The following is a 56707-nucleotide window of genomic DNA, read 5'->3' as shown; positions in this document are numbered from 1 at the left end:
ACGCCATTGTCGCGCACAAAATAAGTCCGCGTACGTTCGCCAGGCGCTCCGCCCGCTGATTTTCCGGGGTCCTTTCCCGCGCTTTTGCCGGGTTCGCCGGCGGATTGCGCGCCGGCCTCCAGCGCGCCTATCTCGACCCGGCCCGGGCGCGCGGTATCGAGATGCTGCAGCGCGTTCTCGATGAGGTTGCCGAAGATCTGCTCGAGCGCGGCGGGATCGCCCCACGCGGGCGGCAACTCGCCCACTTCGATACGCGCGGCCTTCGTGCGTTCCTCGGCGAGGCCACCGAGCACGCGCTCGACGAGCCGCGCGACGTTGACGCGCTGCCAGCGGTATTCGAGGCGTCCGGCGCGCGAGATGCGCAGCAGCGCGTCGATGATGGCCGCCGCGCGCGCCACCGCCTGACGCAGGTATTTCAGCGATTCGTCGACATCGCCGTCGAGCACTTCGGCCATCGCGCGATATTCGTGTTCGGGCAGCCCCGCCGCCTCGACCTGCGTGCGCAAGTCGTCGCACGATACCTGCAGCTCCTTCGAAAAACCCTGCAGGTTCACGAGCGGCGAGCGCAAATCGTGCGACACGCTGTAGATGAACATCTCGTTGTCCTGACTCTCCTGGCGCAAATGCTCGTTGGCGCTCGCGAGATCCGCGGCGCGCGCCTGCAGCTGCGCCTTCAGCGCGGTCTGTTCGCGCTCGGCCACGCGCAGACGCGCGCTGGTCTGATGCAGCACCGCATCGAGCGCCGCGATTTCATCGTCGCCGGAGAGCGGCGGCGCGAGCGGCGCCCCATCGCCCAGACGCTCGGCGTTCGCGCCGAGCGCGGCGAGGCGCGCACCCACGTTGCGCGCAAACGCCATAGCCGTGAACGCCCAGATCAGCATCGAGCCCACCACGGCGAAAATCAGCGCGTCCTGCTGGCGCTCGCGCGTCTCGCGCAGCATTGCGGCGCGGGCCTCGTCGAGCCGCGTCTCCTCGGCGATGAACTCGCCCAGCACCTCGCGCACCGTCTCGATCTCGGGCGGCATGCCGTTGGCCGCCGCGCGCGCAAACGGCGCGCTATGCCCCGTGCGCAGCGCATCGGCGATATCACCCGCTTCCTTGCGCCATGCATAGGCGGCGTCGCGCATGCGCTCGACGCGCGCGAGCTGGGGCGGATTGTCGGCGACCATGCGCGCGAGCAGCGTGATGCGATCGGAGAACTCGGTCCAGACGGCGTGACGATCGATGAAGGAAGGGTCTTCGAGCACGATGCCGGTGCGCACGCGCGCGGCTTCGCGCAGCAACGGGTCGACGAGACTGTTGGCTTGCCAAAGGATTTGCTGCGTGTTCTCGGCGCGTTTGGCCGCGAGCGCGGCCTTTCCCTGTGTGTCGAACACGACGCCGAGCAGCGCCAGTTCGACGATGCTCGGAATCGCGATCAGCAAGAGCCCCTTGGCGAAGAGTTTCATGTCGGTCCGGTTCGGTGGCGGGTCCGGGCGGCGCGCCGTGCTTTTCGCCATGCTTTTTGCAATGCGTTTTGCAAGTACTCGCGCCGAGTGCGCCCTCGCGATGCCAGTTGGCTGAGGGCGCCCTGGGGCAACCGCGGGCACCAGAACCGCAACATTATCTGCGCGATTTTTCAGGATGACAATGTATGTGACACCCCACACCTCCCGTCGTGGAAAACCCGCTTTTTTGCGGCAATTCGCCACACCGAGCGCACACACAGGTCTATTATTGAGACGGAGACAAGCGAGAGAGCGCCGGGATATCTACATGAGCGCGACGTGCGATCCGGCATGGCGTTTGCGAACGCGATGAGGGTTTTGAAACAGGGGCAGCAAACCGCGCCGCGCAGGCCGGATCGCTTCAGGCGGTCCGCGCGCCGTCAAAGCGGACCGTCCCCATCTCTATCCTCATGAACACTGCAAATCCGTGTGCTATAAAGGATCGACGTGCGGCGCACCAGTCCGGGAGTGGTCGCATGGGAACGCTGCGTGTACTGCAATCCACCTTTTTCAGGCGAATTTTTATGTCCTTCCCGAAAAAGCGCAAACGCGTCAAGGCAGACGGCGATGAGTCATTTCTCGCCGTGCTGAGTCATTTCAAACCGTTCGGCCAACTCGATACCAAGATCGCGCGTGCGCGCGCGCAGGACGAGCCCGTGCTCTATGCGCATATCCTGCCGGGGCTCGACGTGCTCCTGTGCAGCGTGCGCGGTGCGCAGCCGCCCTATCCGGGCACGAGCGAGTTGCGCAAGCGCTGCATCGAATCGATCGCTCACGCGCTCGAGCAGCCGATCGAAGGCCTCGAAAACGGCGGTTACTGGTACGAGGCGGACGGCTTCGGCTTTCTCGTGTTCGCGAGCCGCGCGCGCGGCCGGGTCCTGCCCGAGTTCGGCGCAGCGCGTCCGACCATGACCACACGGCGCGTGACGCGCCGCCAGGACGCCGCCGGCGACACTGCACCGCGCTCGTTGCGCTAGGGCGCGCTTCCAACGAAGTTCACCATGCCACTGCGCCGGTCGATTGACCCGGCGCAGTGGTTTTCCGCCTAAGCCTCCTGAGTCAGCTTCCCTTGTAGAGCGGCTCCTGCCCTTGCGTCGGCTTACCCGCCGAGGCGGGCGACGGCGCGTTGCGCGTGGCCGGCCCCGCTTTCGCGCCCTTTTCACCCTTATCAGCAGCGGCGCTCGCGCCCGTGCCGGCGCTGCCGAGGTCGGGCTTCGGCAGCGCGTGCATTTTCTGGCCCGGCGGCGGCGCCACGGGATGCTGATGCATCTGCGCGAACAGCGTGTCGCACGGCAGCGGCTTGTTGTTGCTCGGTGCGATGAGCGGAATCAGTGCAGCGAACGGGTTGATCAGCCCGAGCCCGATCATCGCCCCGCCGCGCAGCGCAAGCGCCGTCGCATCCACGCCCACGTGCGGGTTCTTGAAGGTGCCCTTCACGTAGAGCGGCGAGCGCAGCGTGAAAACGCGAAAGCCCTTGGTATGCGGATGGACCTTCATGTTCATCGACTCGTCGCGCAGATCGATCGGGCCGTCGATATCGATCACGGCGTCGTCGGTGTCGAGCGCGAACACGCGCGGATCGAGCACGCCGTTGGTGGCGACGAAATCGGCCGCGGCGCAGTTGATTTTCACGTCGCGCGAGCCGAACAGCTTTTCGTAGACCACGTTCGCCACGTTCAGGCCCGCCGCCTCCATGAGCAGCATACTGATCGTGCCCTGCGTGACGAGCAGCTTCACCTCGCCGTTCGAGGTCGCAGCGAGCGCCGCCGGCGAGTTGCCGGTCGCCGTGAGCGAGGCGTCGCCGTTGATCTCGCCGAGCGCCGACTGCATCGTCTTGAAGTTCGGGAAAAGCTGCTTGAGCTTCAGGTGGCGCACCTCCAGCGTGCCGCGCGCCTTGAGCGGCGCGCCGCCGCCGTCCAGGTTCAGCCGCGTGCCGAACGTGCCGCCTGCCACGCCGAACTGCAGCGGGTCGAGCACGAGCACGCCGTTCGTCATCATGACGTGCGTGTAGAGATCCTGAACCGGCAGGCTGCCCTGCTTGATGATGCGCCGGCCCGTGAACTTGACGTCGGCGTCGATGGCGTTCCAGCGGTCGGTGCGGAACGGCTCGACCGGAATCACGCGATCGGCCGGTTGGGTCACGGTGTCGCCGCGCTTTTCCTTGCTCGCTTTGCTGTCGGCGCCGATGATCGGCGCGAGATCCGAGAACTGCAGCAGGTTCGACACCAGCTGACCGGACAAAAACGGCCGTGGCGTGCGTTGTTCGTAGACCACCGTGCCGTTCAGATCGCTGCCGCCGACGCGGCCCGTGAAGTTCTCATAGCGGAACACGCTCGCACCGCGCTTGAAATTGCCGACGAAGCGGCCTTCGGTGGCATACGGCGGCGTTTCGGGCAACGTCACGCCGGTGAGGTTGTAGAGATGCGCAAGGCTTTGCCCCTGCAGCCACAGGCGCAGATCGACGGCGGCCAGATGCATCGGGTCGGTGACCGTGCCGACCAGCGCGATGTGCATGTCGCCCACGCGCACGTCGGCCTGGATCGGGAACGGTCGCTTCGCGTCCTGCAGGGCGAGCACGCCGCCGAGTTTGCCATCGCCCGAAAGCGCCGTCTTGCCATACGTGCCCTTGATCGTCCAGCCGATCGCGTAAAACGGCTGTTTCACGGGCGGCTGCGCGGGCGCCGCGCCCGAGCCCACCACAGCGCCGCTGGCGCCGCTCGCGGCGAGCGACTGGGAGCCGGCTGCGGGCGCGCTTGTTGCGCTCGACGTACCCGTGGTTGCGCCGGCAACACTCGCGGCCGCCGGCACGCCCGAAGCCGCCGCTCCGCTCGCCTCGCTGGCCGCGCTGGCGGCGCTGGCGGCCGCCGCCTCCGAAGCCTGCTCCTTGTTGACCTGCTGGGTCAGCCGGTTCGCGCCCGCACGTCCGATGACCTGCTCGGAGCCCCGGCGCGACGCCGCTGCCTGCTCCTCCATCACCTTGCCGATCGGGATGCCGTGGCCGAGCAGGCTCACCCCGATCTTCACGTCGGTTTTCGTCTGCTGGTCGCTCACGGCGATATTGCCGCTCGCGAACGTGATGTCGTGCAGGTCGAGCCGCCACGTCGACGGCCCGCTCGAGGCGGGCAGCTTGAAGGTCCAGTTGTTGCGCCCGTCGACGAGGCGCTCGACGTCGATCGACGGATTCACGAGATTGATCGCCGGAATCACGATGTCGTGCGCGAGCAGCGGCAGCACGGCCACCTCGAAGTCGATCTCGTCGATCGTGGCGAACTGCGGGGACCTGGTCCACTCGGGATTGGCAATCTGGATCTGCGTGGCGGAAAAACGCGGCCAGGGCACCCACGCGCGCCAGCCCGTTTCGCCGGGCGGCCGCTGCCAGCCTACCTTGAGGTCGCCTTCGATTGCGAACGGCCGCCCAATGGCCTCGGTGACCTTCTCGTTCACGTAGGGTTTGGCGTGGTTCCAGTCGAATGTCAGGATGAAAACGACGAGCACGACAATCAACACGACGACAACCGCGGCGAGCCATGCGATGATCCTGGCGAGCGTGCGGCCAAGGCGGAAAGGCTTGGGCTGCGATGACGTCATGCGTACTCCACGTTATGCGTTGTTGTATGGCCTGCTATGTTGCAATACCGCAAGAGCAGTCAGCGTGCCCGGTTACATCGGCATGTCTGCCTCGCACGATCTGTACGCCGACCCTGTTTGCAATCTTTCGATGCTCAAGCACAACCCGCTTCCCCCGCCCCAAACTGATGGCGCGCCGCTCGTCGAGGCGCACCGGGTCGCCCGGCGCGATGCGCAACGCGGCCAGTGGCTGCTGCAGCCCACCGATTTCGCCCTGCGGGCGGGCGAGCGCGCCGTGCTGACGGGACCGTCCGGCTCCGGCAAGAGTGTGTTCCTGCGCGCGCTCGCGCTGCTCGACCCGCTCGACGGCGGCGACGTGCGCTGGCATGGCGAACCGGTCACGCGCGGGCGCATTGTCCACTATCGGCGGCATATTGCGTACCTGCGGCAGCGGCCCGCGCTGCTGGACGGCAGCGTCGAGGACAATCTGCGCTACCCCTATACGCTAGCGGTATACCGCGACGCGCGATTCGACCCGGCACGCGTCGGCGCGCTCTTCGCCGCCACCGGCCGTTCCAGCGACTTCCTCGCGCGCGACACCTCCGAGCTTTCGGGCGGCGAAGCGCAGATCGTGGCGCTCGTGCGCGTGCTCCAGCTCGACCCCGAAGCGCTGCTGCTCGACGAGCCGACCGCGTCTCTCGACCCCGAATCGGCGCGCGCCGTCGAAGCACTCGTCGCGGGCTGGTTCGACGAAGCGCGCACGGCGCGCGCCACGGTCTGGGTCTCGCACGATCCCGCCCAGGCACAGCGCGTAGGCGCGCGGCATCTGGCGATGCGCGCAGGTGTGCTCGAAGAACCCGCCACGCGCGCGGCATTCACACAGGGAGCCGCACAATGAGCCCGGGCGTGCTGCAGAACCTCGGCATCGGCGACGTCGCCATTGCGGCGCTGCTCGTGTTCGTCAACGGCGCGGTCTCCGTGCTGCTCAAGCTCGATCTCGAACGCAAGCTGGCGTGGGCCGCCGTGCGCACCGTCGTGCAGCTGCTTGCGATCGGCTACGTGCTCGGCTGGGTGTTCGCGTTCAACCGCTGGTACGTCGTGCTGCCGCTCATGGCACTCATGACGCTGATCGCGGGCTTCGCAGGGGCGCAGCGCGGCGCGCGCACCTATGGCGGGCAACGTGCGGACAGCATCGTGTCGATCTGGGTGAGCGCGTGGCTCGTCGCGGCGGTCGGGCTGTTCGTGGTGATCCGCATCCGGCCGTGGTACGAGCCGCAATATGCGATTCCGATCCTCGGCATGATTCTCGGCAACACGCTGACAGGGGTGTCGCTCGGCGTGGAGCGCATGATGCAGGAGCTGACCGCGCGGCGCGATCGTGTGGAGAGCGCGCTCGCACTCGGCGCGACACGCTGGGAAGCCGCGCAGGCGAGCGCCCGCGAGGCCGTGCGCGCCGGCATGATTCCAACGCTCAACCAGATGGCCGTGGTCGGCGTGGTGAGCCTGCCCGGCATGATGACGGGCCAGGTGCTCGCGGGGCAATCGCCGCTACAGGCCGTGCGCTATCAGATCGTGATCATGTTCCTGATCGCGGCTTCGTCGGCGCTCGGCACGGTGGGCGCGGTGCTGCTCGCGTACCGGCGCCTCTTCTCGCCCCAGCATCGCTTTCTCGCTGCGCGGCTCATCGAGCGCAAGGCACGCGCTTAACGCCGGGGCGCCGTGCGCGGCCGGCGCGCGTTGTGCGCCTCGCCGGCCATCCCGCGCTCAAGGCGCGCCCTAGCGCTGCGCCGAGATGGTGATCTGCGTGCCGTCGCCGAGCTTGAGCGTCTTCGCGGTGCCATTGGTCGGCATCGTAAGGTGGGCGACTTCGCTATGCGCGACCACGGCGGGGCACGTGATCGAAGCGCCGTTGCTCGACACCGACTGCGTGCCGTGCGGCGCCTGGGCGCGGAAGCTCACCTGCACGGTGGCCGTGCCATTGCTCGCGACGATTGGCGCAAGACGCAACTGGGTCTGCCGGACCATCGCGCCGTTCGCGTCGAGCGGCAACGAAGCGTAGTCCGGGCAGCCTTGCGGCGTCGCGACCGCGCCGCCCGGCGGCGTGGTCCGCCAGGTGAAGTCGTCGGTATCGCCCGAACGCAGCGTGCGGGTCTCCTGGGCGTCGCCGAACGCCTTCGACGCGACCCGAACCGTATAGCGGATCGGCCCGTCGGTTGCGGCCTTCGAGGTGACCGTGATCGGCGTGGCCGCGAGTGCCGGCAGCGCGATCGCGCAGGAAGCGGCGAGGACAAACTGGACGAGCGCCGCGTGGCGGCGGCGAGTATGGCGGGAGCTGCGGCAAGGCATGCGTCACCTCCTGGCGGGAACGGCCGCGCCCGCGAGCGAAAAGCGGCGTACGCAACGAACGCGGCGAGCCGCGAAACGCCAGGTACGACGCTCCGCTCCCGTGCGGCGGATGGTCTGTTAGCAGTCTAGCGCGCTGCGCGCCGCCTTGCGCCGAGCACATGCATCGAGCGGACCAGGTTTTATCCTGCTTGTCATCGCGAGCGATTTGCTTGCCGTGCGACGACGCGCGGCTGGCGCCGGGCGTCGTCTGCATCGCCGACTCGCCATGCATACACGGCACGCGCCAACCCTCACCTGGTGCCGCTACTTGCCGGCGGTTTCGAGACCCAGCGTCAGTTCCGCCGTCAACGTCTGGCGCACGCGCCCATAGGCGGCCCAAGGGTCGGCTTGCCCGATCTGCGCGAGGCGCGCGTCGATCGTCGCAAGCGTCCATTGCGCGCCGCCCGTCGTCGCCTCAAGTTCGTCCCAGCCGATCGGCACGGACACGCCCAGGCCCGGCCGCGCCCGCACGCCATACGCGAGCGCCGTGCTCGCCCCGCGCGCATTGCGCAGATAGTCGACGAAAATCTTCTTCTTGCGGTGTTCGGGGCCCATGGTGGCCGTGATCTGCGTGGGCCAGACAGAGGCCAGATGCTGCGCAACCGCACGGGCGAACGCCTTCGCGTCGTCCCAGCCCGCCTCCGGCGTGAGCGGCACGACGATATGCAGCCCCTTGCCGCCGCTCGTCTTGCAAAACGATTCCAGGCTCAGCTCCGCAAGCAAGGCGCGCGTGGACTGCGCCGCCTCGATCATGCGGTCCCAGCCCACTGCCGGATCGGGGTCGAGGTCGAACACGACCCGATCCGGCCGTTCGATGTCGTGGACGCAGGCGTTCCACGTGTGCAGCTCGATGACATCCATCTGCGCGGCGCTGATCAGCGCTCGCGCCGTATCGATCGTGAGCAGCGGCGGATGGCCCGGGTCGAGCCCTTCGTGTTCGCTGAGTTCGGGCAGCGGGGCGCGAGCGCGATGGCGCTGAAAGAACATCTCGCCGCTCAAGCCGCGTGGTGCACGCACGAGCGACACGGGGCGATCGCGCAGATGCGGCAGGATCCAGCGCGCGGCGCGCTCGTAGTAGCGGACGAGTTCGAGCTTGTGCGTGCCGCTGTCCGCATCGATGACGCGCCTTGCGCTCGTGATGCGTATGCCGTCGATTTCGCTGTCGGCCGAGTCGTCGCGCCGGCGCCGTGCGCTACGAGGCAAGCGGTGCACGGACGCGCCAGGCGTGGCCGGTGCGGCGGCGTCCGATGTCGGGGCCCGCTCGCCGCGCGGCGTTCGGGCAGATGTCGTGGTTGGGGCCTTGCGAGCGTCCTGCATACCGGTTCCCCTGGCGCCTTGGCGCACATGACGCATCGCGCGACGCGAGTCGCGACACGTTCGGTTGGCGGCACGCGGCGGCCGCCCCCGTCGGATCGCCGCATGAACTTTCATTGTGCCTCGAATGGGCGCTTTCGTCGCTGTAAGGTGTTCGCAAACGCACGCCAAAAACAGGCAAGCATCCGCCAGGCGCGCCAACGCGACGGGCGGCGCAGGCGACCGCAGCGGTCGGCGGGACGTTACAATGACGGGCTTTACCGCGCACTGCAGGGAGCACTGCGAGGTCTTGCACGCACACGCGCGACTGCGCCCTTATTCATCCGATCGATCCGACGACGCCGCGCGTCGGCTTTGCCCGTCCTGCCATGAACCTCGTCATCCAGAGTCCCGCCCCGCTCGACACCGTCCATCACAAGCCGCTCCTCGGCCTCGCCCGCGGCAGCCGCCTCGCGCCGATCGACGCCCACGCGCTGCGCATCGAGAACGCCGAGCCGGCCCAGCGCGCCGACCTCGAGGTCTACTGCGGCACGCATCAGCTCGACTATGCGTTCGTCGACGCCGGCCGCACGCTCGCCGATTTCGGCCTGCTGGCAATGGACATGGACTCGACGCTCATTACGATCGAATGCATCGACGAAATCGCCGACTTCTGCGGTCTGAAGGCCGAGGTCGCGGCGATCACCGAAGCGTCGATGCGCGGCGAGATCAAGGACTTCAACGAAAGCCTCACGCGCCGCGTGGCGCTGCTCGAGGGGCTCGACGCGAGCGCGCTGGAGCGCGTGTACGAGGAACGCCTGCAGCTCTCGCCGGGCGCCGAGCCGATGCTCGCGGGCGCGAAGGCCGCGGGGCTGAAGACGCTACTGGTTTCCGGCGGCTTCACGTTCTTCACCGAGCGCCTGAAAGCGCGTCTCGGGCTCGACTACACGCGCGCGAATACGCTAGAGATCGTCGACGGCAAGCTCACGGGCCGCGTGACGGGCGAGATCGTCAACGCCGACGTGAAGGCGCGTACGCTCGTCGAAGCCTGCGCCGAAATCGGCATCGACCCGCGCCGCGCAATCGCGATGGGTGACGGCTCGAACGACCTCAAGATGATGGGCGTGGCCGGTTTGTCGGTCGCGTTCCGCGCGAAGCCGGTGGTACGCGAGGCGGCGAGCGTCGCGTTCAACTTCGTCGGGCTCGACGGCTTGCTGCGTCTGTTCTGATTCGGGTTTCGCGGCAGGCAGATACGCGAACGGCCGCTCGTGTCCGTGTGGACGCAAGTGGCCGTTGTGGCTTTATGCAGGTTATTCAGGCGTGCTTGTTTTTTCCGCGAGCCTGGCCAGCGAGCGCTCGATATCGGCGCGCAGATCGGCTTCGTCTTCGAGGCCGATGTAGAAACGCACCAGCGTGCCGCGATGCGGCCAGCTCTCGGCCGTGCGCATCGAACCGACGTCGTACGGCATTGCCAGGCTATGCGCCCCGCCCCAGCTCCAGCCCAACGCGAAGAGTTCGAGCGACTCGCAGAACGTGTCGATCTGCGCCGCACTATAGCGCTCGTCGAACACCACGGAAAAGAGACCGCCCGCGCCCGTGAAGTCGCGCTTGTAGAACTCGTGACCCGGGCAGTCTTCGAACGCCGGATGCAGCATCACCGCGATTTCGGGGCGCGTCTTGAGCCAGCTCGCGAGTCCGAGCGCGGTGCGATCGTGCGCCTCGAAGCGCGCCTTCATGCTCGGCAGCGCGCGCAGCACGAGCGAGCAGTCGTCGACCGAGACGCCGATGCCAAGCCGCATGCGCGCGGCCTTCAGCTTGAGATAGAGATCGCGGTCGGCCGTGATGGTCGCGCCCATCAGCACGTCGCTGCCACCCGATTGATACTTCGTGAGCGCCTGCACCGAGATGTCGATGCCGTGCTCGAACGGCCTGAAAGCGAGGCCCGCCGACCACGTATTGTCGATGGCCGTCACGACGTTGCGTGCGCGCGCCGCCGCGGTGATCGCGCGCACGTCGGGCACTTCCATCGTCACCGAGCCGGGCGCTTCCAGCCAGATCAGCTTCGTGTTCGGCTGGATCAGCTCAGCGATGCCCGCGCCGATCATCGGATCGTAATAGCGTGCCGTAAGGCCGAAGTCTCGCGCGAGCCAATCGCCGTGGTCGCGGTTCGGCGAATAGACGTTATCGGGAATCAGCACATCGTCGCCCGACTTCAGCAGTCCGAAGTAGACGTTCGAGATGGCCGAGAGGCCCGAGGGTTGCAGCAGCGCATGCTCGCCGCCTTCAATCTCGGCGATGCGCTTTTGCAGCATGGCCGAGGTGGGCGTGGCGTGCAGGCCGTAACGCCATTGCGCGTCGTTGCGCCAGTCGAGCGCGCGAACCGAAGCGAGGTCGGGAAACACCACGGTCGACGCCCGCGTGACTGGCGCGGCGAACGACTCGAAGCCGGGCGTGAGGTCGTCTTGCGGATGAACGATGCGCGTCTGCAATGCGCGGCTGGAGTCGGATTTGGTCATGTCGGAGCGTATTCGGTTGAGGCGCGATGACGTTGCGGCGCGCGGCTTGCGCGATGGCGCGCGCAACGCCGCATACCGAAGAGTAACACCCGCAGCGGCGCTTACTGCCCGAGGATGAGATTGCTCACGCCGTTCACGCCATGTGCGCCGTTCGACGTCGACGCGCTCGCGCTCGCCGCGCCGGTCGAGACGGCCGGAGCCGCGGCGCCCGCCGCGAGCGGCTTCAGATCGAACGGCACCGGATGGGAATCGTCCGGGTCCATGCGGTCGCCCGAAAGCGAGCCGTCCTCGGCGAACGTGCCCACCCAGTTGCCGGTGATATGCGTGCCGTCGTCCGAGTCCTCGGCTTCGAGCGTCGCGTCGGCGCGATCGCCGGCGATCAGGATCACCTCGCCGGTGTCCGTGAACTGGTATTCGCCATGCACGCCGGTCGGGTCGTCGTCGCCGGCCTTTGCACCAAGGCGCATGACGATCTGGCGCTTGCCGAGCGTGCCGACGTATTGCGGCAGCTTCGCGAACTCGGGGTTCGGCTTGAGCGTGGATTTGACCGGCGGCTGCGTGCCTGCGTCCTGCGCGTGCGCCGCGATCGGCAGCGCGAGGACCATGGCCGCTGCGGCCACGGCCACGATCCAGCCGCGCGCCTTGCTGGCGCTGCGCTGTCGGGCGGCCGCGCGCGGCGGCCGCTGTGCTTGCGTCAATCCTTCCATCTGCATCCTTCCTTCACTTGCGCAGCGGCCTTGCGCGAGCCGCGAGCCGCGCGTCACGAGTCGGCGTCAAATCCGTTCGAAGATGGCCGCAATACCCTGGCCGCCGCCGATGCACATCGTCACGAGCGCGTAGCGGCCGCCGATACGCTGCAGTTCATAAAGCGCCTTCACGGTGATGAGCGCACCGGTCGCACCGATCGGATGGCCGAGCGAGATGCCCGAGCCGTTCGGATTGACCTTGGCCGGGTCGAGCCCGAGCTCCTGCGACACCGCACAGGCCTGCGCCGCAAAGGCTTCGTTGGCTTCGATCACGTCGAGGTCGCTGACCTCGAGACCCGCGCGCTCGAGCGCCTTCTGCGTGGCCGGCACGGGGCCGATGCCCATGTACGCCGGATCGACGCCCGCGTGCGCGTACGAGACGAGGCGCGCGAGCGGCTTCACGCCGCGCGCGCGGGCAGCGTCCGCGCTCATCAGCAGCACCGCGGCGGCCGCGTCGTTGATGCCCGACGCGTTGCCCGCCGTCACCGTGCCGCTCTCCTTCGCGAACACGGGCTTGAGCTTCGAGAAGTCCTCGAGCGTCGCGCCATGGCGCACGTGCTCGTCGGCATCGAACAGCACTTCGCCCTTCTTCGACTTGATCGAGATGGGCAGGATCTGATCCTTGAAGCGGCCTTCGACGACCGCACGCTCGGCGCGGCGATGCGATTCGAGCGCGAGCGCGTCCTGCGCCTCGCGCGTGATGCCGAACTTCTTCGCGACGTTTTCCGCCGTCACGCCCATGTGGATCGTCTGGAACGGGTCGTGCAGCGCGCCGGTCATCATGTCGACGAGCTGCGTGTCGCCCATGCGCTGGCCGAAACGGGCGGCCGGCATCGAGTACGGCGCGCGGCTCATGTTTTCCGCGCCGCCGCCGATCGCGATATCGGCGTCGCCGAGCAGAATGGTTTGCGCCGCCGAAACGATCGCCTGCAGGCCGGAGCCGCACAGGCGGTTCACGGTCAAGGCCGGCGCGTGCTGCGCAACGCCGCCGTTGATGGCGGCCACGCGCGCGAGGTACATGTCCTTGGGCTCCGTGTGCACGACATTGCCGAACACCACGTGACCCACCGCGTCGCCTTCCACGTTCGCGCGCGAGAGCACTTCGCGCACCACGCGCGCGCCGAGATCCGTCGGCGAGAAGTCCTTCAGGCTGCCGCCGAAGTCGCCGATTGCCGTGCGCACGCCACTTGCCACCACTACTTCGCGTTCCATAGTCTTGCTCCTCGTCTTCCTGGATGGATGAATCTTGTTATTCGTGTGCTGCGCTTTCAGGTAGATTTGCCAGCAAACGCTCGACATCCTGGCGATACGGGATTGGCGCAACCGCGCCGAAGCCGAGCGTCGAAAGCGCGGCGGCCGCGTTCGCATAGCGCGCCGCCGCGAACGGATCGTCGCCGGCTGCGAGCCGCGCGACGAATGCGCCGCCGAAGCAGTCGCCAGCGCCCGTGGCATCCACAGCCGCGACCACGTGGCCCGGCACGACGCGCCGTTCGTCGGGCGTCGCCACATAGGCGCCGTCCTTGCCCAGCTTCAATGCGACCACTCGGGCGCCGCGCGCGAGCAGGTAATCGAGGATCGCGTCGCGATCGTCGAGGCCTGTGAGCACCGCCACGTCGTCCCAGCTGGGCAGGCAGATATCGGTGAGGCGCAGCACCTCGTTCATCACGGCGCGGGCGCGCGCGAGCGGCCACAGCTTCAGGCGCAGGTTGGTGTCGAAGCTCACGCGCACGCCGTTGGCGCGGGCATGCTCGACGGCGGCGAGTGCCGCGTCGCAGGCGCTATCGCTGATCGCCACGCTGATGCCGGAAAGATGCAGCACACGCGCAGCCGCGAGGATGTCGAGCGGCAAATCGCGCGGTGTGTAACGGCTCGCGGCCGAACCCTTGCGCAGATAGTCGAAGGCATGGCCGGCCGGGCCGTGCGAGACGAAGTAGACGCCCGTAGGCGCCGTGGCGTCCACCCGCACCGTCGAGGTGTCGACGCCTTCCCGCGTCCACAGGTCGATCAGGAGGCGTCCGAAATGATCGTCGCCGACGGCCGAGACGAAACCCGTGCGTGCTCCCTGGCGAGCCGCCGCGATGGCGAAGTTCGACGTGTCGCCGCCAAAGCCCTGCAAATACTCGGGGCGGTCTTTCGACGCCTGGTTGAACTCGACCATGGCCTCGCCATAAGCGAGGACTTGCGGAGCGACGCTCGTCATGCCCCTCAGACCTCGCCCCAGAGATCGTGGCCATCCGCGCCGGTGATCTTCACCGAAACGAAGTCGCCGACCTTGTAGCGCTTCGATGCCTTGGTCGCCGGCGCGACATACACCACGCCGTCGATCTCGGGCGCATCCGCCGCAGTGCGGCCAATGCCGCCGTCGACGTTGATCTCGTCGATCAGCACCTTGAGGGTCTTGCCCACCTTGCGCTGGATGCGCTTGGCCGAGACCTGCTCCGCCACTTCCATGAAGCGCGCGCGGCGTTCCTCGCGCACGTCGTCGGGCAGCGCGCCGTCGAGCTCGTTCGCCGTTGCGCCTTCGACCGGCGAATAGGCGAAGCAGCCCACGCGGTCGAGTTCGGCCTCGCGGATGAAGTCGAGCAGCGTTTCGAACTGCGCTTCGGTCTCGCCGGGGAAGCCGGCGATGAACGTGCTGCGGATCGTGAGATCGGGGCACATTTCGCGCCAGGCCTTCACGCGCTCCATGACCTTCTCCGCGTTCGCGGGACGCTTCATGCGCTTGAGCACCTCGGGATGCGCGTGCTGGAACGGCACATCGAGATACGGCAGCACGTGGCCCTTGAACGGGCCTTCGGCCATCATCGGAATCACTTCGTCCACGCTCGGATACGGGTAGACGTAGTGCAGGCGCACCCAGGCGCCATATTGCGCAGCCAGCTCGCCCAATGCCGCGACGAGGTCGGTCATGCGCGTCTTGATCGGCTTGCCGTTCCAGAAGCCGGTGCGGAACTTCACGTCCACGCCGTAAGCGCTCGTGTCCTGTGAAATGACGAGCAGCTCCTTCACACCGGACTTGAAGAGGTTTTCCGCTTCGAGCATGACCTCGGCGACCGGGCGCGACACGAGGTCGCCGCGCATCGACGGGATGATGCAGAACGTGCAGCGGTGGTTGCAGCCTTCGGAGATCTTCAGGTACGCGTAATGGCGCGGCGTGAGCTTGATGCCCGCCGCCGGCACGAGGTCGACGAACGGATCGTGCGGTTTAGGCAGGTGGCTGTGCACGGCCTGCATGACTTCGCCCACGGCGTGCGGGCCGGTCACGGCAAGCACCTTCGGATGCACTTCCTCAATCAGGTTCGTGCCGCTCGCGCTCGCCTTCTTGCCGAGACACCCGGTGACGATCACCTTGCCGTTTTCGGAAAGCGCTTCGCCGATGGCGTCGAGACTCTCCTGCACCGCTTCGTCGATGAAGCCGCAGGTGTTGACGACCACGAGATCCGCGCCGTCGTAGGACCCCGAGATTTCGTACCCCTCGGCGCGCAGCTGGGTAATGATCTGCTCGGAGTCGACAAGCGCCTTCGGGCAGCCGAGGGAAACCATCCCGACGCGCGGAGCAGGATTGCGGGAGGTCATTGATTCAACAGGGTTTTTCACGTGTACGTCCGGATGTGGGGCGCAGGGCGAAGGTAGCGCCGCGCGGGGTCAAGCCAATCCGCCATTTTACCCGTTTGGCGTATCGTGCGGCGCAGCATGGTGGATGCGCGCGTTGTGGCGCCGGGGTCGGATTGAATATGGACGGAATCAAACTTCGTTCAGCTATCGCTCGCCTGTGAACTGCGCATCCGGATAATTTTCGCCGAGTGCGCCTCGAGCACGGACAACGCAACCTGGACCGTTGCGCGGAGAGAGCGAAAACATGAACGAGAAAATGGAACTGTTTCAGCCTGAACTGCTAAAGCCGGCGCGCGAGTTGAAAGCATGCCGCCGTGCCTCGAGTGGCGCATTGCGCGTCACCGGCCACAAGCCCACCGCCGCCGCGCTCGCGCGTGCGGGGGCCGGCCTCTCGCAAAGCGCGTTCGCGGCACTGCTAGGCGTTTCCACGCGCACGCTGCAGGACTGGGAGCAAGGCCGCCGCAAGCCGACCGGCGCCGCGCAAACCCTCTTGCGGGTGGCCGTGGCGCACCCTGAAGCGTTGCGCGACCTGCAAAGCGCTTGATGGCAAATGAGGGCGGCGGCATTGCACCCGCGCCAGCCGCCTCGCAAAGCGAAGCACAGCGCTCGCGCGGCAACGCGCCGCCACGGCGCGCCGGGTAAGCGACAGCGCACCGCGACCTGGCGGCGCGCGCCACCCGCCGTGTGCGCCGCGCCGCTTACTTCTTCTCTTCTTCGCCACCTTCAGGCGCGCCCTGTGCCGGCGCCGCCGCGCCGCCCGGCGTCACGGGCTTGAACGGGAAGCTGCTGAACATGTTCTTCGCCTGGTTCTGCATCTGCTCCTGCATCTGCACGAACATGTTCTTCGACTGCTCGATGTAGCTCGTCATCATGCCTTGCATCATCGGCGCCTGCATGTTCATGAACTGCGACCAGACTTCGGGATTCATCGCGTTGCCTTCGTAAAGGCTCTTCGACTGGTCCGCGAGCTTGTTCTGGATGTCGATGAACGCCTGGATGTTCTTTTCCAGGTAAGTGCCCATCATGCCCTGCATCGCATGTCCATAGAAACGGATGATCTGCGACAGCATCGATGACGAGAACATCGGCAGACCGCCGCTTTCCTCTTCGAGAATGATCTGCAGCAGGATGCTGCGCGTCAGATCCTCGTTGGTCTTCGCGTCGATGACCTTGAACTCCTCCTGCTCCAGCACGAGTTGCTTCACGTCCGTCAACGTGATGTACGTGCTCGTCTCCGTGTCGTACAGCCGACGATTCGGATATTTCTTGATGAGACGTTCGGCGGTTTTCTTTGTAGTCGTCATGTGTCGCCCTTGTTAGCGCCAACGCGCGGCGGCCATTGCCGTCGCGCGTTGGTCTAGCCCGGAAACGGCCTGCCCCGGTGAGCAAACAGGCCCGCTGCCGTCCTCGATCCCAGCTTCGCGCGTCCCCTGCAGGCGCGCTGCGCTCGGGATCAGCCCATGTGCAACCCGCCATTCAGCGAGAAGTCAGCACCGGTTGCGAAGCCTGACTCGTCGGACGCGAGCCACGCCACGATCGACGCGATTTCCTCCGGCGCGCCGAGACGGCGCACCGGAATCGTCGCGACGATCTTTTCCAGCACGTCGGGACGGATGGACTTCACCATGTCCGTGCCGATATAGCCCGGCGAAACGGTGTTGACCGTCACGCCCTTGGTCGCCACTTCCTGGGCCAGCGCCATCGTGAAGCCGTGAATGCCGGCCTTGGCCGTGGAATAGTTGGTCTGCCCGAACTGGCCCTTTTGGCCGTTCACCGACGAAATGTTGATGATGCGGCCCCAGCCGCGCTCGACCATGCCGTCGATCACCTGCTTCGTGACGTTGAAGAGGCTCGTGAGATTGGTGTCGATGACGGCCGTCCAGTCTTCACGCGTCATCTTGCGGAAGACGACGTCGCGCGTAATACCGGCGTTGTTCACGAGCACGTCGATTTCACCGACCTCGGCCTTGACCTTGTCGAACGCCTGGCGCGTCGAATCCCAGTCGCCCACGTTGCCTTCCGAGGCCACGAAGTCGAAACCGAGCGCCTTCTGGTCTTCCAGCCACTTCGCGCGGCGCGGCGAATGCGGGCCGCAGCCTGCGACCACCTTGAAACCCTGCTTGGCGAGGCGCTGGCAAATGCCCGTGCCGATGCCGCCCATCCCGCCCGTTACATACGCAATACGCTCTGACATAAACCACACTCCATTATCGTTTTCCGGCTGCGCCGTTCGCGGTTATTGGTCACCCCGCTGGTCACAAGCGCCGCAGCGGACCACTCGCGGTCCGCTCCGGCTGTGACATCAAGCGCGCTCGAGCGCGAGCGCCACGCCCATGCCGCCGCCGATGCACAGCGAGGCCAGGCCGCGCTTCGCGTCGCGGCGCTGCATTTCGTGCAGCAGCGTCACGAGAATCCGGCAGCCCGACGCGCCGATCGGGTGACCGATTGCAATCGCCCCGCCGTTCACGTTGATCTTCGACGTGTCCCAGCCCATCTGCTTGTTCACGGCCAGCGCCTGCGCCGCGAACGCCTCGTTGATCTCCATGAGATCGAGATCGTTCACCGACCAGCCCGCGCGCTCCAGCGCCCGCTTCGACGCCGGCACCGGGCCCATGCCCATCACCTTCGGATCGACGCCGCCGCTGGCGTACGCCTTGATGCGCGCGAGCGGCGTGAGGCCCAGCGCCTCGGCCTTCTTCGCCGACATCACCACGACCGCGGCTGCGCCGTCGTTGATGCCCGACGCGTTCGCCGCCGTCACCGTGCCTTCCTTGTTGAACGCCGGCTTCAGGCCCGCGAGCGATTCGGCCGTCACGCCGTGGCGCACGAACTCGTCGGTCCTGAACTGCAGCGGCTCACCCTTGCGTTGCGGAATTTCCACCGAGACGATCTCTTCGTCGAAACGGCCCGCCTTCTGCGCGGCTTCCGCCTTGTTCTGCGAGAGCGCCGCAAACGCGTCCTGTTCTTCGCGCGTGATGCCGTATTCCTTCGCGACGTTCTCTGCCGTCACGCCCATGTGGTACTGGTTGTACACGTCCCACAGGCCGTCGACGATCATGCTGTCGATGAGCTTCGCGTCGCCCATGCGGAAGCCGTCGCGCGAGCCCGGCAGCACGTGCGGCGCGGCGCTCATGTTCTCCTGGCCGCCGGCCACGACGATGTCCGAATCGCCCGCGATGATCGCGTTGGCCGCGAGCATCACCGCCTTCAGGCCCGAGCCGCACACCTTGTTGATCGTCATGGCGGGAACGGCCGCGGGCAGGCCCGCCTTGATCGATGCCTGGCGCGCCACGTTCTGGCCCGAACCGGCCGTCAGCACCTGACCCATGATCACGTCGCTCACCTGCTCGGGCTTCACACCCGCGCGCTCGAGCGCGGCCTTGATGACGATCGCGCCCAGGTCGGGCGCCGCCACCTTCGCGAGCGAACCGCCGAATTTACCTACTGCCGTACGTGCGGCCGAAACGATCACAATGTCAGTCATTTCCAGATCCTCCGGGCGACTTGGTGGCGCGCCATGCGCCCCGCCCGTCAAGTTGTTAATCCGAATTCCGCAGCAAGCGTATCAAGCGCATCAATCGCGCTGCTGCACATAGCGCCCCGGCGCCGGTTCGATCTCGGGGAATTCCGCCGAGCCGGCTTGCGCACGCGGCTTCACCTTCTTGCCGCCGTACTGATCGAGCCATTCGGCCCAGGTCGGCCACCAGCTGCCGGGTTTTTCCTCGGCAGCCGCGAACCAGTCGTCGGCTTCTTCCGGCAGATGCTTCGCGTCGGCCTCGACGCTCCAGAAGCTGCGCTTGTTCTTCGACGCCGGGTTGATCACGCCGGCGATATGGCCCGACGCGCCAAGCACGAATTTCAGCGGCCCGGCCAGCAACGGCACCGACGCATACGCCGTGCGCCAGGGCACGATGTGATCCTCGCGCGAACCGTAGATGAAGGTCGGCACGTCGATGCGCGACAGATCCACTTCCTCGCCGCACACCGTGAGCGCGCCCGGCTCACGCAGCTTGTTTTCAAGGTACGTATTGCGCAGGTACCACGCGTACATCGGCCCCGGCAGGCTCGTCGAGTCGCTGTTCCAGAACAGCAGGTCGAACGGCGCGGGCGTACGGCCCTTCAGATAATTGTCGACGACGTAGTTCCAGACCAGATCGTTGGGCCGCAGGAACGAGAACGTGTTCGCGAACTCGACGCCGCGCATGAGCCCCGGCGTGCCGCCGTTCTTGCCGCCGATGGTCTGCTCACGCATCTGCACGTGGGCTTCGTCGACGAACACATCGAGCACGCCCGTGTCGCCGAAGTCGAGCATCGCGGTGAGCAGCGTCATCGATGCAGCGGGATGTTCGCCGCGCGCCGCCGCGACGGCCAGCGCCGTGGCGAGGAGCGTGCCGCCCACGCAAAAACCGAGCGTGTTGATCTGCTCGCGCTCGCTGATGCTGCGCGTCGTCTCGATCGCCGTGAGCACGCCCTCTTCGATGTAGTCGTCCCAGGACCGGTCCGCGATCGACGCGTCGCCGTTGTGCCACGAGACGAGGAACACCTGCTGCCCCTGCTCCAGCGCATACGCGACGAGCGAGTTCTCGGGCTGCAGGTCGAGGATGTAGTACTTGTTGATGCACGGCGGCACGATCAGAAGCGGCCGCTCGCGCACGGTGGCCGTGCGCGGCTTGTACTGGATCAGCTGGAATAGCGCGTTTTCGAATACGACCGAACCTTCGGTGGTCGCGAGGTTGCGGCCCACCACAAAGCGCGACTCGTCGGTTTGCGAAATCTTGCCGCGCGACATGTCGCCGATCAGGTTCATCACACCCTGGCGCAGGCTCTCGCCATGGGTTTCGAGCAAGGCGCTCTGCGCGTCGGGATTGAGCGCGAGGAAGTTGCTGGGCGAAGCTGCCGCGGTCCACTGCTGAACGGCGAAGCGAATGCGCTCGCGCGTCTTCGCATCGGTATCGAGCGCGTCGACGAGTTCGTGCAGGTAGCGCGCGTTGAGCAGATACCACGCCGCCGTGAATGCATACGCGGGCGTGGCCTTCCAGGCGTCGGAACTGAAGCGCCGGTCCTTGAGTTCGGGCGCCTTGGGCGTGGTGTCGGTGGCCTGACGCAGCAAGTCGAGCGCGTCGCGCGAATATTCCGCCTGCAGATGCTGAAGGCGCGTGGGTTCGATCGATGCCGTGGGAAGCTTGAAACCTTCGAACGGGTTCGCGCCACCGAACGGATTGGCTGCGCCGAAAGGACTGCCGGCAGCGAACGGATTGCCCGCGGCGAAGGGATTACCGGCTGCAAATGGATTGCCGGCAGCAAAAGGATTGGACGCAGCGAAAGGGTTGCCTGCGGCAAAGGGATTACCCGCAGCGAAAGGATTGCCCGGCGCGCCGTTGCCCGCCGGCGGCCACCAGTTGGCCGCGAGTCCCGCGAAGGGCGCTTGCTGCGCCGCGCCGCCGGTTTGCTGCGCAGCATTCAGGGCGCTCTTCCAGGCGTTCGTCCACGCGTCGAGATACTGCTGCATGCCGGCTGCGTCGGGAGCAAAAGGCGGGTTGCCGCGCGTCGCACCATCAGTTGAGGCGCCCGTGCCCGGGGCAGTCTTGGAACGTTGAGATGCCGTCATGCCTGCTTTTGACCGATGTGTCCCGAAGGACTGGTTGAGAGGCAGGTGGTACGCATACGGGCGCCGTTGCGGCGCTTGTCACGACCTGTCCCGTGGGTGAAGGACATTCTTGCTCCCCATTGCAAAGCGTGTCAATGCTTGTGCCCGATTTTGCCGCGCTGCGATATTTTTTTAATTATCGTTTTCCCGATGTAATCAATTGTTTAACTGCCGCGACACATTGCTGTGCGGTCTGGCGCACAAAAATCCGCCGTGGCGGCAAGCGTTTGCAGTGCAATGCGGTAATCGGGGAGCTAATGCACCGTGAGAGGAGCACAGTGCGTTGCGGGAATAGCTGCAGCGCAACAAAAATCGTCTGACTCGCCACGCGCCGCCGCGCCGTTTCACGACGGCGGCGCGGCGCAGCGAGGTCAGGGATTGAGCCAGATCAGCGCGGCCATGCGGCCGGTGACGCGATCGCGCCGGTACGAATAGAAGCGCTCGCGCAGCGTAACCGTGCACAGGTCGCCGCCGCTCACGTGGCGCACGCCGAGCGTATCGAGCCGCAGCCGCGCCAGCGCGGGAAGATCTGCAAGGTATTTGCCGCTCGCCTCGGGGCGCGCCACGAAGGCCGCCGCGGTGGCGGCGCGATGGGCATCGCGTCGCGCCGCGTCGACCTGCTCCGCATGGGTCATGAACGCGTCGCGCACGTCGGCGCCGACCTCGAAGGCCGTCGGCCCGATCGCGGGGCCGAGGTACGCATGCAGGTCGGCCGTCGCACAGCCGGCGAGCGCCGCGACGCGCTCGGCCGTGCGCTCGATGACGCCCGCGGCCAGCCCGCGCCAGCCCGCGTGCGCGGCGCCCACGGCACGGCCCTCGCCATCGCAGAGCAAGACGGGCATGCAGTCGGCCACCATCACCGTGCAGGCGATGCCGGGCTCGGCGCTCACGCTCGCATCGGCTTCGAGCGGGGCGCCCGCGCGCGCGGCCGCAAGCGCCTGCGCGGCGTCGACCACGATCGGACCGTGGATCTGCTTGAGCCACGCGGCCGGCACGCCCACATGCGCGAGCAGCCGCTCGCGGTTCGCCTCGACGTGCGCAAGATCGTCGCCGGAGCCGCGGCCGAGATTCAGGCCGCCGGGGAGATCCATGCCTTCACCGCCCTGCGCCGCCTGCCAACGCCCGAATGGCGGCTCGCTCACGCCGCCGTCGCGCGTCGTCACCAGGGCGCGTACGCGCGGCGAAACCTGCCAGTCGGGATGCAGCAAAGCGTCGGATGTCAGTTCCGGGCAGGTCGTCATGCGTGCTTATCCTCGGTCTGCTCGTCGTCTTCGTCGTCTTCGTCATCTTCTTCGTCGCTGCCGATCACGTAGCCTTCGTCGGTGTACGCGCTGTCGAACATGTCCTCATCGAAGCCGGCTTCGTCCTCGTCTTCCTCGCCGCCGAAGCCGAGCGCCTCGATCAGCGCGTCCAGGTCGTCGGGCACTTCGGCGCGCCATTGCATCGAGCGGCCCGTGACCGGATGAACGAGGCCGAGACGCCACGCATGCAGCGCCTGGCGCGCGAAGCCATCGGGCAGCGCCGCGACCGAGCGCTTGCCGCGCGCGTGGCCATACACCGGATCGCCCAGCAGCGGATGACCGATGTGCGCGCAGTGAACACGAATCTGATGTGTGCGCCCCGTTTCCAGGTCGCAATGAATGGCGCTCACGGGCTGGTTGTGCCAGAGCGTCTTGTCGATGCGCCGGAAGTGCGTGCGCGCGGGCTTGCCCGACGCGCCCTTCACCACCGCCATGCGCGTGCGCTCGCGCGGGTCGCGGCCGATGGGTGCGTCGATGGTGCCTTCCTCGGCCATGTTGCCCCACACGAGCGCGAGATAGCGGCGCTTGACCGTGCGCGCCTGCAGCTGGCGAACGAGGTCCGTCTGCGCCTCTAGCGTGCGCGCGACGACCATCAACCCGGACGTTTCCTTGTCGAGCCGATGCACGATTCCCGCGCGCGGCAGACCCGCCGCGGCTTCGCCATAGCGATGCAGGAGACCGTTGAGAAGCGTGCCGCTCCAGTTGCCCGCGGCCGGATGCACGACGAGCCCGGCGGGCTTGTTGATGACGACGATGGCGTCGTCCTCGTAGACGATGTCGAGCGGCACCGGCTCGGGCGCGAACGCCAGCTGCTCGGGCAGGAGGTCCGGCACGAGCTCGATGGTCGCGCCGAGCGGCACCGGCTGGCGCACCTTGGCCGGCTTGCCGTCCACGCGCACGCGCTGCTCTTCGATCCAGCCCTGCAGACGGCTGCGTGAAAATTCCGGAAATACCTTGGCGAGCACCTTGTCGAGGCGCTCGCCGGCGAGCTCATCTGGCACCTGAACCGAGCGCGGGGCTTCGTCGCCGCGCGCACGCGGGGCGCCGCCGACGCCCTCGCCTGCGAGTTCGTCGTCGAGCCCCTCACTGGAGGCTGCGTCATCGGGCGCATCGCCCAGGCTATAATCTCTGATGCTGTTTTGGGCGCCGGGAGCGCCGGCCCCCGGAATAACTGTACGGGTCATTGAGTCTGGGTCACCTGTAGACCTGAAGCTGGACTGGATAAATGCGAGCCTTGAACACGATTACGAAACTGGCCCAACACGCGGTGGCCCGAAACGCAATGCGCGCGACGCGAGCAAACACGCTCGGCAAGATTGGCAACATCATTCGGCTTGCTGCTTGCGGCGCGGCGTTCGCCGTGGTCGCGGCCTGCCACGGCCTGCCGGAAAAGACCGACGAAACGGCAGCGTGGAACAACAACAAATTATATACGGAGGCCCAGGACGCGCTCTCCGGCGGCGACTGGGGCAAGTGCGCAAAATATTTTGAAGCACTCCAGGGCCGCGACCCGTTCGGCCACTTCGCCCAGCAGGCGCAGATCAACGTGGCCTACTGCAACTGGAAGGACAACGAGAACGACGCCGCCGACCAGGCGATCAACCGCTTCATCCAGTTGCACCCGGATCACCCGGACATCGCCTATGCGTACTATCTCAAGGGCATGATCCACTTCAACGACGACTTGGGTCTGTTCGGCCGCTTCTCGGGCCAGGACATGAGCGAGCGCGACCCGAAGTCGCTGCGCGAGTCGTATGACGCGTTCAAGGTGGTGGTCGACAAGTATCCGCAGAGCAAGTACGCGCCGGACGCCGCCCAGCGCATGCGCTACATCGTGAACGCGCTCGCCTCGCACGAAGTGCACGCGGCCGACTACTACTATCGCCGCGGCGCCTATGTGGCGGCCATCAACCGAGCGCAGCTCGCGATTCAGGACTACAAGAGCGCGCCGGCAATCGAAGACGCGCTGCACATCATGATCCTGTCGTACCAGAAGCTCGATCAGCCGCAGCTCGCCGAAGACACGCGCCGCGTGCTCGCCGGCACCTTCCCGGACAGCCCGTACATCACCGGTCACGCGCGTCCCGGCAAGGAAAACAAGTCCTGGTGGCAGATCTGGTGATCGCCGCGCCTCTAGCCTGAGGCCCGCAGCAAAGCAAAACGCCACGGTTTCCCGTGGCGTTTTTTTTGGCTTCGGCGGCCGCAGCGCAGGCTACGCGCCTGCGCTGTCGCGGCGTTTGCTCAGTCGCGCTCGAACAACGCGATCGATTCCACGTGCGACGTGTGCGGGAACATGTTGACCACGCCCGCGCCCTTGAGCCGATAGCCGGCCTCGTTGACGAGCACGCCCGCGTCGCGGGCTAGCGTCCCGGGACTGCACGACACATAGACGATGCGTTTGGGCAGCGGGCCATTGCCGCTCTGCGCGATTTCCGCGAGCGCCTGTGAAACGGCGAACGCGCCTTCGCGCGGCGGGTCGACGAGGAACTTGTCGAAGTGACCGAGCGCGCGGATGTCGTCGGCGGTGACTTCGAACAGGTTGCGGCACGCAAACGACGTGTGGCCGTCCACGGCGTTGGCGCGGGCATTTTCGAGCGCGCGCGCCGTCAGCGTATCGCTGCCTTCGATCCCCACCACTTCGCGCGCGAGACGCGCGAGCGGCAGCGTGAAGTTGCCGATACCGCAGAACAGATCGAGCACGCGGTCGCCGGCCTCGGGCGCGAGCAGGCGCAGCGCGCGGCCCACCAGCACGCGGTTGATCTGGTGATTCACCTGGGTGAAGTCCGTCGGCTTGAACGGCATGCGAATGCCGTATTCGGGCAGCGTGTAGTCCAGCTCCTTGTCGAGCGGATAGAACGGGAACACCGTGTCCGGGCCCTTCGGCTGCAGCCAGAACTGGACGTTGTGCGCGTCCGCGAACGCGCGCAGCAGGTCTTCGTCGGCGGCCGTGAGCGGCTCGAGAATACGCAGCACGAGCGCCGTCACGCTTGAGCCCACCGCGAGTTCGATCTGCGGCGTGCGATCGCGAATCGACAGCGCGGCCACCAGATGGCGCAGCGGCACGAGCATCGCCGAGACGTTCGGCGGCAGCACTTCGCAGCTCGTCATGTCGGCCACGTAGCTGCTCTTCTTCTCGTGGAAGCCGACCAGCACACCGCCCTTCTTCGGCACATTGCGCACCGTGAGGCGCGCACGATAGCGGTAGCCCCACGACGGCCCGTGAATCGGCCGGAACATCGTCTCCGAGCGCACCTTCGAGAGGTGCATGAGGTTATCTTCGAGCACGCGCTGCTTGACGGCGATCTGCGCTCGCACGTCGAGGTGCTGCATCGAGCAGCCGCCGCAGGTGCCGAAGAACGCGCATTGCGGCTTCGTGCGGATCGCGCTCTCGCGCAGCACGTCGACCACCTGCGCCTGTTCGAACGTGGGCTTCTTGCGGTAGCTCAGGTAGGTCACGCGCTCGCCCGGCAACGCGCCCTCGACGAAGATCACCTTGCCGGGCTCGCCCGTCTCGGTCACGGTGCGGCCAACGCCGCGGGCCTCCATGTCGAGCGACTCGATCTCGAGAATGGGGGCATGAGCGACCGAAGCTTCGATGGCGGCGCGCTTTTCGGCGCGGCGCTCGCGCTTGCTGCGCTTTTTCGGGGACGTGGACGGCATGGGCTCGGCCTGGGCAGGCTCGGCTTGAGGGTCGGGGGCAGCTTGAGACACCAGCGGATTCCTGACTGACGATGAGTGAATTGTGGGCGAAGGCGAGATTGTAGTCGAAGTCGGCGCCCGCGCTGCGTCGCTGCTGTTTTCGAGGTGGTCCGGTCGTGCTCGCTGCGCCCCGCAGTCACCGCGGCCATCGCATTCGTCATACGACACGTCGGGAGAAACCAGGCTAGGGTTAAGCGTGCGTGCGGGAATCCCCGCCGCACCATACGAGGAGCGTGCCGATGAAACTGGTGAGCTGGAATGTGCAGTGGGGCCGCGACGCTTCTGGCGTCGTCGATCTCGCGCGCACGGTGCGCGAGGCGCAGCGCCTCGCCGACTTCGACGTGCTGTGCCTGCAGGAGATCACGCGCGGCTTCCGGGCGCTGCCGGGTGGTCCCGGCGACGATCAGTTCGCCGAACTGCGCGCGCTGCTGCCCGGCTATACGGTCATCGAGGCGATCGGCGCCGACTTGCCTGCGCCGCGTGGCGCGCGAGCCTCCAGTCAAGGCACGGCGCAGATGCCGCGCCGCCAGTTCGGCAACGCGCTCGCCACGCGCTTGCCGCTCGCGCAGGTTTTTCGCCATGCTCTGCCGTGGCCCGCCGACTCCACCGCACCCTCGATGCAACGCGTGGCGCTCGAAGCCGTGCTCGACGTGCCGGGCGGCGCGCTGCGCGTGCTGGTCACGCATCTGGAGTTTTATTCGCTGCGCCAGCGGCTCGCGCAAGTCGACGAGCTGCGGCGCCTGCAGCAGGAAGCCGCCGATCACGCGGCGCATCCCGCGCCCGCCGAAAACGATGTGGGCCCGTTCGCCCGCACCGCGCGCCCGCTATCCGCGATCGTCTGCGGCGACTTCAACAGCGCATGGGGCAGCGAGGCGTACACGCGCATGCTCGAACCGCTCGCGGGCAGCCCAGCCTTCATCGACGCGTGGACCGCGCTGCATGCGGGCGCGACGCCGCCGCCAACGGCCGGCGTCTATGACACGAAGCAATGGTCGGACGGTCCGCTCGCGTGCGACTTCGTCTTCATCACGGAGGATTTGCGCCCACGCTTGCGAAGCTGCGAGATAGACGGCGCGACCCAGGCTTCGGATCATCAGCCGATCGTGCTCGAACTCGGCTGAGGGACGACGCCGTGCCTAGCTCGCGAAGGCCTCGAGATACTCGCCCCAATGCGGTGCGGATTCCGCGGCGAGCGACTGCTTCACGAACTCGATCTCATCCGCATATTCGCGCTCTGTGAAACCGCCGCGCATCATCTGAAACCGGCAATAGAGCAGATACGTGTTGACCACGTCGGTTTCGCAGTAGTTGCGGATCTCCTCGATGCGGCCTTCCTGAAACGCGGTCCACACCTGGCCGCCGTCCATGCCGAGCTTGCCCGGAAAACCGCAGAGCTTCGCGAGCGCGTCGAGCGGTGCGTTAGCGCGCGGCTGATACATCGCGAGGACATCCATCAGGTCGGTGTGACGCGTGTGGTAGCGGCTAAGGTAGTTGTTCCACTTGAACTCGCGGTCCTCTTCACCCGTTTCCCAGTAGCGCACCGCGCGAATGCCGTGCACGAGCGCACGATAGTGCAGCACCGGCAAGTCGAAGCCGCCGCCGTTCCACGACACGAGCTGCGGCGAGTACTTCTCGATCGTGCGGTAGAACGAATCGATCAGGCGCGCCTCGCCGTCTTCGGGCGTGCCGAGCGAGCGCACGCGAAAGCCCTGGCCGTCGCGAAATACGCACGAGATAGCAGCGACACGCTGCAGGTGATGCGGCAGGAAATCGCTGCCGGTTTTCTCGCGGCGCGCGGCGAAGGCGTGCTCGGCGACTTCGGTGTCGGTGAGCGCGGCGGGCAGATCGTCGAGACGGCGAATGCCGTCGACATCGGGAATCGTCTCGATGTCGAATACGAGTACAGGAACTGTCATTCAGATGGACTGCGAGGGTTTAGAGTACGGCGTCCTTGCGCACGCCGTTCGAAGCGAAAAAGCGCTTGAGGCGCACCAGCGCTTCCTGCTGGATCTGCCGCACGCGCTCGCGGGTGAGGCCCATTTCGTCGGCCAGCTCTTCGAGCGTGGCGGGCTCGATATGGTTCAGCCCGAAGCGCCGTTCGATGACATGGCGATGCTTATCGGATAACCGGCCGAGCCACGCGCGTGTAAGCGTTTCCAGTTCGCGATGCTGCACCTCGGCATCGGGCGACTGGCTCTGGTCGTCCGAGAGCAGGTCGAGCAGGCTGCTAGCCGGGTCGAGGTCGAGCGGAGCGTCGAGCGAGGCCGTGTGTTCGTTGAGCGCGAGAATGTCGGTGACTTCCTCGGTGGTCTTGCCCGTGAGATACGCGATGTCGTCGATGCTCGCGTCGCGCCGCTCCGAGGCCGAATCGGCGTTGAGCGAGTTCTTCTCCAGATGTCGCTTCGCGCGCAGCACCTGGTTGAGCTCACGGATCACGTGCACCGGCAAACGCACGGTGCGCGCCTGGTTCATGATCGCGCGCTCGATGCTCTGGCGGATCCACCACGTCGCATACGTCGAGAAACGGAAGCCGCGCGTGGGATCGAACTTCTCGATCGCGTGCATGAGGCCGAGGTTGCCCTCCTCGATCAGGTCGAGCAGCGGCACGCCGCGATTGAGGTAACCCTTGGCAATGCTGACGACGAGGCGCAGATTGCGCTCGATCATGACCTGACGCGCTTCGAACTCGCCGGCTTTGGCGAGCCGCGAGTAGCGCTGCTCCTCCTCGACGGTGAGCAGCGGCTTCACGCTGATCCGGTTCAGATAATGCTGGATAGTGTCGGCCGTGAGTTCGGCCTGCAGCATGGCGCGGAAATCGTCGGCGTCGGGTGCGGCATCGGCGGTTTCGGTGCCCTCGCCCGAGCCGCCTTCGTCGGACTGCGAATCGCGCTCTTCACGCTCCTCGCGCTCTTCGTAGTCGCGGCCGCCGTCGAGTTCGGGCGACGCGTCGTCGTCGCCCGCCTGCGCGCCGTCCTCCACCGAAACCTGGGCGGCTTGGCTGTCAGACTCGGATTGCTGCAGACGGCGCTTCGATTTCGGCATGGTCGGCTCGCTTTTATTGCGGCGGCAAGTACTTCAGTGGGTCGACGGGCTTACCCTGACGGCGTACTTCGAAATGCAGCATCACCCGGTCCGAGTCGGTATTGCCCATTTCGGCGATCTTCTGACCTTTGGTGACCGCATCCCCTTCTTTTACCATCAAAGTCCGGTTGTGTGCATACGCGGTCAAAAACGTCGCGTCATGCTTGATGATAATGAGATTGCCGTAACCGCGCAGCCCATTTCCGGCATAAACCACGCGTCCATCGCCGGCTGCCTTGACAGGATCGCCCGACGCACCGCCAATATTGATGCCCTTGTTCTTCGTATCGTCGAAGCCGTTGAGCACCGGACCACGCACCGGCCACGTGAGCGCGATGTTGCCGCCCGGCGCCGCGGCGACATCGCCGCCGCTCGCACCCGGCTGCGGCGGCACGGCGGCCGTCGGCGGGGCTGCGTTCGCACCCGAACCGTAGATCGGCGGCTGCGCCGGCGTCCCCGCTGCCGGAGCGCCCGGTGCAGCGCCCACGCCCGGCACCGGCGCGGTCACGACACCCGGCGTATACGCCGACGGATTCGCACCCGGCGGCACGACGCGCAACAACTGGTCCACCTCAATCTGGTTCGGATTGGTGAGATTGTTCCACGTCGCGATGTCGCGATAATTCTGGCCGTTTTCGAGCGCAATCCTATAGAGAGTGTCGCCCGGCTTCACCCGGTAATATCCCGGAGGCGGCGGCCCGAGCGGCACCGGAGGCTGTGCAGCCGCCGTGCCGAGCGGCGCGGTGCGGTCGACCACGGGTGCCTGATCGAGTCGCGTGGCGCAGGCGGCCAGAAGACAGAGCGCGGCGACCGCGGCGCCGCGCTGGGCTGCGATCAGCGTGGCTTCGGGCAGGTCGACATTCAGGCGGTTTCTTTTGATCGCGCGCAACATACTCATCGGATTCAGATCACTCCAGATTTTAAGGGGACAAAGAAAACGCGATCCAGGCGTGACTCCCGCCACTGCGCCGGCCCCGTACGCTCGACGAGCGTGAGGACCTGCGTCGCTTCGCCGGCGGCACTCTGGGTGCCGGACACCGCGACCGGCGCCACGAGCCGCCCGCCAATGGCGAGCTGCTCGAGCAGCGCCTGCGGCACGTCGAAGCCCGCAGCAGCGATCACGATCGCGTCGAACGGCGCCGCCGACGGCAAACCGAGCCGTCCGTCGCCGTAGTGCAAGCGGATATTCGGGATACGCAGCGGACGAAGATTCGTCTTCGCGCGCTCGTATAACGGCTTGATGCGCTCAATGGAATACACGTCGCGTGCGATCTGGCTCAACACCGCTGCCTGATAGCCGCAGCCGGTGCCGATTTCGAGCACGCGCTCCAGCACGCGGCCCGCGCCCGCGAGCTCGAGCATGCGCGCGACCACGGAAGGCTTTGAGATGGTCTGGTGATGACCGATCGGCAACGCCGCATCTTCGTAGGCCTGGGTCGCGAGACCCGGATCGATGAACATGTGGCGCGGCACGGCCGCGAGCGCCTGGAGCACGCGCGCATCGGCGATGCCGTTCGCACGCAGGCGTTCGACCATGCGTTCGCGTATGCGTTCCGAAGTCAGCGCATGCGCGCCGTTGAGCGCAACGGCGGGCGCGCCCGTGACGGCCACAGCAGCACGCGGCACACTCACGCCGCCCGGCATGGCGGCGCGCGGCGCGGCAGCGTTGCCGGCAGGATGCGCAGGCTTGATCGAACCCGCCGGCTTTGCGCTCACCGGCTTCGCATTGACCGGCTTCGCAGGCGGCGCCTTGAACGGTGTGCTCACGGAGGACTTCGCGACGGCCGGATTACCTACCTTCGCGCCGGGCTTCGCGAGTGTGCCGACGCCCGGTTTCGACGGACTGCTGTTGCCCGCGTTCGCGAGCGAGGGGCGTGCTTCGCCCGGACGCGCGTCGCGCCGGCGCGGCTCGCGTACGAGATCCGCAAGCCCGAGCGGAAAACGCTTCGTGCGCTCGCCCGTCATGAAGCACTGCCGCCCTTGCGCGCCCAGTCGTGCGTCGCGGACAGCATTTGCGTATGGGTGAGATCGAGTTGCAGCGGCGTGATCGACACATGGCCGTTCGCCACCGCGTGGAAGTCCGTGCCCTCGCTCGCATCGCGTGCGCTGCCCGACGGCCCGATCCAGTAAATCGGCTCGCCGCGCGGGTTGGTCTCGCGGATCACGGGCTGCGAAGGATGACGCTTGCCGAGGCGGGTGACGCGCCAGTCGCCAAGCTCTTCGTACGGCAGGTTCGGAATGTTGACGTTCAGCAGCGGATGACCCGGCAGCGGGTTCGCGAGGTAATGCGCAACGATCTCGGCCGCGACGCGCGCGGCGGAATCGAGATGCACCCAGTCTTTATCGACGAGCGAGAACGCGATGGCCGGCAAGCCGAACATAATGCCTTCGGTCGCCGCGGCCACCGTGCCCGAGTACAGCGTGTCCTCGCCCATGTTCTGGCCGTTGTTGATGCCGGAGACCACGAGGTCGGGTTGCTGGTCGAGCATGCCCGTGAGTGCGATGTGCACCGAGTCGGTGGGCGTGCCGTTCACGTAATAGAAGCCGGTGCTCGCCGATCGCAAAACCGACAGCGGGCGCCACAGCGTAAGCGAGTTCGATGCGGCGCTGCAGTTCTGCTCGGGCGCCATGACCGTGACTTCGCCGAGCGGCTTGAGCGCTTCATACAGCGCCGCAAGGCCGGGGGCGAGATAACCGTCGTCGTTGCTGAGTAGTATTCGCATCGAGCGATTGTAACCGAGGAAAGAAGGCACGCGAACGACAGCCCGGCCCATACGCCAGGGCGTGTCTGCCACTGGGCTGCACGTCGAAATCATGCGCCGGTGCGAGGCGCATTCGCATCCACGGCACGGCTCGAAAGACACCCGGTCATCGACGCGAAATAAATCGCACGATCGTTCGCATTGCGGCGGATTGCCGTACACTGTCCCGCGGTAGCGAATGCATGACCGACGCAACTGCAAGCAACCGAACCGGAAAAGACAGGAGACACGATGCGCGCAATCCGCTGCAACCAGTACGGACCACCCGACTCGCTCACGCTCGAAGACTCGCCCGACCTCGTGCCGGGCCCCGGTCAGGTCGTGATCGACGTGAAGGCCGCGGCCGTGAACTTTCCCGATGTACTCATCATCGAGAACAAGTATCAGATGAAGCCGCCGCTGCCCTTCACGCCCGGCGCCGAACTCGCGGGCGTCGTGCGCGCGGCGGGCGAAGGCGTGAAGCTCGCGCCCGGTACGCGCGTAGTGGCCTATGTGGGCACTGGCGCGTTCGCCGAGCAGGCGCTTGCGGACGCATCGGCGTGCGTGGCGCTGCCCGAAGGCGCCGATTTCGCGACGGCCGCCGCTTTCACGCTCGCGTATGGCACGTCGCATCACGCGGTGGTCGATCGCGCGGCCCTGCGCGCAGGCGAAACGATGCTCGTGCTCGGCGCGGCGGGCGGCGTGGGCCTCGCGGCTGTCGAAATCGGCAAGGTGCTCGGCGCGCGCGTAATCGCGGCCGCCTCGAGCGAAGAGAAGCTCGAAGTCTGCCGCCGCTTCGGTGCGGACGCCACCATCAACTACAGCACCGAGGACTTGCGCAAGCGCATCAAGGCACTCACCGACGGCAAAGGCCCCGACGTGATCTACGACCCGGTGGGCGGCGAGTATGCGGAACCGGCGTTCCGCAGCATCGGCTGGCGCGGCCGCTATCTCGTGGTCGGCTTCGCGAATGGAGAGATTCCCAGGCTGCCGCTCAATCTCGCGCTGCTCAAGGGCGCGAGCCTCGTCGGCGTGTTCTGGGGCGATTTCGCGCGTCGCGAACCGCAGCACAATACGGCAGCGTTCACGCAGATGATGGGCTGGATCGGTGAAGGCAAGCTCAAGCCGTACGTCTCGAAGCGCTACAAGCTCGCCGACGCCGCGCAGGCGCTCAAGGACATGGCCTCGCGCAAGGTGACGGGCAAGATCGTGATCGAGCCCTGAACGTTTCCTGCCGCGCAGGACGCAAAGCGAAAACGGCTCGCCGGTGGTTCACCGGCGAGCCGTCTTGCATAAGGCACTCGCCTTAGACGATGTGTTGCTCGCGCAACCGTGCGATGTGGTCCGCGTCGTAGCCCAGCGTCCTCAGGACTTCGTCGGTATGCTCGCCCAACGCGGGACCAAGCCAGCGCGTGTCGCCGGGCGTCGCCGAAAGCTTGGGCGTGACCGCGGGGAGCGCGATGTCCACGCCCTCGCCTTCTTGCTCCCCCGGCGCTTGCCAGCGGAACTGCTGGATCATCTGGCGCGCCGCAAACTGCGGATCGGCGAACATGTCGGCCACGCTGTAGATGCGGCCCACGGGCACGTCGGCGGCATTGAGCACGTCGAGCGCTTCGTTGATGGTGCGCGTGGAAAGCCACGCCGCGATTGCGCCGTCGATCTCCGCCGTGCGCGGCACGCGGCCGTCGTTGTGGGCGAGTTGCGGATCGTTCGCGAGGTCCGCGCGGTCGATGGCCATCATCAGGCGCTTGAAGATCGGATCGCTGTTGCCGCCGATCACGATGCTACCGTCCCGGCACGGGTACGTATTCGACGGCACGATGCCCGGCAGCGACGCGCCGGTGCGCTCGCGCACCATGCCGTACATGCCGTACTCGGGCACCACGCTCTCCATCATGTTGAACACGGCCTCATAGAGCGCGACATCGACGATCTGGCCGCTGCCGCCGTTCATGTTGCGATGATGGAGCGCCATCATCGCGCCGATCACGCCGTGCAGCGCGGCGATCGAGTCGCCAATCGAAATGCCGATGCGCGGCGGCGGCAGATCGGGATAGCCGGTGATGTGGCGCAGGCCGCCCATCGATTCGGCGATCGCGCCGAAGCCCGGACGGTCGCGATACGGGCCGCTCTGGCCGTAGCCCGAGAGCCGCACCATCACGAGGCCGGGATTCTGCTTCGAGAGCACGTCGTAGCCGAGCCCGAGCTTTTCGAGCAGCCCGGGCCGGAAATTCTCGATGACGATATCGGCTTCCTTCGCGAGCCGCCGCACGATCTCCTTGCCCTCTTCGGCTTTGAGATTCACCGTGACGGACTTCTTGTTGCGCGCCTGCACGGCCCACCAGAGCGACGTGCCGCCCGCTTCCGGGTAGAGCTTGCGCCATTTGCGCAGCGGATCGCCGCCCTTGGGGTCTTCGATCTTGATGACCTCGGCGCCGAATTCGCCGAGAAAGCGAGCGGCGAACGGACCGGCGATCAGCGTGCCGAGTTCGAGGACTTTGACGCCCGCGAGCGGGCCCGCGCCTTTCGCTGCGGATGCGTTCGACCGGGAATGGGGGGAATCGTGGGAAGGGGCGGCTGCACTCATGGGGTCTCCTTTCATTCTGTTCGGCGAGCGGCACCACATCGAGTGCGCCGCGATCGAAGCCTGGCGGGACGCTACATCGAGCGCCGGTCGAGCATGGCCCGCGCGATGGTGCCCGCGTCGACATATTCGAGCTCGCCACCCACCGGCACGCCGCGTGCGAGACGCGTGACGGCGAGTCCGCGCGCCTTGAGCGTCTGACCGAGATAGTGGGCCGTCACCTCGCCCTCGTTCGTGAAATTGGTGGCGAGCACCACTTCCTTGACGACGCCATCCGACGCGCGCTTCACGAGCCGGTCGAAATGGATCTCTTTCGGACCGATGCCGTCGAGCGGACTCAGATGCCCCATCAGCACGAAATACAAACCGCGGTACGTCATGGTCTGTTCGAGCATGATCTGGTCGGCCGGCGTTTCGACGACGCACAGCAGCGTAGGGTCACGCTCCTCGTCGAGGCACGTTTCGCACACCTGAGCTTCGGTGAAGGTATTGCACTTCTCGCAGTGCTTCAGATTCCCGGTCGCGAACAGGAGCGCGTTGCCGAGCTTTTCGGCGCCGTCGCGGTCGTGCTGCATCAGGTGATAGGCCATGCGTTGCGCCGACTTCGGCCCGACACCGGGCAACACGCGCAGCGCCTCGACGAGAGCGGCGAGAGCGGAAGGTTGTTTCATGCGGATTCAGCGCGAGATGCGCGACGGGGGTTTGAAGCGGAACCTGCTTCGGGGTGCTTCCTGCTGCCTGGTGTTGCTTGCTACCTACTGCTTGCTACTGCTTGCTACTTTCGACGCCGTGACGCCCGCGCAGCCCTGCCGGGTCGCGACGAGGCACGCGGGACACGCGGGCGCCGGTCTGCCTCACGCAGACGCGGCGCTCGCCACGTTCCTTAGAACGGCATCTTGAAGCCCGGCGGCAGCGGCAGGCCGGCGGTCATGCCGCCCATCTTTTCCTGCGACGTGGCTTCGGCCTTGCGCACCGCGTCGTTGAACGCCGCGGCCACGAGGTCTTCGAGCATGTCCTTGTCGTCCGTGAGCAGGCTCGGATCGATCGACACGCGGCGAACGTCGTTGCGGCAGGTCATCGTGACCTTGACGAGACCGGCGCCAGCCTGACCCTCGACTTCGATCTGGGCAAGCTGCTCCTGCATCTTCTTCATGTTTTCCTGCATCTGCTGGGCTTGCTTCATGAGCCCTGCGAGTTGGCCTTTCAACATAGTCACTGCTCCTTCTGGATCGTAGTCGTTCGAATCGATGCGCTCAAAAGCGCGCGACGCTTTGCGCGCCGCGCGGCGCAAATCAGTGGGCGGCCTGAGTGCCGCCCGATGCGGCTTCCGGCGCGACCGGCCGGATCGAGCCCGGCACGATGCTCGCGCCGAAATCGCGAATCAGTTGCTGCACGAAGGGGTCGGCGCCGATCTCGCGCTCGGCTTCGCGTTGACGCTGGGCGCGATCGGCGGCGTCGAGCGCGGCCGCCGTGCGGCGCGCGGGGCCGACTTCCACGCTCACTTCAACGGTCTTGCCAAGACGCTCGGCAAGCGCCGTCTTGAGCTTCGCGACCTGCGAGGCTTCGGCGTACTGCGGCACCGGCACGCTCAATTTGAGAAGCGTGCCTTCGAGCGCCGTCAGCTCGCTGTTGAACGCGAGCTGGTACGAGATGCCCTTGAGCGAAAGCGTGGCGGCAAGCGCAGGCCAGTCGCCCGCGAAACCGATCGGATCGAGCGCAATGCCCGGCGGCAGCTTGCTCACATCGACCACGGCCGGCGACGGCGTCGGCATCGCAGCGGCGCCGCGCGGCGCGGACGGCTCGCTGTCGTAAGGAGGCACGAAGCCGTCGTCGGGCGGCGCAAAGTACGCGTCATCGGCGCCGAGCGGCACGTAGTCGTCGGGTGGAATATCGTCCCACGGCGGCGCGCCCGAAGCGTCTTGCTGCGCGTTTGCGTTGCGCGGCGTCTGTCGTGCCTGCGCTTCGTGCGCGGCGGCGCGGCGAGCCGGATCGGGCGTCGGCACCTTCACTTCCATGCGCGGTGCGGCCTTCGGCGCGGGCGCCGGGGCGCTCGCGCCTGCAGCGGCAGCGGGACGGCCCGTGGCAACGCGCATGCCCTTGCTGCGCAGCACGTCGAGCGCAGCGCTTGCACCACCACGCGCGGATGCCGCAGCGGCGGGTTCCTCACGAGATTCGAATTGCGGCGCGGGCGCAGCGGCCACGCTCTGCACAGCTTGTTTCTCTTCTGGCGCGGGAGCGGCCGCAGCCGGCTCGACCGGTGCCACAGGCGCAGCTTGTGGCGCTGCGCCCGGGTTCGGCGCGGACTCGCCCTCGTCCTCCCAGGGCGGGACGACGCGCGCTTCGTCCGCGGGCCTCGCGAGCGGCGCAAGCGCAGGCGCGGACGCGCTCGCTTGCGGCTCGGCATCGGGCATCTTCGCCGGTGCGGCTTCGATCGGCTGCGGCAGCGGGGCGGCGGGCTTCGGCACGACTGGCTGCGCAGCGGCAGGCGCCGCACTGCGCGCCGACGCCGCTACCGGAGCCGCCGCACGCGCGCCCGCGCTGGCCGCAGCGGGCTTCGACGCCGGCGCACTGCCCACGCTGCCCGCGCTCACGGAAGGCTCGAAAGCCAGCATGCGCAGGAGCGTCATCGTGAAGCCAGCGTATTCGTCGGGTGCCAGGCCGAGTTCGCTGCGCCCGAGGGTCGCGATCTGATAGAAAAGCTGGACCTGCTCCGGGCTCAACGCTTCCGCGAAACGGCGAATGTCGTCGGCTTCGGGCCACTCGTCGAGCACCGATGAAGGCGCGAATTGCGCCCAGCCAATGCGATGGAACAGACTCGCGAGGTCCTGCAGCGCGGCGGAAAACGACAGGCTGCGCAGCGCCATTTCGTCGGCGATGGCGAGCACGTTCGCGCCGTCGCCGGCCACGAGCGCGTCGATCATGCGGATCAGATAGCTTTGATCGAGCGCGCCGAGCATGCCGCGCACCGCTTCTTCGGTGACCTGGTTGGCCGAATAGGCGATGGCCTGGTCGGTAAGCGAAAGCGCGTCGCGCATCGAGCCGTCTGCGGCGCGCGCGAGCAGGCGCAGCGCCTGCGCCTCGAACTCGACCTTCTCTTCACCGAGAATATGCGTGAGATGCTCCACGATATTGCCCGCCGGCATCTGCTTCAAATTGAATTGCAGGCAGCGCGAGAGCACCGTGACCGGAATCTTCTGCGGGTCCGTCGTCGCGAGGATGAACTTCACATGCGGCGGCGGCTCTTCCAGCGTCTTCAGCATCGCGTTGAAGGCGTGGTTCGTGAGCATGTGCACTTCGTCGATCATGTAGACCTTGAAGCGCGCATCGACCGGCGCGTAGACCGCACGCTCGAGCAGCGCGGCCATTTCGTCCACGCCGCGATTGCTCGCCGCATCCATCTCGACGTAATCGACGAAACGCCCTTCGTCGATTTCCCGGCACGCGCGGCACACGCCGCAGGGCTTCGACGTCACGCCGGTCTCACAGTTGAGCGCCTTGGCGAAGATACGCGACAGCGTCGTCTTGCCCACGCCGCGCGTGCCTGTGAAGAGGTACGCGTGATGCAGGCGGCCGCCGTCGAGTGCATGCGTGAGCGCGCGCACCACGTGCTCCTGTCCGACGAGCGAAGCGAAATCCTTCGGTCGCCACTTGCGTGCGAGAACTTGATAGGTCATCTGGAAATTGTATCAGCAACGCCCGCGCGTCCAGATGAATCGAAAGGCGGCCAATGCCCGGTTCGCGGCCGCCGCGCAATGGCGCGAGCCGGCGATTGCGGACGACGAAAACAGTGGCGATGCAGGCGTGACAAACACGACGAACGAAGAACCGCGTCGCGCAGTCGATTGCGCGGCGTCAATCTCGTATCTGCGGAGAAAAACGGAAGAAAAGAGGAAGGTGACGAGCCTGACCCTCGGCACTGGCGGAAAACGGCTGTGGCTGCTTCGTTCCCGACCTGACCAGGTTGACCGCCCCTCCATGCGAGGAGGCCCGTCACGGCGCATTCTAACATCGGTCGCGCGCCAATGCGACTGCTGCAGTGCGAAAAAACGCGCCGAGCCGCGCCGGGCATCGTTGCGCGCCCCCGGGTAGCTACCCTCTTGCAACGGCTCGCACCGCCTCCAGATAGCGTGCAGGAGCACGAGGTACCACGCGAAATGGCCCCGCGAAAAGGCTCGCGCCGCCGCCAGAATATGCCGCCGAATGTGGCCTGCAGGACGGAAACCCTGCTTGCGGCATGAGTACTATCACCGTCGGCAACGCATAGGGATTTAGGCTACACTGGCGTCGGCAATCGGCTGGGCCACGCGGTTTGCGTGCGAAGGGCGTGTGATTCGGACGTATGACTGGGGTTCGGTCTGGCCGCCCAGGCGGCCCCGGAAGAATTTTCAGTTTTGGTGTATCGTGGCGAGCAATTTACTCGGCCTCGAATCGAAAGAGGTATTCATACAATGAGCGAACAAATCAAGCATATCAGCGACGCATCGTTCGAACAGGACGTCGTGAAATCCGACAAGCCCGTGCTGCTGGACTTCTGGGCAGAGTGGTGTGGCCCGTGCAAGATGATCGCGCCGATTCTCGATGAAGTCGCGAAGGACTATGGCGAGCGCCTTCAGGTCGCGAAGATCAACGTCGACGAGCACCAGTCGACGCCGGTGAAGTTCGGCGTGCGCGGCATCCCCACGCTGATCCTCTTCAAGAACGGCGCCGTGGCGGCGCAGAAAGTCGGCGCGCTCTCGAAGTCGCAGCTCACCGCGTTCCTGGACAGCCACCTGTAACTTCCTCGCTGGCCGCCCCTCCCCGCCCGGGCGCATCGCCCGGCCAGCAAGGGATGAGCCATGCAACGGTGCGTGTTGTCACGCGACAACACGCACCATAAAAACACGCCGAAACTTGCTGTCGGTCTTCACTGACGGTTTCTGGCGTGTGCTATGCTAGAATTCATAAAGCGTCTACCGGCGCCCTTATAAAAGTTTCAAGCAAGCTTGAAGCGAAGTTTCAACCAAAAGTCCTTGAGCGGTTCCGCTCGCTTCTTTTCCCCCATTCTTTTCGTCGCACTCCTCCCCGACGGGTTCTCCGTATGCATCTTTCCGAGCTCAAGTCTCTGCACGTGTCTGAATTGATCGAGATGGCCAATGGCCTCGAGATCGAAAATGCGAACCGCCTGCGCAAGCAGGAACTCATGTTCGCGATTCTCAAAAAGCGCGCCAAGACGGGCGAAACGATCTTCGGTGACGGCACGCTCGAAGTGCTCCCCGACGGCTTCGGCTTCCTGCGCTCGCCGGAAACCTCGTATCTCGCCAGCACGGACGATATCTATATCAGCCCGTCGCAGATCCGCCGCTTCAACCTCCACACCGGCGACACGATCGAAGGTGAAGTGCGCACGCCGAAGGACGGCGAACGCTATTTCGCGCTCGTGAAGGTGGACAAGGTCAACGGCCAGCCGCCGGAAGCCTCGAAGCACAAGATCATGTTCGAGAACCTCACGCCGCTGCACCCGAACAAGGTGCTGCTGCTCGAGCGCGAGATGCGCGGCGAGGAGAACGTGACGGGCCGCATCATCGACATGATCGCGCCTATCGGCAAGGGTCAGCGCGGCCTGCTGGTCGCTTCGCCCAAGTCCGGCAAGACCGTGATGCTCCAGCACATCGCGCACGCCATCAAGCAGAACCACCCCGACGTGGTCCTGTTCGTGCTGCTGATCGACGAGCGCCCGGAAGAAGTGACCGAAATGCAGCGCTCGGTGGCGGGCGAAGTGATCGCCTCGACCTTCGACGAACCGGCTGCGCGTCACGTGCAGGTCGCCGAAATGGTGATCGAGAAGGCCAAGCGCCTCGTCGAAATGAAGCACGACGTCGTGATCCTGCTCGACTCGATCACGCGTCTCGCGCGCGCCTACAACACCGTTGTGCCCGCATCGGGCAAGGTGCTCACGGGCGGTGTGGATGCCAACGCGCTCCAGCGTCCGAAGCGCTTCTTCGGCGCGGCACGTAACATCGAAGAAGGCGGCTCGCTCACCATCATCGGCACGGCGCTGATCGAAACCGGCAGCCGCATGGACGACGTGATCTACGAAGAGTTCAAGGGCACCGGCAACATGGAAGTGCACCTCGAGCGCCGTCTCGCGGAAAAGCGCGTCTACCCGTCGATCAACCTGAACAAGTCGGGCACGCGCCGCGAGGAACTGCTGATCAAGCCGGACATCCTCCAGAAGATCTGGGTGCTGCGCAAGTTCATCCACGACATGGACGAAGTCGAGGCCATGGAATTCCTGCTCGACAAGATTCGCCAGACGAAGAACAACTCCGAGTTCTTCGACATGATGCGCCGCGGCGGCTAAAGGCCCTCGCCCGCTCGAATCACCGCAAAACGCCCGCGACTTCGCGGGCGTTTTTCTTTTCCGGCAGCGGATCGCCGCACCTCGCAACCTGTACGTGCACGTTCACGTTGAAGTATAATGCGCAGCGTGTCTTGATCGCGTCCCGGCGAAAAAAGAGTTCCCCATGCCCAAGGATTCCCCCGCGCTGCTCACGGTGCGCGACGCCGCCGAGCGCCTGAACGTCACGCCGCGCACGCTCAAGTATTACGAAGAGCGGGGGCTCGTCAGCCCCTCGCGCAGCGAAGGCCGCTACCGGCTCTACGACGAGCACGACCTCGAACAATTTTCGCGCATCCTGCGGCTGCGCGCGCTCGGCTTTTCGCTGCACGGCATTACCGAGATGCTCAAGCGGCCGCTCGAACAGGTTGGCGAAGGCCGCCGGCGCTATTCGCACGAGTCGCTCCAGCAGATCGCCGACGCGCTCGCGCAGCAGATCGAGACGCTGGACACGCGCATCGCGGCCGTGCGCCGCGAGTTGAAGGAGGCGCAGACGGTGCGCACGGAGCTGGCCGACGACCTCGACTACCTGCAGCGGCGCCTCGCGGGAGAGCCGTCCGATCAGCTGATCGAGCAGCGCCTCGCCGCCACGCGGCGACGCAAGGCGGCCGCGGCCGCGGCCGCGACGGGCGGCAGACCGGCAGAGCCTTCGGGCAACGCACGCGAGAACGACGAATCGGCATGAGCACGGCCCAGCCTCGCGAGCCGATCTTCAGCGCGGCGCGCCTGCGCGGCGACTTTTTCCCGTGGGTGCTCGCCCTCGCGACCGGTCTCGACTACTACGACAACGCGATCTTCTCGTTCTTCACGAGCCATATCGCGGGCGGCATCAACGCGTCGCCCGACGAGCTCGTCTGGTCGTCGAGCGCCTACGCCGTGTGCGCCGTTCTGGGCATCCTGCAGCAGCAATGGTGGGTGGAGCGCATGGGCTACCGCCGCTACGTGGGGAGCTGCCTGCTGCTCTATGCCGTCGGCGCGATCGCGGCGGCACTGTGCGAATCGTCGATCGAGCTTGCCTTCGCGCGCGGCTTCCAGGGCTACTTCATCGGCCCGATGATGGGCACCTGCCGCATCCTCATCCAGATCAGCTTCACGCCGCAGCAGCGTCCAGTGGCAACGCGCGCGTTCCTCATTCTCATCGTGCTCTCCAGCGCGCTAGCACCGCTCGTGGGCGGGCAGCTCGTCGCGCATTTCGACTGGCGCGCCCTGTTCGCGTTTTCCGCGCCCGCAGGCGTGCTCTATGCCGTGCTGGCCCTGCTCGCGCTGCCCGATACGGGCCACTTGCTGCCTGAGGAGCGCGGCGAAGCGCACTTCTGGCCGTACCTCATCTTCGCGTTTGCACAGGGCGCGCTGCAGATCGCCATGCAGCAGGTGCGCTTCGAACTCTTCAGCGCGTCGCCGGAAATCATTCTGCTCACGCTCGTCGGGATCACGGCGCTCGCCTGGTTCGGCTGGCACCAGTGGCATCATCCGAAGCCGCTCATGCGCCTGCACGCGCTGCGCGAGAAGCCGTTCCGGGTGGGCCTGCTGCTCTACATGGTCTACTACTACCTGAGCACGGCGCTCAGCTACCTGGTCTCGCGGCTGCTCGAAGGCGGTTTCAACTACCCCGTCGAAAACGCCGGACGCCTCACCGGCATCACGTCGCTCATCTCGGCCGGCGCCCTCTTTTTCTATTTCCGCTACGCGAAGCTCATTACGCACAAAAAGTGGATCATCGTGCCCGGCTTCGTGCTCTCGGCGTTCATTTCGTTCTGGATGACGCGGCTCACGCCGCAGGCTAGCGAAGCCTGGCTCATCCCGCCGCTGCTGCTGCGTGGCCTGCTGCTGCTCTTCATCGTGCTGCCCGTCGCCAATCTGACGTTCCGCATCTTCGCGATCGAAGAATTCACGCACGGTTACCGCTTGAAAAACATCGTTCGGCAGTTGACGATATCGTTCGCCACAGCCACCGTTATCATCGTCGAGCAGCACCGGCTCGCGCTGCACCAGACGCGGCTCGCCGAGTTCGTGAATCCGTTCAACCCGGCGTTCCAGAGCACCTACGCCGCGCTGACGCATTCCTTCGAACTGATGGGCCGGTCCGCGAGCGAAGCGCGCGGACTCGCGCTCGCGCAGGTGAGCCGCATGGTCGCGCAGCAGGCGAGCTTCCTGAGTTCGCTCGACGGGTTTTACTTCCTGATCGGCGTGGCGGTGTGCGGCGGGATCTTCGCCGCGTGGCAAAAGCAGATCGATTGAACGACATCCAGACGCACGGGAAAACACACCCAGCGATGCTTTCGAAACTCTCTCACTGGTTCGACGCGCGCCGCCGCGAAAAGGCGCTGCGCACCTACGCGATCGACGACGCGCTTTGGCAGGCGACGCTCGCGGGCTTGCCCTTTCTCAAGCACCTCGACGCCGCCGACCTCGTGCGCCTGCGCGAGATGACGAGCCTTTTCCTCGCGCAAAAAGAGTTCTCCACGGCGCACGATCTCGAGCTGACCGACCCGATGAGCGTAGCGATCGCCGCGCAGGCGTCGCTGCCCGTGCTCAATCTTTCACTCGATCTCTACAAGGGCTGGGTGGGCGTGGTCGTCTATCCGGGCGAATTCGTGATCCGCAAGACCGTGGAGGACGAGGACGGCGTGGTCCACGAGGTGGAACACGACGCGAGCGGCGAGGCGTGGGAAGGCGGCCCCGTGATCCTCTCGTGGGAAGACGCGCAGATGACCGATGGCAGCGACGCGTACAACGTCGTGATCCACGAGTTCGCGCACAAGATCGACATGCTTAACGGCGAGGCCGACGGCCATCCGCCCCTCTTTCGGCGCTGGCACGCCCCGCTCGACGCGCAGGCGTGGGCCGACGTGTTCGACAACGCCTACGACCAGTTCTGCGACAAGGTGGACGCCGTGCCGGAGCGGCGCTGGGCGCGCTTCGAGCGCGATTCGCTGATCGATCCCTATGCCGCCGACCACCCGTCGGAGTTCTTCGCGGTGTGCAGCGAGGCGCTTTTCGTCAAACCGAAGGCATTCGAGGCGGAATATCCCGAGCTTTACCGGCTGCTCGCGCGCTATTACCGCCAGGACCCGGCGCGCGTGGGCGCACTGGCCGGCCAGCCGGCCTGAAACCTGACGCGCGGGAGCCTCAAAAATTCGCCAACCGGCTGATTATCTGGCATAATCGCCGTTTTTCGACCCTTGGGTAAGTGGCTCGCGCGGGCAAAGTCGGCAACATGGTGTTGCAGGCACGCGGGTTGGCTACCGCCAGATTTAAGGAATAACCATGAAAGAAGGCATTCACCCGAATTACCGCGAAGTCCTGTTCATCGACGTTTCGAACGACTTCAAGTTCGTGACCCGCTCGACCATCCAGACGCGCGAAACCGCCGAATTCAACGGCAAGACCTACCCGCTCGCCAAGATCGAAGTGTCGTCGGAATCGCATCCGTTCTACACGGGCACGCAAAAGATCATGGACACGGCAGGCCGTGTCGAGAAGTTCAACAAGAAGTTCGGCGCACGCGCCTCGGGCAAGGCCGGCAAGTAAGCACCTCGCCGCACCGGCTGCTGGCCGGTCCCGCATTGAACGTGCACAAAAAGGGCAGCATACGCTGCCCTTTTTTGTTGCCCGCGCCACCGTTGCGCCGTCCAGCAGCTATAAGGGTGCGACTTACCGCCCCTTTTTAGATGTTTCTGTGGATTATCCCGCGGCTAACGCCGTGACGCGCGGTCGCCGGCCCGGCTAGAATGCCGGATTGCTCCACGGCACACGGCCGGGTGTACCGTCTGCCGCGCATGCCTGCTTGACCCCCGCGTGCGAGCCGCCCGCTCGAACACGCCCGGTTTATCCGTCTCCCTTCGTACTGCATGAAGCCAGCCATTCGACTGACCGCCTCCGCCACCAGCGCCCTGCCGCGCTGGCTGCTGCTGACCATCTGTATCGTCTTCGCCGCGTTCGGCCTCTTTGGCCGCGACCCGTGGAAGAACGAGGATGCGGCGGGCTTCGGCGTGATGTGGACGATGGCGGGGGGCACCTCGCACGACTGGCTGCTGCCCAATCTCGTCGGCAAGTACGTGACCGAGAACGGTCCGCTCGGCTACTGGCTCGGCGCCGCGTGCATCCGTCTCTTCGCACCATGGGTCGACGCGAGCAACGCCTCGCGCATCGCCACGGGCGTGCTGTTCTGCCTCGCGTGCGCGTTCGTCTGGTACAGCGCGTATCTGCTGGGCCGCCGCCCCGAAGTGCAGCCGTTCAAGTACGCGTTCGGCGGCGAGCCCGAGCCGCGCGACTACGGCCGCACGCTCGGCGACGGCGCCCTGCTCGTTCTGCTGGGCTGCTTCGGCCTCGCCGAGCGCGGTCACGAAACCACACCGCAGCTCATGCAGTTCGTGGGCATCGCCATGCTGCTGTACGGCGTCGTGCGCGCCATCGACAAGCCGGTCCAGGGCGCCCTCTGGTGGGGCCTCGCGCTCGGCATCGTGATGCTCTCGAGCGGCCCGGTGCTCGTGGGCGCGCTCCTCATCGGCACGCTCGCCATGCTCGCCATCGCCCCCGAAACGCGCTCGCGCTGGCTGCTCGTAGCGGGCCTGCCCGTGGCGCTCGTGGTCTCGGCCTCGTGGCCGCTGCTGGCGCTGCACCTGTATCCCGACGACGCCGTCTGGTTCCTCAACCAGTGGGCGCACACCAACGTCAACGCCTTCGCAGGCCCCCCTGGCTACGTGCTGCGCTACGCCGCCAAGAATCTGCCGCTCTTCACGTGGCCCGCGTGGCCCCTCGCGATCTGGGCCTTCGTGAGCTGGGCGGGACTGCGCCGCAAACCGCACATCGCGATTCCGCTGTCGGTGATCGTGCCGCTGCTCATCCTCGTGGTCGTGCAGAGCCACGAATCGAACCGGCTCTTCATGCTCGTGCTGCCCGCGCTGGCGGTGCTCGCGACCTTCGCGCTGCCCACGCTCAAGCGCGGCGCGATCAACGCGATCGACTGGTTCGCGGTGCTGAGCTTCACGATTCTCAGCACCTTCGTATGGCTCGTGTGGCTCGCGGGCATGACCGGTTTCCCGGCGCCGCTCGCGCGCAACCTCGCGCGCCTCGCACCCGGCTTCGTGCCGGAGTTCAAGATTCTCTCGTTCGTGTGCGCGGTGGCCGTTACCGTGTGCTGGATGGTGCTCGTGCGCTGGCGCGTGGCGCGCCATCCGAAGGTGCTGTGGCGCAGCGTCGTGCTCTCGAGCGGCGGCACCACGCTCATGTGGGTGCTGCTCATGACGCTGTGGCTGCCGGTCGTCAACTACAGCCGGACCTACAAGGACGTGGCCGAGCAGATCGCCGCGCACCTGCCCGCCGACTATCAGTGCATCTCGCCCGTCCGCCTCGGCGATGCGCAGATCGCCACCTTCGCGTACTTCGGCAGGATGCATTTCGCGTTCAACGAGGATTGCGACGTGATCCTGCGCCAGGACACGCAGGAATACGGCGAGCCGAGTTCGATGCCGGACTACGTTTGGAAGCTCGTCTGGGAAGGCCGCCGCGTCGCCGACCGCGACGAGCGCTTCCGCCTGTACGTGCGCATCGACCGTCCGACGCCGCCGCTCAAGAAACATGTCTGGCGCAAGCGTCCGGACTGAGGCCGTGCTGACGACGACTTTCGCCGGCGACGTCCGGCGCATCGCCGCGCTCGCGTGGCCGGTGCTGGTCGGGCAACTCGCGATCATCGCGTTCGGCGTGATCGACACCGCGATGGTCGGTCGCTACTCGGCGCTCGATCTCGCCGCGCTCGGCCTGGGTTCGTCGATCTACATCTCGGTCTATATCGCTCTCACGGGCATTCTCAGCGCGCTGCAGCCCGTAGCGGCGCAGCTCTATGGCGCGCGCAAGGACACGGAAATCGGTCTCGAAGTGCGCCAGGCGTTCTGGCTCGCGCTCGTGCTGATGGCGATCGGATTTACGATCCTCTACTTTCCCGGCCCGCTGCTCGACCTCGCGCACGCGCCCGAAGCACTGCGCGAGCGCACCGTCGGCTATCTGCGGCTGCTCTCGTTCGGGCTGCCCGCGGCGCTGGCCTTTCGCATCTACAGCTCGCTCGCCAATGCCGTGGGGCGCCCGCGCCTCGTGATGTTCCTGCAAGTCGGCGCGCTCGTACTCAAGGTGCCGCTCAACACGTGGCTCATCTTCGGCGGCCTCGGCGTGCCGGCGCTCGGGGGGCCAGGCTGCGCGCTCGCAAGCACCTCGATCAACTGGGCGCTCGCCTTGTGCGCGGCCTTCGCGCTCACGCGGGTGGACGTGTTCGCACCGTTCGAAATCTTCAGGCACTTCTGCTGGCCCGAGTGGAAACGCCAGGCCGAACTGCTCAAGCTCGGCATTCCGATGGGGCTTTCGTACCTCATCGAAGTGACGTCGTACACGTTCATGGCGATCTTCATCGCACGTATGGGCACGACCACGCTCGCCGGCCATCAGATCGCCGGCAACATCGGCGCCGTGCTCTACATGACGCCGCTTTCGATCGGCGTGGCGACCTCGACGCTCGTCGCCCAGGCGCTGGGCGGCGACCGCCCGGCCGAAGCGCGCACGCTCGCGCGGCACGGCGTGGCGACGGCCGTAGCGATTGCCTGCTGCTATGGCGCGATCGTGTTCGTACTGCGGCCGCTCATCATCGGCGGCTATACGCCGGACCCTGCCGTGGCAGTCGCAGCCATGCCGCTCGTCGCCATCGTCACCTGCTATCACGTGTTCGACGCCCTGCAGATCACCACCGCCTTCGCGTTGCGCGCATACCGGGTCGCGGTCGTGCCGACCATCATCTATGCGCTTGCGCTCTGGGGCGTGGGCCTCGGCGGCGGCTACGCGCTGGGCTTCGACGTGACCGGCACGGTGCCCGCCTGGGCGACGGGCGCGCGCGGGTTCTGGCTCGCCAACATGGCGAGCCTCCTGATTGCCGGTGCCGGACTCCTGCTTTATCTCTCGCGGGTGAGTACGCGGTTTGTGAGAGAACGCGCCTAGCTCGTCGGCGTCGGAGGCGTTAGGCGGTTAGTTGCAAATGCATGCAGATCACCCCGCCTCGGCCTGCCGCGCCGCCTCCACGGTCTGTGCTGCGTGATACGACGAGCGAACCAGCGGCCCGGCCACCACCTCGCTAAATCCCATTGCCAGCCCCGCCGCACGCAACGCGGCGAATCCGTCGGGATGCATGTAGCGCTTCACCGGCAAATGAAACCGCGACGGCGCAAGGTACTGCCCGATCGTCAGCACTTCTACGCGATGCTCGAGCAGGTCGCGCATCGTCGCGAGCAACTCCGCATCGGTTTCGCCCAGCCCCACCATCAGCCCCGACTTCGTGACGAGCGCACCGTTCGCCGCTTTCGCGCGCGCAAGCAAATCGAGCGAGCCGTGATAGTCCGCGCCCGGCCGCGCCGCGCGATACAGCGAGGGCACGGTCTCGATGTTGTGGTTGAACACGTCGGGCCACGCGTACGAAAGCGCCTCGAGCGCGCGCGGGACACGGCCGCGGAAATCGGGCGTGAGCACCTCGACGCCGATTCCCGCTACGCGCTCGCGCACCCGCGCAATGCAACGCGCGAAGTGCGACGCGCCACCGTCGCGCAAGTCGTCGCGATCGACCGATGTAATGACGACGTGACGCAAGCCCAGCGCCGCGACCGCTGCCGCAAGGTGCGCGGGCTCGTCCTCGTCGAGCGGCGCGGGACGTCCGTGAGCGACATCGCAGAACGGACAGCGCCGCGTGCACAGCCCGCCCATGATCATGAAAGTCGCGGTGCGCTGTGCAAAGCATTCGCCGATGTTCGGGCACATCGCTTCTTCGCATACCGAATGAAGCCGATGCTCGCGCAATACGGCCGCCACGCCCGCTACGGTTTCGCTCATGAGCGGACGCGCGCGCAGCCAGGGCGGCTTCGGCAAGACCGCGTCGGCGCTGGCAGGCGGCACGATCTTCACCGGAATGCGCGCGAGCTTCTCGCGGCTGCGCAGGCCCTCCTGACCCAGCGCCGTACTCGACGAGCGGGACACTCCAGACGTGGCGGCCTCCATGCTCAGGCTCCTTCGTCGAAGAAGGCTTTGAGCAGGCGATTGACCTCCTGCGCCGCCTCCATCTGCACCATGTGCCCCTTGCCCGCAATCACCTCCACGCGCACCTGCGACGGCAAGCCCTGCGCATGGCGCGCCGGTATGATCTGGTCGACCTCGCCCCAGATCACGAGCGCGCGAGGCGCGAGCGACGCAAGCCGCTCGCGGAACACGCGCCGCTGCGCGCCGCCTTCGAACGCCTGCGCGGCAATCTTGCCGAGCGCGGCCTGCACGCCTTCGAGCCGCTTGTACTTCACGAGGTCCTCGACGAGCTGACGCGTGACCAGCGCGGGATCGGCGAACAGCTTCGTCACGTGCGGCTTGAGCGCATTGCGATTGCCCGCCGCGACGAAGCCCTCGATATACGCACCATCGATCTCGCTGCCAAGGCCTGCACTCGAAATCAGCGCAAGAGAAGTCACGCGCCCGGGCGCCTGCTCGGCCACCGCCATGGCCACTGCACCGCCCAGCGAGTGCCCGACGAGATGCGCGCGGTCGATCTTCTGCGCGTCGAGGAACGCGATCACGCTTTGCGCGAGCTCGCCGAGGCTCCCGCTCTCGAGCGCCTTGCCCGACTCGCCGTGACCCGGCAGATCGAGCGCCCAGACGGTGCGCTCCGCCGCGAGATCGGTGTGATTGAAGAGCCAGTTGTTGAGATCGCCGCCGAAGCCATGGATCAGCACGACAGGCACGCCCTCGCCTTCGCCCTGCTTCAGGTAGCGCACGGTCCTGCCGCCAATTTGCGACTTTTCCGGCTGCGGTCCCGCGTCGGCGTCGCCCGCCTGCGCCGGCACGAAGTCGCGCTGGAACTCGGCCACCGCGGCGTCGATATCCGCGTCGGCCGCTTCGGCATCGGCGACCACACCAAGCAGCGCGCCCACGGGCAGCGTGTCGCCCTCCTGCGCGATCTGCCGCCGCAACACGCCTTCGAACGCGCACTCGACGCCCGACGCGATCTTGTCGGACTCCACGTCGAGCAATTCATCGCCCTTGCTGACCTTGTCGCCGGGCGACTTGAGCCAGCCGTTCACCTGGCCCTGCTCCATCGACAGGCCCCATTTGGGCATCGTGATCATGTGAATCGGCATGACTTCAGCTCCTTGCTGCGCGCGCGGCGTCGGCGATCTTCTCCGCCGAGGGGATGTAGAGGTCTTCGAGCGATGCCGCGAACGGCACAGGCGTATGCGGGGCAGTGACCATGCCGACCGGTACCTTCAGTTCCTTGAACGCCTTCTGGCCAACGAGTGCCGCAATGTCGGTCGCGATCGAGCAGCGCGGATTGGCTTCGTCCACGACCACGACCCGGCCCGTGCGGCGCGCGCTTTCGAGGATCGTTTCCTCGTCGAGCGGCGAGGTCGTACGCAGGTCGATCACGTCCGCCTCGATGCCGTCTTTCGCGAGCTTCTGCGCAGCATCGAGCGCGTAGTGCACCATGCGTCCATACGTGACGATCGTGACGTCGTCACCGTCGCGCACGATGTTGGCCTCGCCGAACGGAATCGAATAGGATTCCTCCGGAACGTCGCCTTCCATCGTGTAGAGCAGCTTGTGCTCGCAGAAGATCACGGGGTCGTTGTCGCGTATCGCCTCGATCATGAGGCCCTTGGCGTCATAGGGCGTGGCCGGGCACACGACCTTCAGCCCGGGAATATGCGTGAAGAGCGAGGTGAGCATCTGCGAGTGCTGCGCCGCCGCGCGCAAGCCCGCGCCATACATGGTGCGAATCACGACCGGCGTGACGGCCTTGCCGCCGAACATGTAGCGGAACTTCGCCGCCTGATTGAAGATCTGGTCGAAGCACACGCCCATGAAATCGATGAACATCAGCTCCGCGACCGGCCGCATGCCGCACGCCGCCGCACCCACTGCCGTGCCGATAAAACCGCCTTCCGAGAGCGGCGTATCGAGCACGCGCCCGGGGAACTTGCCGTAAAGGCCCTTTGTCACGCCGAGCACGCCGCCCCACGCGTCCTGCTCGCCTGGCGCGCCCGCGCCGCCCGCGTTGTCCTCGCCCATCACGATCACGCTTTCGTCGCGCCCCATCTCCTGGGAAAGCGCTTCGTTGATGGCCTGCGAATAGGTGATTTTCCGTGCCATTTCCGTCTCCTTGATCTGGAATCCTGATGACTTGAGTGCGCAGCGCTTAAGGGTACGACACGTACACGTCAGTGAGCAGCGCTTCGGCTGGCGGCAGCGGCGCGGCCTTGGCCTGCGTCACGGCATCGTCGATCAGCTGCTTCACTTCGGCGTCCACCTCGCGCAGATCGTCGCTGCTCGCGAGTTCGGCGCGCACCACGCGCTCTTCGAAGCGCTTCAGGCAGTCTTTTTCCTCGCGCAGCTTCTGCACTTCGCCAGGGGCTCGGTAGGTTTGCGCGTCGCCTTCGAAGTGGCCGAAATAGCGCGAGAGTTTCATCTCCACGAGCGTCGGGCCGCCGCCGCTGCGGGCGCGTGCAATGGCTTCGCCCAGCGCCTCGTGTACGGCGAAGAAGTCGAAGCCGTCGACGATCACACCCGGCATGCCGAAGCCGTTCGCACGGTCGGCGATATTGTCGGCCGCGACCGACCACGTCGAAGACGTCGCCTCGGCGTAGCCGTTGTTTTCCGCGACGAAGATCACCGGCAAGCGCCACACGGAGGCGAGATTCATCGACTCGAAGATCACGCCCTGGTTCGACGCGCCGTCACCGAAGAAGCACACGCCCACGCCGCCCGTCTTCTTCTGCTTGGCGGCGAGCGCGGCGCCGCACGTGAGCGGACCGCCTGCGCCGACGATGCCGTTTGCGCCCAGCATGCCCTTCGACAGATCGGCGATATGCATCGAGCCGCCCTTGCCCCGGCACGACCCCGTGGCACGGCCATAGATCTCGGCCATCATCTCGCGCACGTCCACCCCCTTGGCGATGCAGTGGCCGTGGCCGCGGTGCGTGGTGGCGACATAGTCGTTATCGTTCAGATGACTCATCGTGCCGACCGCGGAGGCCTCCTCGCCCGCGTACAGGTGCACGAAGCCTGGAATTTCGCCGGTCGCGAACTCGACGTGCAAGCGTTCCTCGAACTCGCGAATCGTGCGCATCGAGCGATACGCGGTGAGCAACTGCTCCTTGTTCAACTGAACTGACATGGTTGTCTCCTGGGTGTACGACGCTTGTACCGCTCTGGATTGGCTTGCTGCGGGGAAATGCGACTGCTCCTAGTGAAAAGTGAAACCGCCGTCGACGTTCACCGACTGGCCTGTGACGTTGTCCATCGTCGCGAAGAACAGGGCGAGCCGGCCCATGTCCTCCGGCGTTTGCGCGCGGCCCTGCGGAATCAGCGTGAGCTGATGGCGCTGCCAGGACTCTTCGACGCTCTCGCCTTCTGTCTTCCATTCGTCGGAGAGCCGGTCCCACATGTACGTACGCACGATGCCGGGGCAAATCGCGTTCACGGTGATGCCCTCGCGCGCGACTTCCTTGGCGAGCGCGTTGGTGAAGCCAACCACCGCAAATTTCGACGCGCTGTAGTGCGCAAGATTCGGGAACCCTTCCTTGCCCGCGATCGAAGCGACGTTGATGATCCGCCCGCGCTTTTGCGTACGGAAATGCGGCAGCGCAGCCTTGCAGCCGAGGAACACGCCTTTCGCGTTGACGCCCATGACGAAGTCCCAGTCCCGCTCTGTTAATTCGGATACCGGACTAATTGAAATCACGCCGGCGCAGTTCACGAGAATATCGAAGCCACCGAATTCCGAAAGCGCCTGCGAGACCATCCCTTCGAGCTGGACAGCCTGGGTGACGTCGACCTTGGCGAAGGCGGCGCGTCTGCCCAGCGCCCGTAACTCATCCGCAGTCGCGGCAAGCGGTTCTTCGAGCAGATCCGCGAGCAGCACGTCCGCGCCGGCTTGCGCGAGCGTGAGCGCAATGCCGCGGCCGATGCCGCGCGCGCCGCCGGTCACGATCGCGACCTGGCCTTTCAAGGGTGTGTCCATGCGATGTCTCCTTCTTTCGGTGATGCGTGGAGGAAGCAAGCCCAATCGCTATGCGCGCGCGGCGGCCTCGCGCAACAGCTGATGCGACGCCGCGTAACGCAGCGTGCGCGCGACATCGACGGTCAGCGGACCGTGCCAGTCGAGCGTCACTTCATAGCGGTCGCCTCGCGCCGGTTCGATTTCACGCTCGCCGTCGAACGCGAGCGTGCCGTGGCCCGCTTCGAGCGGCAGCGCCACGCCGACTTCGAGGCGCTGGCAGGTAAGCATCGTCAGGCGCTCGACGCGGCCCGGCGCAATCGGCGCGAGCAACGGCACGCCTGCGCCGCTGCCCTCGGGCGCGCCAGGCTGGGCGAACGTCATATGCAGGCCGTGCGCCGCATCGCGCCCGACCGGCGCCCAAGCCCCGCCGATCGACGAGAGACCGATGCCGTCAGGCGGCGCGAAGGTCAGAAAAAGTGATTCGATATCCGAACTTTCAGAAATCGCACGCGCACCGATGAACGGCTGACGCGCCACGCAAATGTCGACGAGCGCGATTTCTTCGCGCCCGCGCGACGGCCCTTCCACGCAGCGCGCGACGAGCCGCTTGTTGCGCGAAAGCGCCGACTCGGCGGGCACCGCGCCGGTCGCGACGAGCGCGCCCGCGAGGCCCGCGACGGTGGCCTCGCGCAGTTCGGGAAAGGCGTTGTTGGTGCCGGTGGAGAGCGCGAGCAGCGGCGTCGCGCCGCAATGGGCCGCGACCGCGCGATGGGTGCCGTCGCCGCCCAACACCGCGATCAGCGCAACCTCCTCTCGCACCATGTGATCGACACCGGCGTGCGTATCGGCAACGCTTTCGTCCACGAGCAGATCGACGAACACGACCTCGGGCCAGGGTTCGTGCGCGGCAATGGCCGTGTGCGTCTCGATTGCGCGCAGGAGCAGCGCGGCCACGCCGGTGTTGTCGCGCAACGTGAGCACGCGCGTCACGCCGAGCGCGCCCAGGCCTGCGAGCAGGCGCACGACCATGTTCGCCTTCTCGGCCGTGGGAAAGACGGAAGCATGCGAAGTGAGACGGCGAATGTCGCGGCCCGATGCGGGGTTGGCGATCACGCCTACAGTCACGGGCGTCGTCACGGATTTTGTCTCCTGATGGCGTCGCACCGTGCATTGCCGTGCGCCGCCTTTGCCGCCAGACTCTGCAAGCGTCATGCCAATGACGTCGAGAAAGCGCGGCGATAGCGCAGAAGGCCGCGTGACGGGGTTCTGCGGCACATGCACGGGGTGGCGCCGGCACGATCAGCGTCGCGCGCGGCGTCTCAGTCACCGTCTCGCGCGAGCGACGCGCCGCTCGCACGACCAACCGCCCGCTTGAAGGACTACGCGCATAGCCCCGCGTGGCGTGCCAGAGCGGCGACTGAACGCCCAGGTCCGCCGCGCCGAAAGGCGCGGCACGAGCCGCTGAGACGATCGTCTCAGCCGTCTCGCATGCTGCGCTGCGGTGTGATCGCGCGCAAAGGATGTGCTACAAAAGACTCCCGCCGAACGCTTTCCGGTCCGACGTAACCCGACGTTACTCCGACGCTCACCGCGAGCCGTCGCCTGGAACCGCTCATGCCCTACGCCCTTGCGTCTACCCGGCACGCCGAGCGCGTGCGCGGCGCCGTAGAAGGCCGCCTGCCCGCGCCGTCCGACTCGCCGCGCCTCGTCTCGTCGTGGCAGCGCTCGTTCGAGCGCTATCAGCTGGACCCTGGCTCCGTGATCGGCCCGCGCGTGCTGAGCGCCGCCGAGCTGCGCGAGATCCGCGATCGCGAGGAGTCCTTTCTGCGCGCCTCCGGCCAGTGCCTCACGCGATTGCACGACATGGTGCGCGAGGCCGATTACTGCGTGATGCTGACCGACGCGCACGGCGTGACGATCGACTATCGCCTGGACCGAGAGCGCCGCAACGACTTCAAGCACGCGGGTCTCTATATCGGCTCGTGCTGGTCCGAGAGCGAGGAAGGCACCTGCGGCATCGCGAACGTGCTCACCGATCTCGCGCCCATCACGGTGCACAAGACGGACCATTTCCGCGCCGCGTTCACCACGCTCACGTGTAGCGCCGCGCCGATCTTCGCGCCGGGCGGCGAGCTGATCGGCGTACTCGATGCGTCGGCCGTGCAATCGCCCGACAATCGCGAGAGTCAGCGCATCGTCAACCAGCTCGTGCGCCAGAGTGCCACGCTCATCGAAGACGGCTATTTCCTGCATCGCCTCTCGTCGTGCTGGATACTCTTCGGTCACCAGAATCGCAATTACGTGGAAGCGCAGCCCGAACTGCTGATCGCCTTCGACGAAAACGGCAACGTGGTCGCCGCAAACCGGCGCGCGCGCGAATGCATGCCGTGCCTGGACGGCCCGCGTCATATCGACGAGATTTTCGATTCGTCGCACGTGCAGTTGCGCGACATCGGCCGCATCGAAACCATCGCGGCGCTGCGCCTGCGCGCGAACGGCTCGATGCTGTATGCGCGCATCCGCGCGCCGCTTGGGACGAGCGGTTACGGCGGACACAGCGCACGCAGCGGCGCCGGCGCGGCGCATGGCGCGATGCCGCTGCGGCGCGACACCGCCGACGCGCACGAATACGACCGCAGCGCGCTCGGCCCCTTCCTGCGCAGCGCCGACCCGCGCGTGGCCGAAAACGCGCGCATCGCGCAGCGCGTGGCGGGCAAGCGCCTGCCGATCCTGCTGCTCGGCGAAACCGGCGCCGGCAAGGAGGTGTTCGCGCGCGCCATCCACGACGCCAGCGCGCGACGCAATCGGCCGTTCATCGCGGTGAATTGCGGGGCGCTGCCCGAGTCGCTGATCGAGAGCGAGCTGTTCGGCTATGCGCCGGGCGCGTTCACGGGTGCGCGCCGGCACGGCGCACGCGGCAAGATCGCGATGGCCGATGGCGGCACGCTCTTTCTCGACGAAATCGGCGACATGCCGCTCGCGCTGCAGACCCGCCTTTTGCGCGTGCTGGCCGAGGGCGAAGTCCTGCCGCTCGGGAGCGAAACGCCGGTGCGCGTCGATATCGACGTAGTCTGCGCAACGCACCGGGACCTCGCGCAGATGGCCGGCGCGGGCGCATTCCGCGACGATCTCTACTATCGCCTGAGCGGCGCGGTGCTCACGCTGCCGCCGCTGCGCGAGCGGCGCGACATCGCGATGCTCATCGACACGGTCTTTGCGGAAGAAGCGCAGGCCGCCGGCCGGCCGCTCGCACTCGACGCCACGCTCGCGGCGCGGCTCGCGAAGTTCGCGTGGCCCGGCAACCTGCGGCAACTGCGCAATGCGATGCGTTACGCATGCGCCGTCTGCGACACCGTGCTGGTCGAAGCGCGGCACCTGAGCGGCGACCTCGCGGCACGCCTGCCGCCACTCGCAGCGCCGGCCGCATCCGGCTGCCCAGCCGGCATTCCGCCAGCGTCGCCGCTCTCCGACGAGGACGAGCGCGCACGCATCGTCGCGGCGCTCACGGCGCACCGCTGGCGTCCGAACGCCGCCGCACTGGCACTGGGCATTTCGCGCGCGACGCTCTACCGGCGCATGGCGAAGCTCGCCATCGTCGGGCCCCATCGCGTTTGAGCCGGATTGCGCTGACTTCCGCGCGTTTCGCGTCGCCAGAGTGC

General features: G+C 66.5%; 48 protein-coding genes and 1 other RNA gene (1 of these 49 only partly in view). 17 read left to right on the top strand and 32 right to left on the bottom strand.

Annotated features, from left to right (window positions below; all coding sequences use genetic code 11):
- Positions 1-1448 carry the 5' portion of an ATP-binding protein gene (locus AB3X99_RS04790; protein WP_368616233.1) on the bottom strand. 205 nt of this gene lie to the left of the window's left edge, so the window shows 1448 of its 1653 coding nt (coding positions 1-1448); its start codon is at positions 1446-1448; its stop codon lies beyond the left edge, outside the window.
- A 515-nt stretch (positions 1449-1963) separates the two neighbouring features.
- Between AB3X99_RS04790 and AB3X99_RS04785 the strand changes: the two genes are divergently transcribed.
- The gene (locus tag AB3X99_RS04785; protein ID WP_028206958.1) at positions 1964-2464 is read left to right on the top strand and encodes a hypothetical protein; all 501 of its coding nucleotides are present in this window, start codon (positions 1964-1966) and stop codon (positions 2462-2464) included.
- Between the two features lie 82 nt (positions 2465-2546).
- Here the strand turns inward: AB3X99_RS04785 and AB3X99_RS04780 are convergent, their stop codons facing one another.
- The gene (locus AB3X99_RS04780; RefSeq protein ID WP_368616232.1) at positions 2547-5075 is read right to left on the bottom strand and encodes an AsmA family protein; all 2529 of its coding nucleotides are present in this window, start codon (positions 5073-5075) and stop codon (positions 2547-2549) included.
- Positions 5076-5205: 130 nt separating this feature from the next.
- Between AB3X99_RS04780 and AB3X99_RS04775 the strand changes: the two genes are divergently transcribed.
- Complete coding sequence (locus AB3X99_RS04775; RefSeq protein ID WP_368616265.1) at positions 5206-5952, top strand: ATP-binding cassette domain-containing protein; 747 nt, start codon at positions 5206-5208, stop codon at positions 5950-5952.
- Positions 5949-6761 carry an iron export ABC transporter permease subunit FetB gene (fetB, locus tag AB3X99_RS04770; protein ID WP_069268113.1) on the top strand — a complete coding sequence of 271 codons (813 nt, stop codon included), beginning with the start codon at positions 5949-5951 and terminating at the stop codon, positions 6759-6761. The genes AB3X99_RS04775 and fetB overlap by 4 nt, the downstream gene beginning before the upstream one ends.
- Before the next feature lie 69 nt (positions 6762-6830).
- On the opposite strand, the gene AB3X99_RS04765 is transcribed toward fetB, so the two are convergent.
- Positions 6831-7400 (bottom strand): DUF6013 family protein, encoded by a 570-nt coding sequence (locus tag AB3X99_RS04765; protein WP_069268114.1) that lies wholly within the window; start codon positions 7398-7400, stop codon positions 6831-6833.
- A 303-nt stretch (positions 7401-7703) separates the two neighbouring features.
- The gene (ligD, locus tag AB3X99_RS04760) at positions 7704-8651 is read right to left on the bottom strand and encodes a non-homologous end-joining DNA ligase (protein ID WP_368616231.1); all 948 of its coding nucleotides are present in this window, start codon (positions 8649-8651) and stop codon (positions 7704-7706) included.
- Positions 8652-9121: 470 nt separating this feature from the next.
- Between ligD and serB the strand changes: the two genes are divergently transcribed.
- Positions 9122-9961, top strand: a complete 840-nt coding sequence (serB, locus tag AB3X99_RS04755; RefSeq protein ID WP_368616230.1) for a phosphoserine phosphatase SerB — start codon at positions 9122-9124, stop codon at positions 9959-9961.
- A gap of 81 nt (positions 9962-10042) precedes the next feature.
- Here the strand turns inward: serB and AB3X99_RS04750 are convergent, their stop codons facing one another.
- From AB3X99_RS04750 to rimO, 5 genes are all read right to left on the bottom strand, one after another.
- Positions 10043-11248, bottom strand: coding sequence for a cystathionine beta-lyase (locus tag AB3X99_RS04750; protein WP_069268117.1), 1206 nt, complete (start codon positions 11246-11248; stop codon positions 10043-10045).
- Positions 11249-11349: 101 nt separating this feature from the next.
- Positions 11350-11955 carry a hypothetical protein gene (locus AB3X99_RS04745; protein ID WP_368616229.1) on the bottom strand — a complete coding sequence of 202 codons (606 nt, stop codon included), beginning with the start codon at positions 11953-11955 and terminating at the stop codon, positions 11350-11352.
- A 66-nt stretch (positions 11956-12021) separates the two neighbouring features.
- The gene (gene bktB / locus AB3X99_RS04740; protein WP_368616228.1) at positions 12022-13206 is read right to left on the bottom strand and encodes a beta-ketothiolase BktB; all 1185 of its coding nucleotides are present in this window, start codon (positions 13204-13206) and stop codon (positions 12022-12024) included.
- Positions 13207-13243: 37 nt separating this feature from the next.
- On the bottom strand, positions 13244-14194 hold the full coding sequence (locus tag AB3X99_RS04735) for a sugar kinase (RefSeq protein WP_368616227.1): 951 nt from the start codon (positions 14192-14194) through the stop codon (positions 13244-13246).
- Positions 14195-14199: 5 nt separating this feature from the next.
- Positions 14200-15570: a 30S ribosomal protein S12 methylthiotransferase RimO gene (gene rimO / locus AB3X99_RS04730; RefSeq protein WP_368616226.1), complete on the bottom strand. Its 1371-nt coding sequence runs from the start codon at positions 15568-15570 to the stop codon at positions 14200-14202.
- A gap of 283 nt (positions 15571-15853) precedes the next feature.
- On the opposite strand from rimO, the gene AB3X99_RS04725 reads away from it, so the two are divergent.
- Positions 15854-16153 carry a DNA-binding transcriptional regulator gene (locus AB3X99_RS04725; protein WP_069268122.1) on the top strand — a complete coding sequence of 100 codons (300 nt, stop codon included), beginning with the start codon at positions 15854-15856 and terminating at the stop codon, positions 16151-16153.
- 154 nt (positions 16154-16307) lie between these two features.
- On the opposite strand, the gene phaR is transcribed toward AB3X99_RS04725, so the two are convergent.
- From phaR to AB3X99_RS04695, 6 genes are all read right to left on the bottom strand, one after another.
- A complete protein-coding gene (phaR, locus tag AB3X99_RS04720; protein WP_133186007.1) occupies positions 16308-16913 on the bottom strand; it encodes a polyhydroxyalkanoate synthesis repressor PhaR in 606 nt (201 codons plus the stop codon).
- 149 nt (positions 16914-17062) lie between these two features.
- On the bottom strand, positions 17063-17803 hold the full coding sequence (locus AB3X99_RS04715) for a 3-ketoacyl-ACP reductase (protein WP_069268124.1): 741 nt from the start codon (positions 17801-17803) through the stop codon (positions 17063-17065).
- A gap of 108 nt (positions 17804-17911) precedes the next feature.
- On the bottom strand, positions 17912-19093 hold the full coding sequence (locus tag AB3X99_RS04710; RefSeq protein ID WP_342945703.1) for an acetyl-CoA C-acetyltransferase: 1182 nt from the start codon (positions 19091-19093) through the stop codon (positions 17912-17914).
- A 90-nt stretch (positions 19094-19183) separates the two neighbouring features.
- The gene (gene phaC, locus AB3X99_RS04705; RefSeq protein ID WP_368616225.1) at positions 19184-21118 is read right to left on the bottom strand and encodes a class I poly(R)-hydroxyalkanoic acid synthase; all 1935 of its coding nucleotides are present in this window, start codon (positions 21116-21118) and stop codon (positions 19184-19186) included.
- Between the two features lie 509 nt (positions 21119-21627).
- Positions 21628-22497: a peptidoglycan editing factor PgeF gene (gene pgeF / locus AB3X99_RS04700; protein ID WP_368616224.1), complete on the bottom strand. Its 870-nt coding sequence runs from the start codon at positions 22495-22497 to the stop codon at positions 21628-21630.
- Positions 22494-23741, bottom strand: a complete 1248-nt coding sequence (locus AB3X99_RS04695) for an RluA family pseudouridine synthase (RefSeq protein WP_368616223.1) — start codon at positions 23739-23741, stop codon at positions 22494-22496. The genes pgeF and AB3X99_RS04695 overlap by 4 nt, the downstream gene beginning before the upstream one ends.
- A gap of 41 nt (positions 23742-23782) precedes the next feature.
- On the opposite strand from AB3X99_RS04695, the gene AB3X99_RS04690 reads away from it, so the two are divergent.
- On the top strand, positions 23783-24679 hold the full coding sequence (locus tag AB3X99_RS04690) for an outer membrane protein assembly factor BamD (RefSeq protein WP_083245503.1): 897 nt from the start codon (positions 23783-23785) through the stop codon (positions 24677-24679).
- Positions 24680-24798: 119 nt separating this feature from the next.
- On the opposite strand, the gene rlmD is transcribed toward AB3X99_RS04690, so the two are convergent.
- A complete protein-coding gene (gene rlmD, locus AB3X99_RS04685) occupies positions 24799-26217 on the bottom strand; it encodes a 23S rRNA (uracil(1939)-C(5))-methyltransferase RlmD (protein WP_368616264.1) in 1419 nt (472 codons plus the stop codon).
- 278 nt (positions 26218-26495) lie between these two features.
- Between rlmD and AB3X99_RS04680 the strand changes: the two genes are divergently transcribed.
- On the top strand, positions 26496-27377 hold the full coding sequence (locus tag AB3X99_RS04680; RefSeq protein ID WP_368616222.1) for an endonuclease/exonuclease/phosphatase family protein: 882 nt from the start codon (positions 26496-26498) through the stop codon (positions 27375-27377).
- 15 nt (positions 27378-27392) lie between these two features.
- Here the strand turns inward: AB3X99_RS04680 and AB3X99_RS04675 are convergent, their stop codons facing one another.
- From AB3X99_RS04675 to surE, 5 genes are read right to left on the bottom strand one after another with little or no spacing between them, the layout of a single operon-like run.
- Positions 27393-28172: a 3'-5' exonuclease gene (locus tag AB3X99_RS04675; RefSeq protein WP_368606703.1), complete on the bottom strand. Its 780-nt coding sequence runs from the start codon at positions 28170-28172 to the stop codon at positions 27393-27395.
- 19 nt (positions 28173-28191) lie between these two features.
- Positions 28192-29298, bottom strand: a complete 1107-nt coding sequence (gene rpoS / locus AB3X99_RS04670) for an RNA polymerase sigma factor RpoS (RefSeq protein ID WP_069267496.1) — start codon at positions 29296-29298, stop codon at positions 28192-28194.
- Between the two features lie 13 nt (positions 29299-29311).
- Complete coding sequence (locus AB3X99_RS04665; protein ID WP_069267497.1) at positions 29312-30235, bottom strand: peptidoglycan DD-metalloendopeptidase family protein; 924 nt, start codon at positions 30233-30235, stop codon at positions 29312-29314.
- Positions 30236-30240: 5 nt separating this feature from the next.
- Positions 30241-31302 carry a protein-L-isoaspartate(D-aspartate) O-methyltransferase gene (locus AB3X99_RS04660; protein ID WP_069267498.1) on the bottom strand — a complete coding sequence of 354 codons (1062 nt, stop codon included), beginning with the start codon at positions 31300-31302 and terminating at the stop codon, positions 30241-30243.
- A complete protein-coding gene (surE, locus tag AB3X99_RS04655; RefSeq protein ID WP_069267606.1) occupies positions 31299-32060 on the bottom strand; it encodes a 5'/3'-nucleotidase SurE in 762 nt (253 codons plus the stop codon). Before surE ends, AB3X99_RS04660 begins: the two co-directional genes overlap by 4 nt.
- 270 nt (positions 32061-32330) lie before the next feature.
- On the opposite strand from surE, the gene AB3X99_RS04650 reads away from it, so the two are divergent.
- Positions 32331-33302, top strand: a complete 972-nt coding sequence (locus AB3X99_RS04650; RefSeq protein ID WP_368616221.1) for an NADPH:quinone oxidoreductase family protein — start codon at positions 32331-32333, stop codon at positions 33300-33302.
- 82 nt (positions 33303-33384) lie between these two features.
- Here AB3X99_RS04650 and AB3X99_RS04645 read toward each other — a convergent pair whose 3' ends face one another.
- The 5 genes from AB3X99_RS04645 to ffs all read right to left on the bottom strand — a co-directional run bounded on the left by AB3X99_RS04645 (position 33385) and on the right by ffs (position 38654).
- Positions 33385-34665 (bottom strand): CaiB/BaiF CoA transferase family protein, encoded by a 1281-nt coding sequence (locus tag AB3X99_RS04645; protein WP_368616220.1) that lies wholly within the window; start codon positions 34663-34665, stop codon positions 33385-33387.
- Between the two features lie 71 nt (positions 34666-34736).
- Positions 34737-35333 (bottom strand): recombination mediator RecR, encoded by a 597-nt coding sequence (gene recR, locus AB3X99_RS04640; RefSeq protein WP_368616219.1) that lies wholly within the window; start codon positions 35331-35333, stop codon positions 34737-34739.
- Positions 35334-35545: 212 nt separating this feature from the next.
- Positions 35546-35872: a YbaB/EbfC family nucleoid-associated protein gene (locus tag AB3X99_RS04635; protein WP_069267501.1), complete on the bottom strand. Its 327-nt coding sequence runs from the start codon at positions 35870-35872 to the stop codon at positions 35546-35548.
- An 82-nt stretch (positions 35873-35954) separates the two neighbouring features.
- A complete protein-coding gene (gene dnaX, locus AB3X99_RS04630; RefSeq protein WP_368616218.1) occupies positions 35955-38336 on the bottom strand; it encodes a DNA polymerase III subunit gamma/tau in 2382 nt (793 codons plus the stop codon).
- A gap of 219 nt (positions 38337-38555) precedes the next feature.
- An RNA gene (ffs, locus tag AB3X99_RS04625) (signal recognition particle sRNA small type) lies at positions 38556-38654 on the bottom strand.
- A gap of 456 nt (positions 38655-39110) precedes the next feature.
- On the opposite strand from ffs, the gene trxA reads away from it, so the two are divergent.
- From trxA to AB3X99_RS04585, 8 genes are all read left to right on the top strand, one after another.
- Complete coding sequence (gene trxA / locus AB3X99_RS04620; protein WP_069267503.1) at positions 39111-39437, top strand: thioredoxin TrxA; 327 nt, start codon at positions 39111-39113, stop codon at positions 39435-39437.
- Positions 39438-39739: 302 nt separating this feature from the next.
- Complete coding sequence (gene rho / locus AB3X99_RS04615) at positions 39740-41002, top strand: transcription termination factor Rho (protein ID WP_027818379.1); 1263 nt, start codon at positions 39740-39742, stop codon at positions 41000-41002.
- Positions 41003-41165: 163 nt separating this feature from the next.
- The gene (locus AB3X99_RS04610) at positions 41166-41723 is read left to right on the top strand and encodes a MerR family transcriptional regulator (protein ID WP_368616217.1); all 558 of its coding nucleotides are present in this window, start codon (positions 41166-41168) and stop codon (positions 41721-41723) included.
- Positions 41720-43276 carry an MFS transporter gene (locus AB3X99_RS04605; RefSeq protein ID WP_368616216.1) on the top strand — a complete coding sequence of 519 codons (1557 nt, stop codon included), beginning with the start codon at positions 41720-41722 and terminating at the stop codon, positions 43274-43276. Before AB3X99_RS04610 ends, AB3X99_RS04605 begins: the two co-directional genes overlap by 4 nt.
- A gap of 35 nt (positions 43277-43311) precedes the next feature.
- On the top strand, positions 43312-44148 hold the full coding sequence (locus tag AB3X99_RS04600; protein WP_069267506.1) for a M90 family metallopeptidase: 837 nt from the start codon (positions 43312-43314) through the stop codon (positions 44146-44148).
- A 157-nt stretch (positions 44149-44305) separates the two neighbouring features.
- On the top strand, positions 44306-44569 hold the full coding sequence (locus tag AB3X99_RS04595; RefSeq protein WP_133184305.1) for a type B 50S ribosomal protein L31: 264 nt from the start codon (positions 44306-44308) through the stop codon (positions 44567-44569).
- Positions 44570-44889: 320 nt separating this feature from the next.
- Positions 44890-46644, top strand: coding sequence for an ArnT family glycosyltransferase (locus AB3X99_RS04590; protein ID WP_368606710.1), 1755 nt, complete (start codon positions 44890-44892; stop codon positions 46642-46644).
- A gap of 4 nt (positions 46645-46648) precedes the next feature.
- Positions 46649-48019, top strand: a complete 1371-nt coding sequence (locus AB3X99_RS04585) for an MATE family efflux transporter (RefSeq protein WP_368606711.1) — start codon at positions 46649-46651, stop codon at positions 48017-48019.
- A 48-nt stretch (positions 48020-48067) separates the two neighbouring features.
- Here AB3X99_RS04585 and lipA read toward each other — a convergent pair whose 3' ends face one another.
- The 6 genes from lipA to AB3X99_RS04555 form a co-directional block, all read right to left on the bottom strand.
- Entirely contained in the window at positions 48068-49066 is a 999-nt protein-coding gene (gene lipA, locus AB3X99_RS04580; RefSeq protein WP_368606712.1) for a lipoyl synthase, read from the bottom strand.
- A 2-nt stretch (positions 49067-49068) separates the two neighbouring features.
- The gene (locus tag AB3X99_RS04575; RefSeq protein WP_342945688.1) at positions 49069-50190 is read right to left on the bottom strand and encodes an acetoin dehydrogenase dihydrolipoyllysine-residue acetyltransferase subunit; all 1122 of its coding nucleotides are present in this window, start codon (positions 50188-50190) and stop codon (positions 49069-49071) included.
- A gap of 4 nt (positions 50191-50194) precedes the next feature.
- Positions 50195-51199: an alpha-ketoacid dehydrogenase subunit beta gene (locus AB3X99_RS04570; RefSeq protein ID WP_342945687.1), complete on the bottom strand. Its 1005-nt coding sequence runs from the start codon at positions 51197-51199 to the stop codon at positions 50195-50197.
- 46 nt (positions 51200-51245) lie between these two features.
- A complete protein-coding gene (locus tag AB3X99_RS04565) occupies positions 51246-52223 on the bottom strand; it encodes a thiamine pyrophosphate-dependent dehydrogenase E1 component subunit alpha (RefSeq protein WP_342945686.1) in 978 nt (325 codons plus the stop codon).
- Positions 52224-52292: 69 nt separating this feature from the next.
- Positions 52293-53069, bottom strand: coding sequence for an SDR family NAD(P)-dependent oxidoreductase (locus tag AB3X99_RS04560; RefSeq protein ID WP_368616215.1), 777 nt, complete (start codon positions 53067-53069; stop codon positions 52293-52295).
- A 48-nt stretch (positions 53070-53117) separates the two neighbouring features.
- Entirely contained in the window at positions 53118-54185 is a 1068-nt protein-coding gene (locus AB3X99_RS04555; RefSeq protein WP_069267607.1) for an ATP-NAD kinase family protein, read from the bottom strand.
- A 477-nt stretch (positions 54186-54662) separates the two neighbouring features.
- Here AB3X99_RS04555 and AB3X99_RS04550 point away from each other — a divergent pair, with 477 nt between their 5' ends.
- Positions 54663-56663, top strand: coding sequence for a sigma-54-dependent Fis family transcriptional regulator (locus AB3X99_RS04550; RefSeq protein WP_368616214.1), 2001 nt, complete (start codon positions 54663-54665; stop codon positions 56661-56663).
- Positions 56664-56707 lie beyond the last annotated feature (44 nt).

Origin of the sequence: Paraburkholderia sp. BR10882, from assembly GCF_040948855.1 — a bacterium.
GTDB lineage: Bacteria > Pseudomonadota > Gammaproteobacteria > Burkholderiales > Burkholderiaceae > Paraburkholderia > Paraburkholderia nodosa_A.
Note: the sequence above shows the minus strand (reverse complement) of the source record. Positions and strands in the feature narration are given on the sequence as shown.

Excerpts from the sequence above, each read along its gene's own strand:
- AB3X99_RS04785 (WP_028206958.1), top strand. The coding sequence starts at position 1,964 with ATGGGAACGCTGCGTGTACTGCAATCCACCTTTTTCAGGCGAATTTTT.
- AB3X99_RS04780 (WP_368616232.1), bottom strand. The coding sequence starts at position 5,075 with ATGACGTCATCGCAGCCCAAGCCTTTCCGCCTTGGCCGCACGCTCGCC.
- AB3X99_RS04775 (WP_368616265.1), top strand. The coding sequence starts at position 5,206 with ATGCTCAAGCACAACCCGCTTCCCCCGCCCCAAACTGATGGCGCGCCG.
- fetB (WP_069268113.1), top strand. The coding sequence starts at position 5,949 with ATGAGCCCGGGCGTGCTGCAGAACCTCGGCATCGGCGACGTCGCCATT.
- AB3X99_RS04765 (WP_069268114.1), bottom strand. The coding sequence starts at position 7,400 with ATGCCTTGCCGCAGCTCCCGCCATACTCGCCGCCGCCACGCGGCGCTC.
- serB (WP_368616230.1), top strand. The coding sequence starts at position 9,122 with ATGAACCTCGTCATCCAGAGTCCCGCCCCGCTCGACACCGTCCATCAC.
- AB3X99_RS04750 (WP_069268117.1), bottom strand. The coding sequence starts at position 11,248 with ATGACCAAATCCGACTCCAGCCGCGCATTGCAGACGCGCATCGTTCAT.
- AB3X99_RS04745 (WP_368616229.1), bottom strand. The coding sequence starts at position 11,955 with ATGGAAGGATTGACGCAAGCACAGCGGCCGCCGCGCGCGGCCGCCCGA.
- bktB (WP_368616228.1), bottom strand. The coding sequence starts at position 13,206 with ATGGAACGCGAAGTAGTGGTGGCAAGTGGCGTGCGCACGGCAATCGGC.
- AB3X99_RS04735 (WP_368616227.1), bottom strand. The coding sequence starts at position 14,194 with ATGACGAGCGTCGCTCCGCAAGTCCTCGCTTATGGCGAGGCCATGGTC.
- rimO (WP_368616226.1), bottom strand. The coding sequence starts at position 15,570 with ATGACCTCCCGCAATCCTGCTCCGCGCGTCGGGATGGTTTCCCTCGGC.
- AB3X99_RS04725 (WP_069268122.1), top strand. The coding sequence starts at position 15,854 with ATGAACGAGAAAATGGAACTGTTTCAGCCTGAACTGCTAAAGCCGGCG.
- phaR (WP_133186007.1), bottom strand. The coding sequence starts at position 16,913 with ATGACGACTACAAAGAAAACCGCCGAACGTCTCATCAAGAAATATCCG.
- AB3X99_RS04715 (WP_069268124.1), bottom strand. The coding sequence starts at position 17,803 with ATGTCAGAGCGTATTGCGTATGTAACGGGCGGGATGGGCGGCATCGGC.
- AB3X99_RS04710 (WP_342945703.1), bottom strand. The coding sequence starts at position 19,093 with ATGACTGACATTGTGATCGTTTCGGCCGCACGTACGGCAGTAGGTAAA.
- phaC (WP_368616225.1), bottom strand. The coding sequence starts at position 21,118 with ATGCAGCAGTATCTCGACGCGTGGACGAACGCCTGGAAGAGCGCCCTG.
- pgeF (WP_368616224.1), bottom strand. The coding sequence starts at position 22,497 with ATGACGACCTGCCCGGAACTGACATCCGACGCTTTGCTGCATCCCGAC.
- AB3X99_RS04695 (WP_368616223.1), bottom strand. The coding sequence starts at position 23,741 with ATGACCCGTACAGTTATTCCGGGGGCCGGCGCTCCCGGCGCCCAAAAC.
- AB3X99_RS04690 (WP_083245503.1), top strand. The coding sequence starts at position 23,783 with ATGCGAGCCTTGAACACGATTACGAAACTGGCCCAACACGCGGTGGCC.
- rlmD (WP_368616264.1), bottom strand. The coding sequence starts at position 26,217 with ATGCCGTCCACGTCCCCGAAAAAGCGCAGCAAGCGCGAGCGCCGCGCC.
- AB3X99_RS04680 (WP_368616222.1), top strand. The coding sequence starts at position 26,496 with ATGAAACTGGTGAGCTGGAATGTGCAGTGGGGCCGCGACGCTTCTGGC.
- AB3X99_RS04675 (WP_368606703.1), bottom strand. The coding sequence starts at position 28,172 with ATGACAGTTCCTGTACTCGTATTCGACATCGAGACGATTCCCGATGTC.
- rpoS (WP_069267496.1), bottom strand. The coding sequence starts at position 29,298 with ATGCCGAAATCGAAGCGCCGTCTGCAGCAATCCGAGTCTGACAGCCAA.
- AB3X99_RS04665 (WP_069267497.1), bottom strand. The coding sequence starts at position 30,235 with ATGAGTATGTTGCGCGCGATCAAAAGAAACCGCCTGAATGTCGACCTG.
- AB3X99_RS04660 (WP_069267498.1), bottom strand. The coding sequence starts at position 31,302 with ATGACGGGCGAGCGCACGAAGCGTTTTCCGCTCGGGCTTGCGGATCTC.
- surE (WP_069267606.1), bottom strand. The coding sequence starts at position 32,060 with ATGCGAATACTACTCAGCAACGACGACGGTTATCTCGCCCCCGGCCTT.
- AB3X99_RS04650 (WP_368616221.1), top strand. The coding sequence starts at position 32,331 with ATGCGCGCAATCCGCTGCAACCAGTACGGACCACCCGACTCGCTCACG.
- AB3X99_RS04645 (WP_368616220.1), bottom strand. The coding sequence starts at position 34,665 with ATGAGTGCAGCCGCCCCTTCCCACGATTCCCCCCATTCCCGGTCGAAC.
- recR (WP_368616219.1), bottom strand. The coding sequence starts at position 35,333 with ATGAAACAACCTTCCGCTCTCGCCGCTCTCGTCGAGGCGCTGCGCGTG.
- AB3X99_RS04635 (WP_069267501.1), bottom strand. The coding sequence starts at position 35,872 with ATGTTGAAAGGCCAACTCGCAGGGCTCATGAAGCAAGCCCAGCAGATG.
- dnaX (WP_368616218.1), bottom strand. The coding sequence starts at position 38,336 with ATGACCTATCAAGTTCTCGCACGCAAGTGGCGACCGAAGGATTTCGCT.
- trxA (WP_069267503.1), top strand. The coding sequence starts at position 39,111 with ATGAGCGAACAAATCAAGCATATCAGCGACGCATCGTTCGAACAGGAC.
- rho (WP_027818379.1), top strand. The coding sequence starts at position 39,740 with ATGCATCTTTCCGAGCTCAAGTCTCTGCACGTGTCTGAATTGATCGAG.
- AB3X99_RS04610 (WP_368616217.1), top strand. The coding sequence starts at position 41,166 with ATGCCCAAGGATTCCCCCGCGCTGCTCACGGTGCGCGACGCCGCCGAG.
- AB3X99_RS04605 (WP_368616216.1), top strand. The coding sequence starts at position 41,720 with ATGAGCACGGCCCAGCCTCGCGAGCCGATCTTCAGCGCGGCGCGCCTG.
- AB3X99_RS04600 (WP_069267506.1), top strand. The coding sequence starts at position 43,312 with ATGCTTTCGAAACTCTCTCACTGGTTCGACGCGCGCCGCCGCGAAAAG.
- AB3X99_RS04595 (WP_133184305.1), top strand. The coding sequence starts at position 44,306 with ATGAAAGAAGGCATTCACCCGAATTACCGCGAAGTCCTGTTCATCGAC.
- AB3X99_RS04590 (WP_368606710.1), top strand. The coding sequence starts at position 44,890 with ATGAAGCCAGCCATTCGACTGACCGCCTCCGCCACCAGCGCCCTGCCG.
- lipA (WP_368606712.1), bottom strand. The coding sequence starts at position 49,066 with ATGGAGGCCGCCACGTCTGGAGTGTCCCGCTCGTCGAGTACGGCGCTG.
- AB3X99_RS04575 (WP_342945688.1), bottom strand. The coding sequence starts at position 50,190 with ATGCCGATTCACATGATCACGATGCCCAAATGGGGCCTGTCGATGGAG.
- AB3X99_RS04570 (WP_342945687.1), bottom strand. The coding sequence starts at position 51,199 with ATGGCACGGAAAATCACCTATTCGCAGGCCATCAACGAAGCGCTTTCC.
- AB3X99_RS04565 (WP_342945686.1), bottom strand. The coding sequence starts at position 52,223 with ATGTCAGTTCAGTTGAACAAGGAGCAGTTGCTCACCGCGTATCGCTCG.
- AB3X99_RS04560 (WP_368616215.1), bottom strand. The coding sequence starts at position 53,069 with ATGGACACACCCTTGAAAGGCCAGGTCGCGATCGTGACCGGCGGCGCG.
- AB3X99_RS04550 (WP_368616214.1), top strand. The coding sequence starts at position 54,663 with ATGCCCTACGCCCTTGCGTCTACCCGGCACGCCGAGCGCGTGCGCGGC.